Raw genomic sequence first — 57,671 nt, 5'->3', positions numbered from 1 at the left:
TGACGCTGCGCGGTCATTGCAGAGACATTGGTATTAACAGTGATGGCCATGGTTAAGCGATATCCTTCTTTCAGTTACTCTTTGTATCGGCCAAACGGATTATTCTTTAAGGTAATTTGCATAAAAAAAACCGAGCACATAGGCTCGGTTGATCAGTGACTTAAGTCAGCATCACTATTTAAGTGATGGCATCGCGCTATTTAACGTTAAGCGCTTGCAGCATTTCTGCTGAAGGTGCAAAAAAGTAAGCTCCTGTCACAGCGGTTGTAAAGCGCAGCAATTGGTCAGTTTTGCCATCCGTTACACCGTACATGCTTTCTAGCATCGCTTTGAAGTTATGCAGTGTATTACAGTAAGCAATGAACAGCAGACCATGTTCACCTGACACACTACCGTATGGCAAGCTGTGACGAACAATCTTAAGGCCTTTACCTTCTTCTTTAATATCAACACGTCCAACGTGTGACGCTGCAGGTACATCGTCTAATTCGATAGAGTCCGGCTTAGTACGACCAATCACTTTCTCCTGCGCAGAAACGTTGAGACGATTCCAAGATGGCAGGTTGTGAATAAATCGCTGCACCATGACATAGCTACCACCAGCAAACTCACCGTGTGGAACAATCGCGACTTCTTCACGTTGTGCATCTTTCGGGTTCTCTGTACCGTCAACGAAATCGGTCATATCACGCGAATCTAGGTAGCGGTAACCATAAGTTTCATCAACCACTGACACGCTCTCAGAAACCTGAGCGAAAAACTTACGCAGTAGGTAGAAGTGCAAATCATGACGATTGGAGTGGCAGTGAATCAAAACATCGACATCTGAGCTAGGTGCGACTGTTTCACCTTCACCTAATTGTGGGAAGTCAATCAACTCACTCGGAACCGCTACATCAAGCTTGCTCCAAAAGGCTTTAGTAAAGGCAATTGACAGTGTCAGCTCTGCACCAGGCTGTTGAGCATTAAGTTCTTCAACCAATGCAGGTAGAGCTTGCAGCTGAGCTAACACGCCTTCGGCATCTTGGTTTACTTTCAACAAAGTGTATTGTGCAAATGGTCCTGCTTCAGGAAGAATTGCGCTTTGAGGGTATGACATTATGAGTTCCTCACTTAATTTTTTTGCTCAGTGTATTTCGTTTTGATTTCAAAGTATTGATAGCGATCATCGCTTGCTTCGATCACTGCATTGGAGGGTTATGAAAACTGTCTCTCACACTGCGGCTTCTCGCGACATAAATAATTAACCATAGCAGCAGTAACATCACCGCTCCATTCGCCCAACTGAAGGCGCCATGGACCAAATAAACATGATACATAGTCTGGGATAACTGCAAGGCAGCGGTCACGAGCGTGATGCTCCGTCCCCAAGCCACGATGTTATTGAGCCACTGACGCTCAGGACTGCGCAGGTTAACTAGCCACATCAGAGCAATACTAGGAACCCCCATCGCAAGGCCCAAATAGAGCATGGTGTGATCAGGGTAGACAATCGAAAGAATCTTACTACCACTCTCTCGACTTGCTCCGGCGACGACAAAGACTATCCAAGCTTTAGCTAAAAATAGCCAGCTAAACCAAAGCAGCTTCGGGGCTTTTAAAAAGCCATGCTTATCATATTGTTCTATTGCGTAACGCACTGATCGGTAACTACTGATTTGAAATTAGCTATTACTCTATACCAATTGGCATAATTTTCTATCAGTAAATTGTTAGAGCAAAGGAGGTAAGGGCTACGCTTTGATACGTTTAATCGACAAACCGATAAACGTAGCGAGTAACAAGATAGGCGCTAGCCATAATAAGGCATTCGATAGACTGAAAGAGGGTTTGTACAAAACGAACTCGCCGTAACGTGCGGTCATAAAATCAATCACTTGTTGCTCACTCTGACCTTGGTTGATTTTCTCAAACACGATTAGGCGTAAATCTTTCGCAATCGGTGAATTCGACTCGACCAAGTTTTGATTTTGACACTGGGGGCAGCGTAAAGATTTCGCTAACTCTATGGCGGTTTTTTGCAACTGAGGAGAATCAAACTCAAACAGTTCCACCTGAGAATTTTGCTGTGACGTTGCAGGGGCAAACAACTCTTGCGAGGCAAATGCCGCCTGAGCAAATAGCGCTAAAATCATCAGCATCACTGACAATGCTTGCTTACTCAGTGCCATCAGGTTAGCTCTCTCCAAGTTGAAAGTATTGAGCGAAGTACTTATTCCACACTCGCTCATTCAATACGCCAAGATGCTTATAAATAATGTCACCTTGTTTCGTCACTAGATACGTTTCGGGTGTGCCAACCACGCCTAAATCAAGCGCTAAACGCCCCTTAGGATCATAAATGACATCACGATAGGGGTTACCTAAATGGCCGAGGTAATTAAGCGCACCTGAACGTTGATCACGATAGTTTAACCCCACTATCGGTACACCAGATTGTTCTAGTTGATTCAAATAGGCATGTTCTTGCTTACATACCCCACACCAAGACGCCCAGACATTGACCAACTGATAATCATCTTTAAACAGTTGATCAGTTTGAATATCACCATCTCCATCAAGCCGCTCTACAGCCATCACAGGAAAGGCGCGTACAACAGGCGTTGATTGAGGCCCAAATTGTTGAGAGTTCAGCCCCGCAACCAAAAAACCGATAAAGCCGACAAGAACAACGACAAATATACTGATCTTATGCTTGCTTGATAATGCCATGGGCAACTCCTTTTCTCCGCGATGAAAGCAAAGGTATCACACCGCCAAGCATCGCCACTAGTGCCCCACCCCAGATCCAGCCTATATACGCTTTGTACTGAACTTTCACCGCGTAGGAATCGACGTCTACTTTACTGCCGAGCGTTATATAGTAATCCCCATGCCAGAACGATCGAATAGCCGGCTCACTCATATTCATCACACGAACTGGGTAGTGACGACGCTCAGGCATCAGCACAAACTCTCGTCCTTGCTGGGAGAAACGAATCAGCGCCCTTTCAGCCGTGTAATTGGGACCAATTGACCACTCGGTATCAAGATACTCGACCTGCCAGCCACCAAATTGCGCTCGGCTTCCCGTAGCCATCTTATGATTAACTTCAAAAGAGTGTTCACTATTCATCACTGCCCCGACACAACTTATCGCTAGGCCAATGTGAGCAAGGATCATAAATGAGAGTTTCGACTGTTTGATAGCAAGCAAGCTATGGCTAAGTAACACCCAAACGCCAAGCCCCCAGACAACCATCACCACAATAGATATCTGCTCCACTTGCGGCCAATACAGTAAACCGCCAACCACCAAAGCAACAACCAACAGCGCAGCTATCTTCGCGGACGAATAATACGAACCACGATGCCATTTAAATAGTGGAACTAACCCCATTCCAAACAGAGCTAACAGCGTCAAGGGTAAGAACAAGGTATTGAAGTAAGGGGCGCCGACCGAGATAGCACCAAGACCCAGTAGCTCATAAACCATTGGATAGAAAGTGCCAAGAAAGACGGTAAAAGTAGCAATAGCAAGCAGACCTACCGCCATTAGAGACAGATAACCACGCCCATTTAACGCCCGAATAGGCTCACTTTTAATCGCGTCGTTACGTTCAAACAGGAGAGAAAACGAACCAATTAAAGTAACAGCCAAAATCAGCAGCAACGCCACTCCTTTACTCGGGTCAACGGCAAATGCATGTACTGACGTTAGAACTCCAGAACGCACGATAAACGTCCCTAGAATGCTCAAACTAAACGTCACCAAAGCGAGGATTAACGCCGTTCGACTTTGTTGCTGATGTTTCTTAGCCGCTAGCATAGCGTGCAGCAACGCAGTACCAGTTAACCAAGGTAATAAAGAGGCGTTCTCGACCGGGTCCCAGAACCACCAGCCTCCCCAACCGAGTTCATTGTAGGCCCACCAAGAGCCAACTAAGATTCCCAAGGTGAGAAATACCCATGCAGATACTACCCAAGGTGTGGCTAATTTGATCCATTGAGTCATGTAATCGGGTTGCATTAATGCTGCCAAAGCAAATGCCAATACCGTCGAAAAGCCAATATAGCCAAGGTAAAGCAGTGGTGGATGAAAAATAAGCCCGATGTCTTGCAACATCGGATTTAAATCACGACCTTGTTCTAACCAAAATTCTGAATAAACAAAAGGATTAGAGGCAAGTAAGGTAAACCAACTAAACGCAGCGACAAACAATGTCATGATCCACAACACGTCGTTTAAATAACGCTGACTGATATTCGAAATGAAGCAGATACACGCTGACCATAGCGCAAGGGTAAAGACCCAAAACAACATTGAGCCTTCATGACCGCCCCACACCGCTGCCATTTTGTAGAACAGAGGCAGTGCAGAGTTAGAATGAGAGGCGACATAATGAAACTGAAATTGGTCGGCTATAAATAAGTAGCCAAGAATAATAAGGCTCAACAGTGCCAATGCACCGTTGAGCTTAGCGATTAATGATAAGGAGAGTGTTGAATCACCACCACGCCACTTTTGCCATGCATACCAAGCAGAGCTTAGTGAGCTCGATACCGCAATCCAAATTAACGCAAAGTGACCCAACTCTCCTACCATCGTTATACAACCGTCATCTGCCCAGCATACAAGATAAAGGTACGTAACATGAGCACCCCTACCAAGCTTAGTGTCGTGACGATAAAGATATAGCCACCATTATGACGCGTCTCTTTAGGCGTCAGCGCATTAAGTGTTAACGGTAGCAACATACCAATTAGTACGACACCGAACCAGAACCAATTTGACCAGAACCCGCCACCAATTGCATTCCAAGCCGCAACTTCATTCTGCCCGCCACTGAAAATTAGACCAGTAAAGAAGGTCACAAGCACAAACAGTTCGAACATCACAACCGGGCGCTCAAAGCCATGTACCCAAGAAACACTTGGACTTGCCGCTGACTCTTTAAACACCAAAATACCGAACATTAAACACGCTGCAGCGCCGGATGAAAGACTAGAGAACAAGAACAAAATCGGCAGTACTGGGTTATTCAGCATTGGGTAAGTCTTCAATGCTGAAAGTAAAAAGCCCGTATAGGCGGCTAACACAATCGCAAGGAAACCCAAAAACAGTTCAATGCCGTTAGTGGCCTTGCCTGATTTAATCAGGATTCCATCAACCAAATCGAGCAACTTAGTGGGCAGCTTACCTTCACAAAAGCGGATGATTTGATGACGGAATATAATCCCAATCCAGATAAACAGCACAATCATGTAGACCTGGAACAGAATGACACCCATCGACATCACTGAGCTCGGGTTGAAGAAAATCATAATCTTCCAAAACGATAACGGTTTGGTTAAGTGGAAGATTAGAATTGTTAAACCTGAGATGATGCCAAACGGTGCCAACCATGCCATTGCTTTCATGATGCCATTATTTGCTGGGTCACCTTCAATCACTTTTCGTTTCAGATAGAGCGAGATCATCACCGCACCAGCCGACATACCCGCCAAGAACAGGTAGATAGCAATAATCCAATCCCACACCAGAGAGTCAAAGTGAAATGCACTTTCAAAACCATTCATTATGATATCTCCCCTTTCTGATGAGGCACTTTGTACAGCTTAGGCTTAGTCCCTAAATGCACTTTATCTCGGTAGACCGCTTCACTATTAAGCACCTGATTAATTTCACTATTCGGATCGTTGAGATCGCCAAAGATAAGCGCTTTTGTTGGACAAGATTCAACACATGCAGGCAATTTTCCCTGAGCCAGGTTGGTATCGCGGCAGAAGTTACATTTATCAGCAGAGCCATCTTCAGGATTAAAGAAGCGCACCTGATATGGACACGCTGCTAAACAGTACCCACAGCCAACACACTTATCTTTGTGCACGTCGACAATGCCGGTTTTTTCATCTTTGTATGCAGCGCCTGTTGGACAGACATAGACACAGGGTGGGTTTTCACAGTGTTGACAAGATTTGCGCGTAAAACGGTAATCAACATCGGGGAACTCACCTTGTGGCTCACTGCGAATAATCTCAAGGCGAGAAACACCCTCTGGCACCTTATTTACTTCACGACATGCTTCAGTACAGGCAGTACAACCAATACAAGCTGTTTCATCGTGGATCATGCCATAAAGTTTATTGCCATCTTGCTCAACGTTAGCTAACGATTTTCGGCTGTTTAGCACAGCAGTACCGGCCACACCAGTCGCAAAGATCAGCGCTCCCGAACCAGCTAAGAAGTTTCGTCTAGAACAACTCATACTACTTCTCCTTATTCAGCTGATTAAAGTCAGCATGACAATCGACGCACAACTTAATGCGTTCTTTGCGCTCAAGCCCTAACACCTTAGATTTGCTTGCATGGACATCGTGGCAATTTGAACAAGTTAAGTTCTTGGCATGCACATCATGCGTCCAACTGTCATCGCGCAGATACTTAGGCTGGTGACAATCGGTACACTGGCTATTGGCCTTTAAGATTTCTGCAGGGTCAAGAAAGACTTTCTCGCTACCTGGCTGAGACTGCGCACTGGAGTATTTGGTCACAACGGGCGCACCTTCGCGGTGATCTGGGCCGATATTATTGTGACATTCGGTACAGTTGACTTCACGGCCAAGAATTTTGTGTGCGTCTTCACCATGAGATTCTTGGAGGGTTTGTTTTGAATCCTTATGACATTGGATACACTTGTAGTCCTTGTCACGGATAAGCGTGACCTCATGGCGGGCTGACTTTTCTTCAGACTGCACAGTTGAAGTGTCGGCAACGGCATGAAGAGAATAACCATAGAGGCAAAATGCTAGAATAGACTTTAGCATTATGACTATGGCCAACTTTATATTGCCCATATTATCCTTTCCTTATTCCCGTACCCTTTATTGAATAAACAATAAATCGATATACGGTTAAAAATTAAAGCCCCTTGATACATCTAAAACATATCAAATGAGATCAATTCTTATTTTGGAAAAGCCACAACGCTATTAAACTATATATTACTCCCCTTACTCTTTTGGGGTAGTTATAACTGTTCAAAACTTGACCTTTATCACCTTAATAAACAGATGGGTAATCACCCTAAGTTACTGATGATAATAAGTTTCATTAAAGATCAATCACCCAAGTAACTAACCCTTTAGGGGTATAAAAAGTTCAATTTGAACTGGATCACGGAGTAAAATTGATCTCAGACAATTAACACTTATTAACAAGTTATTTAATTTATTTCTTTTTATTACAATATGTATCAGTTTCTCCAGTTCTTAGTTTGGAATATAGCCAGTTCACAACGCTGCTTATAAAAACAGAATACGGAGATAACACTGTGAATAAATTGCATTGGATACCAAAATCCGCTGCAGCATTAGCGATCGTGGCCAGCTCATTAATGAGTGTCACTAGCTTTGCTGCATCCGAAGAAAAAGGCTTAATTGACCCTCGCAACGACGCGTACGAACAGCAGCACCCAGATCAATACCACTCTTGGAAAGCCACTTCAGAAAGCGAACATATCGAAGATGCCCTAGCAGAAGATCCAAACATGGTCATTTTATGGGCAGGTTATGGCTTCGCCAAAGACTACAACAAAGCGCGAGGCCACTTTTACGCCGTCGATGACGTAAGACAAACTCTACGTACTGGCGCACCACAAGATGAAACCTCTGGCCCAATGCCGATGGCATGTTGGAGCTGTAAGAGCCCAGACGTAGGAAGAATCATTGATGAACGTGGTGAGGACGGATACTTTGAAGGTAAATGGGCACGCCTAGGCGAACAAATTGTCAACCCAATTGGCTGTGCTGACTGTCATGACACTCGCAGCAAAGAGTTCGAAAATGGCGAACCTGCTCTAGCGCTAGCCAAACCTTATGTCGAGCGCGCCTTCGAAGCGATTGATAAACCTTTTGAACAGCAGTCTCGCCTCGACCAACAAGCCTCTGTCTGTGGTCAGTGTCACGTCGAATACTACTTCGTTAAATCAGCGAAAAACGCGGTTAAATTCCCTTGGGATAGAGGCACAACCGTTGATGATATGGAAGAATACTACGACGCACTTGGCTTTAAAGACTGGACACACAAAGTATCTAAAGCACCAATGCTAAAAGCGCAACACCCTGGTTACGAAACTTGGCGTGATGGTATCCACGGTAAAAACAAAGTGGCGTGTGTGGATTGTCATATGCCAAAAGTGACCAAAGAAGACGGCACAGTTTATACCGATCACAAAGTGGGTAACCCATTTGACCGCTTTGAAGATACTTGTGCTAACTGCCACACTCAGTCTAAAGAGCAAATGCGCGAAATCGTTTCCACTCGTAAAGCGCAAGTGCTTAATATGAAGCTAACCGCTGAGAAACAAATTGTGGCTGCGCACTTTGAAGCAGGTGCAGCTTGGGATGCGGGCGCAACAGAAACTGAGATGAAAGATATCCTTCAAGATATTCGTCATGCTCAGTGGCGTTGGGACTATGCGATTGCATCACACGGGGTACACATGCACGCTCCTGAAGTGGCGTTAGAAGTGCTTGGCACCGCAGTGGACCGCGCAGCTGATGCTCGTACTAAGATTGTTCGCCTACTTGCGAAGAAAGGGATTACCGATCCAGTGGAACTGCCAGACATTTCAACCAAAGCGGCAGCTCAAGAAGCGCTAGGTATGGATATGGATAAGATGAACGCTGACAAACAAAACTTCTTAAAGACCGTTGTTCCTGATTGGAATGAGGCTGCAGAAAAACGCGAAGCTGAATACTAATTCCAGCCCATAAAACTAAAAACCGGCGAAGTTCGCCGGTTTTTTTGTGCTTGTCTATAAGTTGTCGCGCTCACTTACGCTGCAATGTCACTTACTATGACTTAGACATCATCGCTTTGGCTTGATTTAAAGAGCGAATCACCGATTCTCTATCTAGGTCAGGACTATTTGAGTCCAGCATTAGAGTCCATGCATCGATCGCTTGTTGATAACGAAAACTAATAAAATGATCACTGGCGATTAACGCTAAAGCGGTTAAGTTTTTCGGCTCAAGAGCTAAGGCTTGATTGAGCAAACCGAGCACTTCATCGGTCATTCTTTGCTTTTTAACGTAATAGAGCGCCGTCGCTTTGGCGGCCAACTGGCTGGCGGAAGGCGTATCACTTAAACGTGCCGCATAATCAAAACAGGTCAACGCAGAAGAGAAGTCTTGATTGTTTAAGTAGCCGTGACCAAGCTGAAACCACAACTCCGCCTGATTTGGGTCTTGTTTTAATTGTTGTTGGATCGAGTCCATCCACTCAGAGTGAGTTTGAGCTAACCTATCGTCGACTTTAGGCAGAGGTTGCTCCCCTTGTAGCCAAAAATACAAAGGGACAGACAGTGCTAAACTGGCTATCAGAACTCGCTTCATTCTCAGACTCTTGATTTTATACATTATGTTGAAATTATAACGTGGTAGGATAAAACTATCTTTGATCTCGCAAGACCTATCACTATGAAAAATAAAGTCGTTCCATCACAAGAAACTCAAACAGAAGCGATGAAAATAGCTAAAGCGACTCAAAAGCCCGGACAAACCAAAGAGCAAACGAAATTGGTGGCACAAGGGATTGAAAAAGGTATCGCCCAATACAAAAAGCAGCAGAAAGAACGCTCTAGACAAGCGGATAAAGCCAAAAAGAAAGCACAGAAATCGAAACAGCCGTCCCAGCAGTTAAATCAAGAGACCGTAACGGAACAAGTTAACGCCCAAGAAAAAGACAACAAAAGTGGCTTAATACCTTGGGCACTATTAGCGATAAGTTGGATAGGATTTATTGTTTATGTTAGCCAGAATTAGCCTACTTTTTTCCGCGCTGCTACTTATTAGTGGTTGCAGCGCGCCAATGAACACGTTGGAGCCAAGCGCACAACCAGTACACCTGAGACTCGACTCGCAGTTTAATGCCGAAGATTGCCAGTGGCTTGGTGAAGTTACAGGCAGTGAGGGGCATTGGTATAGCTACCTCTTTTTCCCCAATGATGTGCTGATACGCGGGGCATTAAATGATATGAAAAATCAAGCTAGCCTACTTGGCGGTAATACGGTTTATATGACTAACCCACAAGATTTTGCCACCTCATTTACCATCATGGGCAACGCTTATATCTGCCCTTAGCCGCCCAACAAAACCAAAAAAACCTAGTGCGAGACACTAGGTTTTTATTTATTAGGCTTTAAAGCCCAAGCTTGCTGCTATATCAGATTCTCGCTCAGTCACCCATTGACTATCAAACGGTCCCCAGTCTGATAGTTGGTAATAGCCATCATTATGACGTCGACCATCTTGTACAAACATCAGCTCAATGCCGATTCCAGGTAGCGCTTTGATAACGTCTTGAATAGTTCGACGTGGCCAGCCTGTCTGCTCGATAAGTTTCGGGACATTTGGGCGCTCTAAGTTTTCAACCAATAATGCAAGATACAAGCGCCTCGCAAAAACAGGACTCAACTCCATTGATACCTCCTATAAGTTTCTAGGGTCATTATTTCTGTTTTGCTTAGTCATGTGTTGAGTTTGATCAAAAACTCTACGATCGTCATTGCTTGAAACACATTTTTTTTGCCCAATGAAATATATCCATCACACTTTTGTCTCTCTATTCACTTCCTGATAGGATGCTTGAATAACAAAAAAGTCACTTCTAAAGGTTTTACAATGACAATCACTATGTATGGCATTCCTAACTGCGACACGATAAAAAAAGCCAAGAAATGGTTAGAAGCAGAAGGTGTCGAATACAGCTTTCACGACTACCGCAAACAAGGTATTGATAAAGCGTTGGTTGAAACATTTTGTCAGCAACTAGGCTGGGAAAATGTCCTAAACAAGCGCGGCACAACCTATCGTCAGCTGACACAAGAGCAAAAAGACTCGCTCAACGAAGCCAACGCTATTGAGCTACTTGTAGAACAGCCTGCAATGATTAAGCGCCCTATTCTTGTCTCTGGTGATAGCTACCACTTAGGCTTTAAAGCTGACCAGTACACAGCAATATTCTCATAATTTTTTTGAAAGGATTTCAAGGATGACAGACAGCCCAACTCTGGCTCTCGCAAAAGATTTAATTAGCCGCCAATCAGTCACACCAGAAGATGCAGGCTGCCAAGACGTAATGATTGAGCGTTTAAAGGCGCTTGGTTTTGAAATTGAAGTGATGGTGTTTGAAGATACAACCAACTTCTGGGCTCGCCGTGGTACGCAGGCGCCACTGTTTGCTTTCGCTGGTCATACGGATGTTGTGCCAGCCGGTAAACTAGAGCTATGGGATACCCCGCCTTTTGAGCCAACCATTAAAGATGGTTTCTTACACGGTCGCGGCGCCGCAGATATGAAAGGCTCGCTGGCAAGTATGATTGTTGCAGTTGAGCAGTTCATTGCCGACAACCCAAATCATAACGGCTCTATCGGCTTTTTGATCACATCAGATGAGGAAGGCCCCTTCATCAATGGTACAGTTCGCGTGGTAGAAGCTCTAATGGCGCGCGGTGAAAACATCGATATGTGTATTGTCGGTGAACCTTCCAGTACTGAGATTGTTGGCGATGTAGTTAAAAACGGCAGGCGCGGTTCAATTACTGGCGATTTGACTGTTAAAGGAATTCAAGGACACGTTGCCTACCCGCATTTAGCAAGAAACCCTGTCCACCAATCGCTAATGGCAATCCATGAACTGGCGACTACCGAATGGGATCAAGGTAATGATTACTTCCCTCCAACCAGCTTCCAGATCCCGAATGTTCACGCTGGCACTGGCGCATCGAACGTCATTCCTGGCGAATTCAACGTCCAGTTTAACCTGCGCTTTAGCACTGAGTTAAATAACGACACCATCGTATCACGTGTGACTGAAACGCTAGATAAACACGACCTAGATTACGACTTGAAATGGACATTCAATGGCGACCCATTCCTAACCGATACAGGCGCACTACTGGATGCCGTTGTCGATGCCGTTGATGCGGTGAACCAAACGAAGCCAGCATTGCTGACAACAGGTGGTACATCGGATGGCCGCTTCATTGCCCGTATGGGCGGTCAGGTTGTAGAGCTTGGTCCTGTTAACGCCACTATTCACAAAGTGAACGAATGCGTGAAGGTTGACGACCTAGAGAAGCTCACTGATATGTATCAGAAAACACTAGAGAACTTGTTAGCCTAATGATGACGCCCGAGCAACTGACCGGTCAGACGCAAACTCATTTGGTTGAAACTGTGGTCGGACAAAAAGCCTTCTTGGTTCATGCCAAAGTGAGCCAAGATATACTCGCACTTAAACAGTCAGCAACTCGGGCGGGATTCAACCTCAATATCGCCAGCGGCTTTCGTGATTTCGAGCGTCAGATGACGATTTGGAACAATAAAATGGCGGGCAAAACGGCCATTTTAGATAGTGATAGTCAGCCACTAAGTCCTGAAGGCTTAACGCAGCAGCAGAAGGTGATGGCGATTTTACGTTGGTCAGCGCTACCAGGGGGCAGCCGACATCATTGGGGAACCGATTTCGATCTCTTCGATCGTGACAGCCTGCCTCAAGATACGCAACTTCAACTCGAGCCTTGGGAATATCTCACTGGCCACCAGCAAAGCTTCTACCAATGGCTGCAGGAGAACCTTGAGCAGCATGGTTTCTTCTTTCCTTATGCACAAGATAAAGGCGGTGTCGCTCCTGAACCTTGGCATATTAGTCATAGAGCCACTACTGAGCAGTGCTTGCGACAGCTAACTCCAACTCTTCTTGCCGAGCAACTCACGTCTGCTCCCATTTTGGGTAAACAAGTGGTGTTAGACCAACTGGAAACGATCTACAATCAGTTTATTAGCAATATACATCAATAGGTAGCGAGATGGATTTACTTACCAACCCTTGGGTTATCATTGTTATCGTCTTGAGCGTTGTGATTGGTAATATTGCTGCTCTCAAATACACCGCCAATATGAAGTTCGGTCAAAACGAGAAAAAGCCGCACAGTGAGTCAGATGACAACATTGACGAGTCTGATGAATCAAAAAAAGACGCTCCATAGAGCGTCTTTTTTATTGCATCAAATCTAGCACCACTACTTAATATGATCCCAAGACATATTCGATACGATTCTGCAGTCATCACATTTGAAGTAGAAGATGTCGTGCAGTGGCTCGTCTAGCAACCACTCTCCACCACATTTCGGGCATTTGCGTGCTTTTTCATCTTCAAGGCTCTTTCCGCCGACACGATACTGGTAGTAATAGGTTGGAATTTTAGTGATATATTCAATACGACCACGCAAGTCCCAACCGCGCTTGAACAACACACTGTCTGCATCACAAATCTCATGCAGGGCCGCATGTTCAGCACGACAGCCACCCGCCATTTGGAGCTCATCACAAGCCTGCCACTCTGTTTGCCATTTAACGACAGCCTTATGATCGCCGTTTAGCGTTGCGCCATTTCGGTAAAGTGGGATCGGCAGTAAAGTCTCACCTGAACGCAAAGGAGAACACGTGTGGACATACGTCGTGTATAGCACTTGCCAGCTTGGCTGCTCATCTTCTGCAGCTTCCTCAGAGTTTAGATCTCGGCCTAGCATGCGCATCTTGGGTGCCAGTAAACTCGCTTCGGACAGGCGGTTTAAACACACCTTTACAAAATCTGAATGGTAGTTTGGGTGCAAGCTATCTTGCTCCGGGCAAACCACACGAACAAAAAACTCACCATCGCCCATCACGATTGGAAATTCACGACCAAGCACTTGGCCGTTATAGCGCAGTGCATCCATCAAGCCATTAATTGCTTTATCAACGGCCGATACGGTGGTGTTGTCAAAACACTCAAACTGAAGCTCTACAACGTACATGATTACACCACAGCTTCAAGGTTAGCTAAGAACTCGGCAATATCTTGAGCCAGCACATCACGCTTGTCTGTCCCCAGACGCTCTAAGATAACGTTGCCAGAGATATTACAGATAGAAATCACATCTAACTCTGCGTCTGTAGCGGCAATAAAGACCGTCGGCTTAAGCTTTAAACGGCGCTGAGTAACGAGATGACCAAGAATATTTTCTTGTAAGCGAACAAAGTCTTCATCGCTCCACACTTGCAGTAGCGTTAACTCGTTCCCCTGCCAAGTCGCGTCCATATCGGCGCTGTATTGAGATCCGTAGAAGGTTTTAATATCTTCATGCAGCGTAAGCTCAATACCATTTTCTACATTGGTAAAATCGGCTGGCTCATCACGCTGGCAAGCTTGCCACTCTACCGCCTGTTCAGTTTTACTTTCGACACAAGGCGACACTAGGTCAACCAACTCTTCGCTTTTTGGTAAATGACCCGAAGCATCAAGGTGCGCCTGACGGTATTTTTCACTGAATGAGAGCAACGCTTGCAAGGCATTATCAGCCATTAGATTCTCCAACATGAATATTCGCTTTTAACAGCGGGATTGCGTAAAATTCTCGTCATTCTAATAGAAAATGAACAAAAGTATGAGCAAATATTCTGATGCGAAAGAGCTTGCTGGCCTAACTTTGGGTCAAAAGACTGAATACGCGAACCAATATGACCCAAGCCTACTCCAGCCTGTCCCTCGAAGTTTGAACCGTGATGACCTTAATCTCGGTGATACTCTACCGTTCCAAGGTTGCGATATTTGGACGCTGTACGAGCTTTCATGGCTCAATGATAAAGGCTTGCCTCAAGTTGCCGTTGGTGAAGTGTCTATTCCTGCTACCAGCGCAAACCTAATCGAGTCAAAGTCATTTAAGCTCTACCTCAACAGTTTTAATCAGACTCGTTTCTCTACTTGGGATGATGTTGAAAAAACGCTGATTAAAGATTTGTCTCACTGCGCTGGTGAAGAAGTTGGCGTCACCGTTCGCTCTGTGGTTGATTACACAGACTCTGTGATTGTCACCATGGCCGGAGAATGCATTGACGATCAAGATATCGAGATCGCTAGCTATGATTTTGACCGTACTTTACTCGAAGGCGCGGCAAGCGGTGACCAAGTTGAAGAAAGTGTCCACAGTCACTTGCTCAAATCGAACTGTCTGATCACCAATCAGCCTGACTGGGGAAGCGTTGAGATCAGTTATTCGGGTAAACAGATCGACCGAGAAGCGCTACTTCGCTATCTTGTCTCTTTCCGTGAACACAACGAGTTTCACGAGCAATGTGTTGAGCGTATCTTTACTGACATCATGGAATTTTGTCAGCCAAGCGCACTAACCGTGTATGCACGCTATACTCGTCGCGGTGGTTTAGACATTAACCCATACCGTTCTAACGTTAACGCTCAACCAAACCATAACCAACGCATGGCGCGTCAATAGGGATTTATTCAGGATGTTAAACGTACGCTGGGAACGTATTATCGGCATGCTCTTGCTGATTGTTTCATCACCATTATTGGCCAGTACAATCTACTCATCTGCGGTTCTTAACGAGGCAAATAGCCTAGTAGAAATTGTGCCAAAGCAAGCAAAGCAGCTAGCAGCAAACTATCTGGCTCAGCGTACGCTTTCTGACAAAACTGAAAAAAGCCCGTCGGCTATCTCAAGAGATGAAACCGATAGCCGAACACGTACTCCTGGCGGCACGATTGACGCGCTGCGCATTCTCGCACGTGCCGAGTTCAACCTTGGTAGCCAAGAAAGCGCATTGAGACATTTAGCGGAAGCCAAAGACGTTGCCACTAACTACAAGCTGCCATACCTGCTACTCGATATCGACTTACTCGAAACTCGCCTCGCTTGGAGCATAGATAAAGATGCGATTGCGGCGCGAAAGAAAATCGAAAAACTCGAGCAAGGCTATTCGCAGATCAACAATACTCAGCTCGTTGCTCGCGGTCTTAGATACAAAATGACCATGCTCAAGGCCGACATTGCTTCTGCTGAAGGTGAAGTCGAGGTCGCCAACAAGCTTTACCTAGAAGCAAAACCTTACGTTGATAGTGCCAAATCTGCTTACACACTGATTGAGTACCACACCACTGTCGGTAAGCATTTGCTGCAAAACAAAAAATACAATCGCGCCCTATCAGAGCTTTTGATCAGTTATTGGAAAGCGATTGAAACCGATTCTGCGCTTCAATTAGCTCAAGTAAACCGTATTTTAGGCCAACTATTTTACGAACGCCGTGTACTCGACAAAGCCAATAACCACTTTTCTCAGGCGGCCGACTTTTACGACAATTACCAAAGCTCACCTATGCTAGCTCCGATCTTAAAGCGCATGGGCGATATCTATTACCACCAAAACAAATACAACCTCGCGCTGGTCCACTACTTCAATGCCATGGATCATGAGCGTATGCAGAACAACATTGAGAGCGTGATTGAAATCCGAATCTCTTTGGCTGCCACTTACTTACAGCTGGTGAACTATACCTTAGCTGAGCAATACTTGAACCGAGCAGAAGAACTCCTAGAGTATTCCAGTATCCCACGTTTGGAGGCTTACGCTTACCTGCTTGAGGCTGGATTAGCGAGACACAAACGTGAGCCAGAAAAAGTACTAGAAAACGCGCAAAAAGCCCTAGAGATTGCGCAAAAAGAGCAGGACATTAGTACTCAAAAAGCTTCTTACCAATTGCTCTACTTGGGCTATGAGCAGAGTGGTCAATATAAGCTAGCGCTTGAATACCTGCTTTTCTATAACTCATTGGCAACGATCGAACAGCAAGAGCTGGATATGATCAGTGAAGATGCGTTCCGTCAACAAAAAGACTTTGTCGAGCAAAGCTTGCACTTAAGTGGTCAAAAAGACGAACTTGAACAAACCCATACGGAATATCGCAAGTTCCAGAAAATCACTTTAACTCTATTTGTACTTTCTGCGCTGCTGTTCATCATCTTAATGCGTCGCGGCCATGTCATTAACGTGCAAAAAGAGGAGCTAGATACATTAAACGAAGATCTTTTTACCCACTCTCGTTCTGGGCTGAAAAATCTCCGTATGCTCAATGCTAAGCTGCCTGCTTCTTTGGAAGAGAGTAGTCATAAATTTGAAAAATGGCATGTGGGTGAGTTAATCCATGAGCCTCTCAATGACCGACTGCGTTTTGTGATGATTGACGTCCCATTCCTACGCAATATGTATCTTCAGCACGGTTACCAAGAAGGTCTTAAGCTAGAGCGAGCTTTCGGTGAGTTCCTGCAACAACGTGTTGAGTACCCTGCGCGTATTTATCATTTTTCAGATGCTAACTTGCTCTATATCGAACCCAATAGCGAACGCAACACCGACCCAGAGCTGCTGTTCGAAAAGATTCAGCAATGGATCATGGAATTCGAACCAGAGCGTATTTTAAACCGCATCATTCGTATTGGTATGGCTGACTACCCGTTCCTACCTAGGGCGTATACTGCCGTTAATGATAAGGAACTAATTGATGTGCTACTTATGTCAACCAGTACGGCTCGCACACTGAGTATGAAGGAACATAGTAGTCAGTGGGTCTACCTGAAAGCAATTGAGAACGCTCCAGCAGCAAGTTTAGCAACAGGTAATATTCGCAAGGCCTGCAAGCATTCGATAAACCAAGGGTTAATAAAAGTACACTCTTCGTTCAAGAATGAGGACAGCATCAAAAAACTATTAAAAGATGAATAAAAGCTCATCAAACAAACGTAGTAAGTCGTGACGCCCGTGATTTATTTGATATTATCTACAGATTAATAAATAGAAGTAGATTATATCTTTAAGTTTATATTTCATGGGCGCTCTCGAACAAGATATTCAGTCACAGCTGCACAACCTGAAATCTCAATTGGAACAAGTTCGATTGACACAAAGGGACACTTCGTTCAAATTTAAAAGAGAACAGAAGGTACTTCAGCGCATCATTGCGTCGCTGAGTAACGCCTATAAAAGTGAGAACCCGCGCCTTCAAGCGGGTCTAAAGGAACTCACTCAAGCTATCGAACAACAGCAAGATGTTAGTACTCTAATCCCAAAACTCGCGGTATTAGAGCGTCTGCTAAAACAACAAGGCTTGGCTATGGACTCGCAGAGTGAACACCTAGATACGCAGATCAAAAACAGCGGAGAGACGCTGCTACGCTTAACGGGCCTGCCCGCTAAGATTAAACGTGATCTGCGTGATTTACTCAGCTACTCCAACGGACTCTCACACCCGAAATCAGAACAAGCACTGCGCCTATTAAGTCTGTATGAGCGCTCAGTTAAGATCATCACTTCTAACCCTGATTACAGCATCAACCAAGTTTCCAGTAGCGCCGATCGTGAACTGCAGTTGCGACTATCAGAAGAGTTACAACACCTAATTACCGAACTCGATTTTGAAGGTGAATCTGGCGACCTGTTGACGGACATTCGCGCTAAGTTGCTGATGGGCGTCAGTAGCCACTCGCTACTTGAACTCACCCTGCAAACGTTGAAGTTGGTGATTGAAGGCACGCACTACGAGCGCAAAACGTCAGAGCAATTCCTTGAACAGCTGAATTCATCCCTTGCCTCTTCATTAAAGAGTTCAGCACAAAACGTTCAGCAATCTCACAGTTATTTTGATACTCGCCAAGAGATGAGCTCAGAGCTGGGTGATTTGATTAGTGTCACCCAAACAAAAGTCACCAACGCAGAAGACTTGGCTGGATTAAAGACACAAGTTAATCCGCTCCTTGAACAGCTCAACTCATTGACCGAGCGTTTAAAACACGCAGAACAGCGCGAGCAAGCCCTTTTAGAAAGAATGGATTATGGCAAGAATCAACTGGAAGCACTGTTTGAAGTGACCCAAGATTACCGCCGCCGTTTGGAAGATCAAGCACAGCGTATGCTTCTCGACCCACTCACGAAAGTGTATAACCGCGCTGCCTTTGGCGATCGACTTGAACTTGAGTACCGCCGCTGGATTCGCGCGCAACATACGCTGCGTGTTGTCATTCTCGATATTGATGGCTTTAAGGCGATTAATGACAGCTTTGGCTACAGCGCGGGTGACAAAGCGCTGAAAATCATTGCTCGCACGATCAAAAAAGAGCTGCAAGATACCGATACCGTGGCTCGTTTCTCTGGTGAAGAATTTATTCTCCTGCTGCCAGAAGTCACCGATAGCGACGCATTTAGCTTGATACAGACCATTCAAAGCCAAGTATCGAAACTGCCATTTAAGTTCCGTGACCGCAATTTAATGATCACGCTTTCCGCAGCCAGTACCGCGTTTAAAGATTCAGACACACCAGAAGAAATTCTAGAGCGACTGAACTTGTGCCTTAAAGAGGCGAAATCTCTGGGTAAAAACCAACTCGTGTGGCGCTAAACCAGTTTGCAATCACTCCGTTCAATTCTAATTTCCTCCGCTGCGTTTTGTGACTCATCTTTATATATCAGTTAGTTAGCTTCACTATCAGCAAAAACCTGCTAAGCTTAAGAAACCCGTCGCGAAAACTCAGATATAACAGCGACGTGCCAGGACAATAATAACAACGACACTTTACTCACGGTTTGTGAGTTGCTAGTCAAGGAGGTCACTATGATCACGCATATTAGTCCAGCAGGTAGTATGGACCTACTCTCTCAGCTAGAAGTTGAGCGCCTTAAAAAGACCGCTGCTAGTGATCTATACCAGCTATACCGCAACTGTACGCTCGCGGTTCTCAACTCAGGTAGCCACACCGATAACTCCAAAGAGTTGTTGGACAAATACAAATCTTTCGACGTCAACGTAGTACGCCGCGAACGCGGTATTAAGCTTGAACTGAGCAATGCTCCAGAACATGCGTTTGTGGACGGTGAAATCATTAAAGGGATTCAAGAGCACCTATTCTCAGTGCTGCGTGACATCGTCTATGTCAACATGCACCTAGCGGATAATCAGCGTTTAAACCTCACTAACGCTTCGCATATAACCAACCTAGTATTTGGTATTTTGCGTAATGCTGGCGCGCTGACTCCGGGTATCGAGCCTAACCTTGTAGTCTGCTGGGGTGGTCACTCAATCAATGCTATCGAGTACCAGTACACACGTGAAGTGGGTAATGAACTTGGCCTACGTGAAATGAACATCTGTACGGGCTGTGGTCCCGGCGCAATGGAAGGCCCAATGAAAGGAGCAGCGATTGGTCACGCGAAGCAGCGTTACTATGAGCAGCGCTATCTTGGCCTAACTGAGCCATCAATCATTGCCGCAGAGCCGCCAAACCCTATCGTCAATGAACTGGTGATCATGCCCGATATCGAAAAGCGTCTCGAAGCGTTCGTTCGTATGGGTCATGGTATTGTTATCTTCCCTGGTGGCGCGGGCACCGCAGAGGAACTGCTTTATATCCTTGGCATCATGATGCACCCAGATAATGCCGACCAGCCTTTACCAATCGTCCTTACGGGTCCAAAAGAGAGCGAGCAATACTTCCGTTCTATCGACCGTTTTATTGGCGACACCTTGGGTGAAGCTGCGCAGAAACACTATCAAATTGTGGTTGATGACCCAGCTAAAGTGGCGCAAATCATGAAGCAAAGCATGAGCGATGTGCGTCAACACCGTAAAGACACCGGTGACGCCTACAGCTTTAACTGGTCACTCAAGATTGAACCAGAGTTCCAACTGCCATTTGATCCAACCCATGACAATATGGCGAGCTTAGACTTACATCTAAATCAACGCCCTGAAAACTTAGCCGCGGCGCTACGCCAAGCATTCTCAGGTATTGTTGCAGGTAACGTTAAGGCGGAAGGGATCCGTGAAATAGAACGTCACGGTCCATTTATCCTTGATGGCGACGTCGATCTGATGAAGAAGATGGACAAACTGCTGAAAGACTTTGTTGAACAAGATCGTATGAAGCTGCCAGGCGGCACTGCTTACGAACCTTGTTACCAAATCAAGACCACCAACTAGTGACTGACTGGTAATCTCAACACCATCCGATACAATAAGGGCTTCATGCCCTTATTTTTTTGATTTATATGTCTATTCATCTTGTTATCATCGATGCATTAAACCTTATTCGCCGAGTTCACTCTGCTCAGCCAGATCCCAACGATATAGCAAGAACCATTACGACCACCTCTCGTACTCTTAACCGCATCCTCTCTGAGTCTCAACCGACCCATATCATTGCGGTATTTGACCACCATCTTCAAGAGCGTGGTTGGCGTGCGGAAATCTGGCCAGAGTACAAGCAGAATCGTAAACCGATGCCAGAGCCATTAATGAATGGTTTGGAAGCTATCCAGGATGCTTGGTGGAAGCTGGGCATAGACTCACTGCTCTCAGATGGTGATGAGGCAGACGATCTCGTGGCAACTCTAGCGATGAAAGTCGCAAGCCATAATGAGAAGGTCACGATTATCTCGACCGATAAAGGCTACTGCCAGTTGCTTTCGCCTACCCTGCAGATTCGAGACTACTTCCAACATCGTTGGTTAGATGAACCCTTCATTGACAAAGAGTTTGGCGTAAAACCCAAACAGCTTTCAGACTACTGGGGGTTAACTGGGATTAGCTCAAGCCAAGTCCCGGGCGTGCCAGGTGTCGGACCAAAAGCAGCTAAAGAGATCCTGACCCAATTTACCGACATCGAGCAAGCCTTTGCCAGTGAAGAGCTTCCAGCTAAGTATCGTAAAAAGCTTGATGAGCACATCGAGTCAGCGCGCAAATGCAAACTAATCGCAGCGCTTAAAACGGATATAGAGCTTGGGTTTAATCTGCAAGATTTACGCTTTAATGGGCCAAATGAGTAGTAACGGACTGTGAGATGCGAGAAAATTTAAAGGGTTGCTACCAAGTAGCAACCCTTTATTTTATTGGAGTCATCCTCGAGAATGAGGAACGAATGAGTTGAGGATCTCTCAAAGCAAGTCGAAAACCTTTAGAGATTCCCTACTTCTTCCTCCGTCAGTCTAGGGAATGACGGAGTCTATTTGAGTAATACCGCGTCCGCCGCTCGAAGGGCGAAATCCGCTCAACTCTTCCTTAATGCGGTGAGATGTTAGATAAGCACTGAACATGCACCGTGATCTCTTCACGGTCATGGTATAAGTGCTTCGCTTGCAGCTTAAACTTGACCTTGTTTTCAATCAGGAACAGCTTCAAGTTTTCAATATCTTCAAGCACCTCATCATAGCGGCCTTTCATTGGCAGCTTGAGGTTAAAGATCGCTTCTTTTGCCCAACCGCTGATGATCCACTCACCCATAAGTTGTGCAACGCGAGATGGCTTCTCAATCATGTCACACACTAACCAAGTAACGTTCTTACGCGCAGGCTCAAACTTAAAGCCATCTTCTTGGTGGTGTTTCACCTGACCCGTATCCATCAAGCTATCAGCCATCATGCCGTTATCCACTGAATGTACGAACATTGATCGCTTAACAAGCTGGTAGGTCCAACCGCCAGGACACGCACCTAAGTCTACGCCCCACATGCCCGCAGCTAAACGCTCATCCCACTCTTCACGAGGAATAAACACGTGGAAAGCTTCTTCTAGCTTTAACGTTGAACGACTTGGCGCATCTGCAGGGAATTTAAGGCGCGGAATCCCCATAAAGAATTGAGAGTTGTTGTTCGGCAGCGAGTAACCAATGAAACAGTGAGTCGGACCAACAAAGCACACATGCAACACAGGCTTATTCGGGCTATCTTTTGGGAAAAGAATGCCTTTGCCGCGCAGCGCTTGGCGCATCGGTACGGTAAACTTACGGCAGAACTTCAATAGCTCTTTTGCTTCGTTGGTATCCGGAGTTTCGATACGAATATCACCGCAACGAGGCATCGTTTCTACATAACTAAGATCATGCAAAATTGGCGAGATTCGGTCTTCACGTGGCAGTTCTTGAATTTCAGCCGCTACCGCGAAAATTTGACGAGCGAAAATCAGTGATTTGAAATCAAGCTCTTTAACTAACTTTTGCGCATCACCATCTTGGTAACATTCAAAAATTACGTAACCGCTGTTCTTTTTCACGCGAGGGAAACCAAACACTTCTAGCTGAGTCGCACGATCTTGAATTTCACCGGCACACTCTTTCTCAAAGCCACTGCGGCAGTAGAGCATTAATTGTTTCACTGTTTCACCTCTTTAATCTGTAGCGCTGCATAGACGAACAAACCCCAGCCAAGCATAAACGTCATACCACCAAATGGCGTAATCGGTCCGAACCATTTAATGCCCGTTAATGCGAGTGCGTAGAGACTGCCGCTAAAACAAAAGATGCCGATGATAAAGCAAATTGCGGCTAGGACGAAATATTTTTGTGACTTAGTAGGCAATTTTAACTGCAGTAGGACACCGCAGAGCAATATCGCCATTGCATGAATAAATTGATACTGCACGCCAGTTTGGAATACGTCCAGTAAGTAAGGCGAGAGTGACTTTTTCAAACCATGGGCGGCAAAGGCGCCGAAAGCCACTCCAACTCCGCTTAGCAGACCGCCTAAAGCGAGTAGATGTCTACTTTTCACCGTACACCTCAAAAATAAACCCAGCTAAGTGTTTTACCGCCAGTTGAATATTGCCTAACTCGGTATGCCCAGAGCTCTTACGCGGTTTAAAGCTATGGTCTCCATCAGGAATGAAGCTCACCTGAACTGATGAAGAAAGCTCAAAACCAGCAAACTCTTCTTTTTTGCCGAAGGTATCACGCTCCCCTTGCAGGATAAGTGTCGATTTTTCCAACGTCGCTAAGTGCTCGCCTTTGAACTTTTCCGGATTTCCCGGCGGGTGGAACGGGAAACCAAGACAAGCAACACCCGCCACGTTCGCTTCTTCGGCAAGTAGGCTCGACATTCGTCCGCCCATTGATTTACCACCGATCACAACTGGCCCATTACTGGCAAACTCTGCGATCACCGCTTGATAAGCTTCAAGCAGTTTTGGTGCGCGATCGGGTGGACGCTTCTTACCATCCTCAGCGCGCTTGACCATATAAGGGAAGTTAAAACGCACCACTTGAATGCCCTTTTTAGCTAACCCTTTGGCGACAGATTCCATAAAGGCATGATCCATCCCAGCCCCTGCGCCATGAGCAAAGATAAATAGAGGGTTCCCTTTTTCACCATCTATCAGGTAATTACTCATCCAGTAGCTCCTCTTGCTCACTTTGCGCTTTCGCTAGCATCCAGTCACGAAACGTTGCGATACGGCCCATGTCAGCTTGTTTGTCATGACACACCACATAGAACGCATTTTTTGAAAGTAGCACTTCATCAAATGGCGCAATAAGGCGACCCGCCTCTAACTCCGGCTGGGCCAGAACGTTATTTCCGAGAGCGACACCTTGTCCATGCGCTGCTGCTTGCAAAACCATGGTCGAGTGACTGAAGATCGGCCCGTGATTAACATTGACCCCTTCAATACCATTGAGTTTGGCAAACTGTTTCCAATCTTTACGCGAGGTATCATGAAGTAACGTATGTTGTTTTAAATCACTTAGAGTTTCTAATGGTTTGTTACCCAAAAGTAATGAAGGTGAACAAAGCGGGATCAAGAACTCTTGATACAACTTATCAGCACGTAAACCTGGCCAATTACCACGACCGTAATAGATGGCTACATCCACATCATCGGTTAGGGAACCTTCATCCATATCAACCGCTTTGATACGAACATCAATATCAGGTTCTTGTTGATTGAAATCGGCTAAGCGAGGGACAAGCCACTGAATAGCAAAGCTTGGTGGTAAACTGATAGTTAACGCACCTTTTTCACTGCGTTCTAGGACTTTATCAGTCGCTTCTGCTAATGAGGTAAAAATATCTTTGATATCGAGAAAATAACTCTGCCCCTCTTCGGTGAGGAGAAGTGAGCGATTTCGACGACGAAAGAGCTTTAAGCCAAGGAATTCTTCTAGCGCTTTGATCTGGTGACTGACGGCGGCTTGAGTAACAAACAGCTCTTCTGCAGCACGAGTAAAACTCAGATGTCGGGCAGCAGCTTCAAACACTTTTAAAGAGTTCAAAGGAGGCAATCTTCTGGACATAGTAGCCTTCTGTAAATAGATTAGTTTTTTTTATCTGAAACATTATAAAATGTCCATTGCCTGACGACCAGAGAAATTCTATATTTCACACCGCAACGAGGAGTCAGAACGGCTTGATTCCCTTTTGAATCAATTGACCTCTTGTTGCGATGTTGTGTTTGCAAACTCGTATTTCGAGTTCGGTAGGTTTCTACCAGTTTTGTTTCCAAGTGAAACGAAACATATACTTCCTGTATTTATTTTGACCTGTCTGTCAAATTTTTTAGCACCGCCTATATGGCGGTGTTTTTTTATCTCTCGCTTTTGACTCCGCGCTTCACCGCCTGCCGCTTAAGCAGTAATTCCTCATCGGCATTTATAAACTTTTTTACCATGTTCTATGATTGTACTAACGTACTTGAAGAAGGGGTCACAAATGCAACCCATTCAAAACCAGTTAGCACTGCGAATTCTGCTATTGGTTCTTGCACTGACGCTGGTCACATGGCCTGTGATACTCACCTCGCCATTTACAATCACCTCCATTACGATTTCCATTCTCTGTATATGGATGGTTCTGATCCTTATTCTGTTTGGGCTAGCTCGGTAATTTTTCATGCTAAGTGCCACCATGCTTGTGTCGGTGTTGATTGGGTACATTGGTGCTCTCTATGCGATTGCGAATTGGGCCGAATCCTCAAGCGCTAGAGCCAAACGCTGGTCTTCTAGCGCAATGGTTTATGTTTTATCCATTGCGGTTTACTGCACCAGTTGGACATTTTACGGCAGCGTTGGATTAGCATCACGCAGTGGCATTATTGTCTATACCATTTACTTAGGGCCAACGCTGCTAATGCTGATTCTTTGGCCATTGATGCGACGAATTTTATTGGTTAAACAAACCTACCACGTCAACAGCATTGCCGACTTCCTCTCAGCCCGTTTTAATCGCAGCCTATACCTAGCGGGGTTAACATCGGTTGTTGCTATGGTTGGCATCATCCCTTACCTTGCCTTACAACTAAAATCCATCAATAACACTGTCTCTGTCATTCTGGAGCAGAATGTATCTGGCAATACCATCACGTGGATTATTTGGCTTGGCGTCGTGTTGTTCACTATCATTTTCGGTGTGCGACATATTGACCCCACCGAGCGCCACCCAGGTATGATGATGGCACTTGCAGTGGAAGCGGTTATCAAGCTAGTCGCTATGCTTGCGGTGGGCATTTTTGTCTGTTTTTTCCTGTTTGATTCTCCTAACCAAATCTTCGAACAACTGCAGCGTGAGCACCCAGATGCCGCCAGACAGATGGCTCAAACACCCAATTTTATTACTTGGGTGAGCTACTTGATTTTAGCTGGCTCTGCCTTCTTTTTACTGCCTAGGCAGTTTCACGTAATGGTGATAGAAAACCCTAAGATTCATTACATCAAGCAAGCTCAGTGGAAAGTACCGATTTATTTGTTCTTGATGACCATATTTGTTATGCCGATCTCAGCGGCGGGTATCTTATTGCTAGGCTCGACTCCTCCCGATACCTATATGTTGGCCTTACCAATGTCTCAGCAACAATTTGCACTCACCTTATTGGTTTTTATTGGTGGGTTTTCTGCCGCGATGGCAATGCTGATGATTTCAGGAATGACCTTATCAACTATGTTTAGTAACCATCTTGCTCTACCGCTGTTACGTCAATTTTTTCCACGCAGAAAGTTCGGGCGATTTTTGTTGCAGATACGCTGGTTCGCCGTGGTTTTGGTTTTTATTGCCGGGCAAAGCTTCTACCTTTTTCTCAGTGAGTCTTACCTGCTAGTAAACATGGGGATGATTTCATTTTGTGCTGTACTTCAATTGCTCCCCCTCGTGCTGGCAGGGCTCTATTGGCGCAACGTCAACACTCGGGGCGCAATTATCGGCTTGTCTGCAGGCTTCATCGTTTGGGCCTATTGCTTATTTATCCCTTCATTGATGAAGAGTGGCTGGATCGATGGCAGTCTACTTGTGGCTGGCCCTTGGGGAATCGAATGGCTCCATCCTGAACATTTGTTCGGCTCAACAATGAATCGAGTCAGTCATGGTGCTTTTTGGTCAATGTTGGCCAATATTTCTGGAGTAATCTTTGGTAGTTTATTATTTAAAGAAAGCGAATCAGAGAGTCGATACAACGCTGAGTTTATTGACAACATGACGCAAACTCAGTCCGAAGATGATCTCCTTGGCCTTGAGTTGCCCCGTAACATCGCAATCGAGCCGAAAAAAGCTATCCTTCAGCAGCTATTTCAGCACTACTTCCCCGATGAAGAAGCACAACATAAACTCCAACAAAGTATCAACGAGGCAAATTTAGGGGATAGTGACTACCTCACCACCATTGAGTTAGCGAACTTAGAAAAGTCAGCCGAACGTTACCTCAGCGGTGCAACAGGTTCAGCGATGGCGCATATTCTAATCCAAGATTCAGGACTCTTTACTCCCCAAGAAATGCAAGCGCTTGAACAGGCCTACAGCCACCTGCTTTCCCAATTAAAAATCAGTCCTACCCAATTACGGCAACAACTCAATTACGCCAAAGAAAAAGAAAAATTGGTTGAGGAATACAACTCTCAGCTAGAGGTGCAAGTCGAACAGCGCACCAACGAATTACAACAGGCAATGTCACAGTTGAAACAGACACAAAGTCAGTTAGTCGAAAAAGAAAAGCAGGCATCTCTAGGAATGCTGGTCGCAGGTGTTGCACATGAAATTAATACGCCGATTGGAATCTGTGTCACCGCCTCGTCCAATCTGAGTGAAGAAGTCAATTTGTTGAAGCAAGCTTATGAACGCAAACAACTCGATGAGAAACACCTTTTAGAGTTCTTGGATCTATGTGACGAGTCTGCGCTAATCATCCATAAAAATAATGACAGAGCCTCCGAGCTCATTCGTAGTTTTAAACAAATTGCCGTAGATCAGTCTTCTGATGAGCTGCGTGACTTTGAACTCAAGCAATACATTGATGAAATTATGCTTTCATTAAGACCGCAGCTTAAAAAGGTGCCGCATCAAGTCGAGATCGAGTGTCCAGAAGGTATCCAATGCTCCTCTTACGCGGGCACACTTTCGCAGATTTTAACCAACTTAATCATGAATAGTTTGATTCACGCTTTCACACCGGATCAGAGAGGCCAAATTAAAATACGCATTGAAGAGCAAGCAGAAACCTTCTCGATTGATTATAAAGATGATGGTAGAGGGCTGGAAGAAGATGAAGCTAAACGCCTCTTTGATCCTTTCTACACCACTAAGAGAAATCAAGGCGGTAGTGGTTTAGGTACTCACCTCATCCATAATTTAGTGACACGTAAGCTGCAAGGCACGATTGAGATAAAAACCGCCCCCGGAGAAGGGTTAGCATACAAAATTCAATTACCTAAAGTGATGACGAATTCCTAGTTATGGAAGAGCTTGTAAATAATCACAACTTTGCCTATACCCTAACTATGAGCACAAATTACATGGACAGAATAAAGACAGCCGACGGGAGGCACCTATGCCACTAGAATTGTTGCGAGAAATGGATGAGCCGAGACTCCCCCCATGGAAAGTACTTCTCGTTGATGATGATGCCGATATCCACCAAGTCACCAAGCTTGTCCTTCGCCGTTTTACCCTTGATGATCGACCGCTAGAGTTTATTCACGCTTACTCAGGTATTGAAGCTAAAGAGAAGCTTTCGACTCATGATGACATCGCCTTAGTGTTCTTAGACGTTGTCATGGAGTCAGATGATGCCGGCCTTGAAGTGGCTCGTTGGATACGACAAGACCTCGGTAATCATAAAACTCGTATTATTTTGCGTACCGGACAACCTGGCCAAGCCCCCGAGCAAAGTGTTGTTGCCGATTACGACATCAACGACTACAAAGAGAAAACCGAACTGACCAGCCAAAAGTTGTTTACGGCTGTCCTTTCTGCGCTGAGGTCCTATCGCGATATCATCAAAATAGACCATGCCAAACAACTAGAAACCAACTACCGCCTAGGTCTAGAGCGAGTCATTCAATCAACTGCTGTTATTTTCCAGCAACACACCTTAAAAACGTTCTCTAATGGAATTTTGCAGCAGGTACTGTCACTGCTCCGAATGAACGAACAAAGCATGTTAGTCAGCGTGCGTGGTTTAACCACTATCCAGCAGCCAGAAAGTGGCTACCAAGTATTAGCCCAAATCGGCCAAAACCAAGAAGACACGATAGATCCTGTCGTTCGCGAATATTTGGATAAAGCCATTGAGCAACAACAAAGTATTATCGACGGCGATATCTTCGTCGGCTACTTCGCCACCAGCTCTGGCGCGGTCAGTTTGCTTTACCTTAAAGGCGCACGAAAGATCACTGAACTAGAGAGCCAACTACTGACGATTTTTTCCTATAGCGTCAGCTTGGCATTTGAGAATTTGTCTCTCAGTCAAGAAATCATCGATACTCAAGGGGAATTGATATACCGCCTAGGTGACGTGGTAGAGTCACGCTCTCAAGAAGCGGGCAATCATGTAAGGCGCATGTCTGAGCTAAGCTACGAATTGTGCTTGTTGCTTGGCTACTCTGAAGAAAAAGCTCAGCTGTTACGCCAAGCTGCGCCAATGCACGATATTGGCAAGATAGCGATCCCCGACTCCGTTCTACTCAAACCGGGAAAATTAGATGCGGACGAATGGGAGACGATGAAAAACCATGCCGCTATTGGTCACAATATTTTAGCCGGTTCTAAGCGCAAGATATTACAAACAGCTGCAACTATTGCCCATCAGCATCATGAAAAAGTCGATGGTACAGGCTACCCACTAGGCCTAAAAGGCGATGAGATTAGCATTGAGGCGCGTATTATTGCGGTGGCAGACGTATTTGATGCGTTGACCCACGAACGTTGTTATAAACCGGCTTGGCCTGTGGAAGAGGTCATCGAGGAACTTAAACGTTCTAAAGGCAGCCATTTAGATGCCAAGATCGTCGATACCCTGCTAGATAACATAGATGTTGCGATTGAAATCAACCGAAAATACGCCACAGAATAGCGCGCTCATAGCCTAAACAAGTCGAGATAAGATCGTCCGTAAGGAGATAAAAGAACCCCGCGAACTTATTACTTTCCTGTAGCTGTGTGCTTCGCTGCCCAATAGTCTAAATCCTGTACAAATTTGCTAAAATGGAGAGACTATGGACATCACTAAAGTTGCAGCCCTAGCCCTTAGTTTACTGAGTGTCAGTATACAGGCCGCACCAATTTATAATGAAACCCAATCTTATCAGCAAGGAAGCCAAGTTGAGCACCTAGGTAACATCTACCAAGCAAAATGGTGGGCGGGTACTGAAGACATACCCGGTGCACCAGTCCAACACGAATGGCAAACGCCTTGGAAATTGCTAGGGCAAGTTACGCCACCTACTGAACCCTTACCTGAACCCGATCCGGAGCCACCTATCACCCCAGAGGTTCCGACAGAACCTCTAGAAAATCGAGTTGGACCAGAGATAACGTATTCTGAATTAGAAAATCTTCGTTACTATCTTATTGACCCTGACACACCCGACGATATCGCTTATGCGCTAAGTCAAGACGACACCGTCCCGATGCATGGAAGAACTGACTACAATGTTGCTTGGAAGTACGAGTACGCCAAAAGCGATGGAATTTGTTCTATTGCCAATGCTGAAGTGAAAGTCACGACACACTACGTGATGCCTAAGCTAACATTGCGAGCGGCCGCCAATATAGATACACAGACTAAGTTCAACGCATACTACGATAAGCTCATGGCACATGAGCAAAACCACCACGGTTTTGGAGTTCAAGCAGCGCAAGAAATTGAACAACTTATCTTTGCTTGGGATCCTGAATCTTGCCAAACAATTGGCAACTCAATTAATAGTGCTGCGTATAAAGTACTCGACAAATACGGCGAACAAAACCGTATTTATGACGATGAAACCAACCACGGCTATACCGAAGGTGTGGTAATCCATTAGCCCTAATACGAAAAAGCCACTCAATGATGAGTGGCTTTTACTAATTAATAGGCTCTTTAAGGACGGTAAACCTTAACATTGTTAAAGCCTTGCTCTTGTAAGTATAGAGCTTGTAGTCGGCTCATTACACCACGGTCACAATATAGTAGATATGTCTTAGACTGTTCTAAGTCACCAAACTGTGTACCTAGCTTGAAGAATGGAATGTGTTTTACTTCCACACCTTCAATTTCAAGTGGGTTGTCGTCTTCTTCTTCCGGGCTACGGATATCAAGAACGATAGCATGCTCTTCAACCGCTTGAACTTGCTCAACTTCAGGTGCCGCTTGTTCGGTTTCTTTAGCAATATCGCGGATGTCCATCACGCGAGCATCACGAACCACTTGCTCTAGAATATCGAAGTCGAACTTATCTTCTTCAACGTCTAGCTTAGCTTTAACCGCTTTCACTGTTGGCTTCTTAGAAATGACGCCACAGTACTCAGGCATTGTCTTAGCAAAGTCTTCTGTGCCGATATCACGCGCTAGATTGATGATATCTTCTTTATCCCAGTTAATAAGCGGACGAAGAATCAACGTATCTGTTACGTTGTCGATGTGACGAAGGTTAGTCAGTGTTTGGCTAGATACCTGACCTAGAGCCTCACCAGTAACAAGTGCTTCAATCTTGAATTTCTCAGCGACCATGCCTGCAGCACGCATAAACATACGCTTAAGAATAACACCCATTTGACCGTCATCGACTTTCTCTAGGATTTCCGCCACGACAGGTTCGAAATCAACTGAGATAAAACGGACTTTTGCCGAAGAACCGTACTTGTTCCATAGGTAGTGAGAAACCTGCTTAACACCGATTTCGTGTGCTGGACCACCTAGGTTAAAGAAACAGTAATGCACTTTAGAGCCACGCTTAATGTGAAGGTAGCTTGATACGCCAGAATCGAAGCCACCAGAAATCAGGCTTAGTACATCTTCTTGTGTTCCAAGTGGGAAGCCACCTAGACCTTTGTAACGCGCGATAACTTGGTTTAGCTTCTCATTCGCGACTTCAACTTTGACTGTCACGTCAGGGTTCTTCAGCTTAACGCTCGCACTTTCAATCGCTTGGTTAAGACCGCCACCAACATAACGCTCAAGTTCAATAGAGGTAAAGTCATGCTTACCACGACGCTTAGCACGAACAACAAACGTCTTACCTTCAAGGTTTGGACGATTAAGCTCAAGCACTTGTTCAAAAATGTTATGCAGATCGGTGAAATCTGATTGCTGCACTTCAAGTACATGGTGAATACCTGGCGTGTGCGTCAGTACCTCAATCACTTCGTTGCGATACTGATCCGATTCCGCCGTCACTTCGATATGGTCACGACGATTGAATACCGCCACAGACTCTGAACGACTCTTAATGATGTTGCGAATATTGCACTCGAGAATCTTTGTGAAGCGCTTACGCACCGACTCACTTTTTACAAAAATTTCTGGATGGGGCTTGACGATAAATTTCATAATTCACTTCACAACAAGTTTAATAAATTCGCAGAATAAGCGGGCGTGCTAGGCATTCACCGCTCACTCGAAATAAGAGTTGGACTCTAAGGGCGCAAGATTATACATGAATGAATGGCCATAAAAAAGACGAGCCTTTTGCTCGTCTTTTTTCTTTTATTGATTTACCGGGATTTCATCACTTAACAATGCTTCACCCTGCATGATGCTGATTTCAACTCGGCGGTTCCGTGAACGTTGCGCCTCAGTATCATTCGGACCCAGCGGCTCAGTATCCGCCATACCTCTGACACGCAATCGTTCATGATTAAAGCCGCGGACTTTTTCCATCTCTTGCGCAACCGAGACGGCACGTTGAGCGGATAAGTCCCAATTAGAACGATACAACTCAGAATCAATACGTTGGTTGTCAGTGTGGCCAGAAACACGAATACGTCCGGGAACATCTTTGACTAAATCCGCAATCTGCCTCACTAGCGGTCTAAACTTCGGTTGTAAGAAGGCTGAACCTTCAGGGAACGCGCCCTTCTCACGAATACGAATGTCAATCTGCTGACCTAAGTTTTCAACTTCAATTGCCCCTTGTTCGATTTCACGTTCCAAGGCTTTCTTAATGCTCTCCATCAATGTCTCTAACTCTTGAGACATTTCAGCAGATTGCTGCTGTTGGCTATCCGACTCGGAGTTTTGGTTGTTCTGAGTCGAGGTATCCGGCGACTGTCCACCGGTCAACTTACCTTGATCACGCTGAGTACCGCCCGCTCGATCAGACTCCCCTTCATGAAACTCTAAGGTTTGCTGAGTGATATCGATTGTCTGCTGCATAATAACGTCAATCGGCGTCGGCTCAGGACGTCCAGGTCGGAATTCTTGAGCAATAATGCTTGTCCCTTTTGGAATATCTTTGACTTCCAATCGGTTTTGAACACCAAAAGCAAACTTCATTGAGCCTGCGATCTGTTTGAATTTCAGTACATCCATTTCAGAGAACGAGAGTAGAAGTACGAAGAAACACATCAGCAGCGACATTAAGTCAGCAAAGGTCCCCATCCACAACGGAAGACCGGGTGGCGGACATTTGGGTTGTTCTTCTTCCATACCTTTGACCTTACTCGTTATCTACGTCAAGAGCACGCTTACCTTCATTGAGGTAATTCTTAAGGTAACTGTCAATGACTCGAGGGTTCTGACCATCTTGAATCGCTAATACACCATCCATGACTAGACGGCGGTTGAGTTTCTCTTGCTCACGGCGTAGAGACAGCTTGTCAGCAATTGGGAAAAAGACCATGTTTGATAAGATCGCACCATACAGAGTGGTTAAGAGTGCTACCGCCATCGCAGGACCGATCGCTTTAGGGTCATCCATGTTAGAAAGCATCGCAACCAGACCGACCAGTGTACCAATCATCCCCATCGCAGGAGCGACGTCGCCAAAGGCTCTAAATACACTACCACCAAAGTCATGACGCTCGTCAGTCAGGACAATATCTTTCTGCAATGCGGCGCGAACCACATCAGCATCATGACCATCAACCAATAAGTCGATGCCTTTTTGCATAAAGCCGTTGGTGATTTCCATCTCTTCTAGCGCTAAGAAACCGCCTTTACGTGCAGCGTCAGCCATCTCAACAACCTTAGCAATAAGATCTTCTGGCTCATCCGCTTTGAACATGAAAGCTTTACCGGCAATCTTCGCCGCACCAAAAAATTGGCCCATGGTGAACTTCATTAAAACGACAAAGGTAGAGCCACCCACTACGATCAAAATCGACGTGACGTCGATGAACATCATAATGCTTCCGCCAAGTATCATTGCCATGATAACGAAAGCAAAGCCGCCTAATAGTCCCACCAGCGTTGCTAAATCCACAAAGCACTCCTCATGCAATCTTTGAGCTTCTAACAAAGTATATCGGCAACGTGTTCAGATCTTTAGTTTTTTATTGATACTCTATTCACATAAATGCAGTTGCTTACTTTGCTTGCACTAGAAAAATTACGCGACTGATGAGATTCAAACTGATTGATTGGCTGCCAAAGCTCGATTTTTCTGACAATTTTACTCGGTTAAATTTGACCATCATTATCGGCTAAGGTAACTTTCGTGCATCTTTGTCAAAGTAGAAACGTTATGGCGAGCAAGAAACCTGAAAACATGACCTTCGAGGCGACGATCGACGAACTCGATATCATCGTAGAAAACCTCGAGAATGGTGATTTAGCATTGGAAGATGCGCTTAAGAAATTTGAGCGTGGCATTACGCTTGCTCGTGCAGGCCAAACTAAACTCAGCGATGCCGAACAACGCGTTAGCATTTTGCTGCAAAACGATGACGAATCCCCATTAAGTAACTTTGACGGCCAGCCTGAGTAATTGATAGAAATATGTCTGTTATGCAAGAGGCATTAACCTCATTTCAACAACGCAATAATGATCAGCTAAATCTTTGGCTGCAAGCACTGCCACACCAAAATCAGCCATTAATTGAAGCAATGCGCTACGGGCTATTACTTGGTGGCAAACGTGCGCGACCATTTTTGGTCTACATTACCGGTCAAATGTTAGGTTGTGATAAGAGTGACCTTGATACTCCTGCTTCTGCGGTTGAGTGCATTCACGCCTACTCACTGATCCATGACGACCTACCTGCGATGGATGACGATGAACTTCGTCGTGGTCAAACAACCTGTCATATAAAATTTGATGAAGCCACCGCGATCCTCACTGGTGACGCGCTGCAAACATTAGCATTCACCATTTTAGCTGACGGCGATTTACACCCAAATGCTGAAGTTAACCGTATAAAGATGATAAAAGTCTTGGCTGACGCGTCAGGTGCGAATGGTATGTGCTTAGGTCAAGCATTGGACCTTGCGGCTGAAAACCGCTCTGTTTCACTAGAAGAATTAGAAGAGATTCACCGCAACAAAACTGGCGCATTGATGAAGTCTGCAATCCGCCTAGGTGCTCTCGCGGCGGGTGAGAAAGGACTTGAGGTGATGCCTCAGCTCGACAAATACGCCGACGCGGTTGGACTTGCCTTTCAGGTTCAAGACGACATCCTTGATATAGTTAGTGATACAGAAACTTTGGGTAAGCCTCAAGGTTCTGATCAAGAATTAAACAAAAGCACCTATCCTGCCCTGCTAGGATTAGACGGAGCTATTAACAAAGCTCACACTCTGTTAAATGAAGCACTTCAAGCTTTGGAAGCAATCCCATACAATACAGAGTTACTCGAAGAGTTCGCCCGATATGTCATCGAGCGCAAGAACTAACACAATAAGCGCGCATTTATATGACTCTTGATATTTCAAAATATCCAACACTTGCTCTAGCAGATACGCCAGATGAGCTCCGTAGTCTTCCGAAAGAAGTACTGCCGACGCTATGTGATGAACTACGTACCTACTTATTAAATTCAGTGAGCCAATCAAGTGGCCACTTAGCTTCCGGCTTAGGTACCGTGGAACTCACCGTCGCGCTTCATTACGTCTACAACACGCCTTTTGACCAATTGGTGTGGGATGTGGGCCATCAAGCATACCCGCATAAGATCTTAACTGGTCGCCGCGACCAAATGCCTACCATTCGCCAGAAAGACGGCTTGCACCCATTCCCTTGGCGTGAAGAGAGTGAGTACGACACATTATCTGTTGGTCACTCTTCAACATCGATCAGTGCCGGTCTAGGCATGGCGATCAGCGCAGGAAAAGAAGGTAAGAACCGTAAAGTCGTCAGCGTCATTGGTGATGGTGCTATCACTGCGGGTATGGCATTCGAAGCAATGAACCATGCGGGCGACGTTCACTCTGACATGCTGGTTATTCTTAATGATAACGAGATGTCGATTTCGGAAAACGTTGGCGCGCTGAATAACCACTTAGCCCAAGTACTTTCTGGAAACCTGTACACCTCCATTCGTGAAGGCGGCAAAAAAGTTCTGTCTGGCGTTCCACCGATTAAAGAATTAGTTCGCCGCACAGAAGAACATCTTAAAGGCATGGTCGTTCCTGGCACTCTATTTGAAGAGCTAGGCTTTAACTACATTGGCCCTGTCGACGGCCATGATGTCAATGAGTTGGTCAAAACTCTGAAGAACATGCGCGAGCTAAAAGGCCCGCAGTTCCTGCACATCATGACTAAGAAAGGCAAAGGTTACGAGCCTGCAGAAAAAGATCCAATCGGCTACCACGGTGTACCTAAGTTTGACCCTAGCCACAACACTTTACCAAAGAGCAGTGGTGGCAAACCAAGCTTCTCTAAGATCTTCGGTGACTTCTTATGTGATATGGCCGCGCAAGATCCTAAGCTGATGGCGATTACGCCAGCAATGCGCGAAGGCTCTGGTATGGTTCGTTTCTCGAAAGAGTATCCAGAGCAGTACTTTGATGTCGCAATTGCTGAGCAGCACGCTGTGACGTTGGCGACAGGTATGGCGATTGCGGGTGATAACCCAATCGTTGCTATCTACTCGACCTTCTTGCAGCGTGGCTACGATCAGCTGATTCACGATGTGGCTATCATGGACTTGCCTGTGATGTTTGCCATTGACCGTGCAGGTTTAGTTGGCGCAGATGGCCAAACTCACCAAGGTGCCTTTGACCTAAGCTTTATGCGTTGCATTCCAAACATGGTGATCATGGCACCGAGTGACGAGAACGAATGTCGCCAAATGCTCTACACTGGTCATAAGCATACTGGCCCTTCGGCGGTACGTTACCCACGCGGTACCGGTATGGGTACAGAGATCGAACAAGAGTTTACTGCACTAGAGATCGGCAAAGGCCGCCTTGTTCGCCAAGGTGAAAAGGTCGCGATCTTAAGCTTTGGTACTTTCCTTGGTAACGCTCTGAAAGCGGCAGAGACTTTAAATGCCACGGTTGCAGATATGCGCTTTGTTAAACCACTTGATAAAGAGCTGATCAAGCATCTCGCGGCTGAGCACGACGTGCTAGTAACACTCGAAGAAAATGCGATTGCTGGCGGTGCGGGTGCAGGTGTGATTGAGTTTATGATGAAAGAGAAAGTCATCAAACCAGTACTTAACCTAGGTTTGCCAGACGAATTTGTTCATCAAGGCACCCAAGATGAACTCCATGCTGAATTAGGCTTAGATGCAACCGGCATCGAAAACGCCATTCGCCAATATCTAGAAAAGTAGACGTTACTTTTTTGGTATCAAAAAGCCCTCTATCTGAGGGCTTTTTTGTCGCTAATGAATTTATTCTGGCACTTGCCAATCAAACTCCGCACAGAGTTTTTGCCAGGTTTCGTCGATACCCGCTTTAATAAGTAGCTTTTCATTGGTGAAGGGATGGACAAACTCTAAGCTTGATGCATGCAGTAGAAGCCTGTGCGAGTCGTAGACTTCTCTATACAGTTTATTGTGCTTACCGTCACCATGAGTCGTATCACCGACAATAGGATGCCTTAGGTGAGCCATATGGCGCCTTAGCTGATGTTTGCGCCCTGTTAGTGGTTTCATTTCCATCAAGCAGTAACGAGTGGTTGGAAACTTACCTGTAGAATGAGGCACTTCTACTTTCGCCAGCGGCCAATAGTCAGTAATGGCTTCTTGCGCTTCTTTCTCTTGGCTGGCGTGCTTATCAGCAATCTTATCCAGCTCAACCTTCAATGCGTAATCAAGGCGACCAGACTCTTCAATCCAACCGCGGACAATCGCGTGATAGGTTTTCTCCATCTCGTGATTGGCGAACATCGGCATCACCTGCGAAGCCACTTCACTAGACAGTGCAAAAATCAGCACACCTGATGTCGGTCGATCAAGCCGGTGAAGAGGAAACACATGTTGACCAATTTGGTCACGCAAGGTTTGCATCACAAACTGGGTTTCATGCTTATCTAACCAACTACGGTGAACCAGCATCCCCGCTGGCTTATTTACGGCGACGAAATACTCATCTTGGAAAACAATCTCAAGCATCGCTACATACCTTATCTATCTGTTGGATAATATTGATCAGTGAGTTCATCTCCTGCTCGTGTTTCCAGCACTCTTCAAAATAAGCGGCCATCGCAAACCCAATTGGCAACGGCTGATTGTCTTTCAATAGTAGACGTATGCGCGCGACAAATATCCATTGCAACCACTCAAGAGGAGTGAGGCTATCGATAGCAAAAGGCTCCTGACTGCTTAGTGCTTCAACACTAGGAGTGTGTTGTTGCCACAGCCCCAATTCTTGCATCTCACCTTCTAAAGCGTCGATTAACTCGACTAATTGTTTTTCTTTCGTCATTAAACTTGATATTGGACCTTGAAAATTGGCCTAAGAGTACCATTTATAGAGGAAAGAAAGTTAGGACAATTCTCCAATGGAAACGATTCATACCCTCACCCAACTGCTCAATGACAGTGACTGCCAGTATCAAGTGTTTGATCTTGGGCGTCGTATCAAAACCATCGACGCAAAAACCTTTGCTGATGCTGAGAAAGGTCAACTGCCATACCCTTACCCAATGCAGCGTAAAGCCCATATTGCGATCGCTTATTGGAACAAAGAGCAACAGCCATGGATTTGGTTTCTAAAGTTTGATCTTGATGAGCGTGGCTTACTTAAGCAGTCAGACATTGGTAACTTCTTAAAGTACGTGATTGAAGCAATGGGTACTCGTATCAATCAAGATATGAGTGAAGAGCAACAAGAGAAGCTGTCCAACAACCCTTATACCTTCAAACCTGCTGAAGACAAGATGGCGGTCTTTCACAGCCAAGTTCGTGCCTCGCTAGATCTGCCTTGTAGCCAATATTATGAGCACGCTCAGCACTACTTTTCGGGCGGATTAGAGTGGGATAAATGGCACACGGTTGGCCTACAAGGCGTGACTGATATCTGTGCGCGCCTAGGCCAAGAGCAAAATGGCGTTAATGTACGCAAAGCGCTGCAACACCTACCTAATGAACCGCTTTATGCACTACTTGGGGCGTTAGAGCACACCGAACTTTCGAATAAGCTCGCTGAGCGAATTGCCGAGATGGCCAAGCAGCAGATTGAAAATGAACAACCAGACCTGTTCCTACTTTCAGCGTTAACACGTGCCCTATCTGGCGCAACGACATCCATAGCACAACCGATCTTTGATGCCATTCTTGCTAGCCCGCGCTTAAGCCATCAAGAGATATTAATTGGCATAGCAGGTCGCAGTTGGCATTGGCTTAGTGATGCAAAGACAGCAGAGCAGTTCCTGCTGCGCTTAGCACAAACTGGCAACCAAACTCTGTTTAATCAGCTGTTTGCTGATCTTGTTATGCTACCTGAACTTAGAATGGTTTTACTGCCTTTGCTGCACTCAAGCCCTTCAGAGGAGCTGGCACAAGCGCTTATTCGACTGCAACAAGCAACTAAGGCTTAATTATGATTCATGACCTCTTTGCTATTCTAGCTCTTGCCATTGTCTGTCTTCTGTTTTGGCAGCAAAGACGACAGGCGGAAATAGCTAAAAGCATCGCATTGCGAAAGTGCAAAGAGCTCGATCTTCAATTAGTCAGTGTCGCTCTCAAACGTCACAAACTTAAAACGCCAGACGGTGTCTGGCGTTGGCATTCTATCTATCAATTTGAGTTTTCGTCACTGGGTGACGACTGCTACCAAGGGGAGATTATTATGCAAGGCTTCCGACTAGCAAAGGTGGCTCTACCACCGCATCGGATGTAAATAGGTACTCATCATAGGGACCGAACGTATCAGCTTTATGGGCATTGAGTACAAAACCCAGTTTATTTAAAATTCGAATTGAAGGCTCATGGCCGACATTGGCTGTTGCGATGACTTTGTTGATGTTTAAGTCGCGCAATGCCTTTGGAAAAAACGCCTGCAACACTTCGCTGGCGATCCCTCTTCCCCAGTAATTTTTATCAAAGATATATCCAAGCTCAGGTTCACCGTCTAGATCACAAACAAACACATGACCGATATAGTCACGAGTACTACTGTCTAGTACCGCTCTGGCGTAGATATTAGGGTCTGTTAGTACCTGTTCAAACAGTCTCTTAGCGGACGACACCGTGTGCGCCCCATTCATTTGCGCGCGATTGATCGCACAACAGTTGAGAATAAGAAACTCAGATTGTAATGAGTCGTTATAAGGTACTAATAACGATCGGCGAGTCACAATAGTCATGACACATCCTTGTAAGCAGCAGTTCTTGTCTTATAAAACAAAGCCGAAAATTTATACCAACTGATAGCAACCTTTATTGATCTAGGTTGTTTTTAGCACATTGTTATTAGAGTTATTAGTAAAGGTGAGATCTAAGAAAAACCCCGATACATCAGTATCGGGGTTATAAGTCTTACTCGCAGCATTCCGGCTACAAAAGGTGCTCCATGCATCTTCCATAATAGCTACTGAATCCTTCAGTATTATCCAACCGTCGCCTTCCTAGCGGTGTCCTCATCATCCTGATAGCTAACATATCCTAGTTAGCGCACATCACTCTATCCTTAAGTGGTGTCCTGTGTATCTTCCTGATACTGTCCTAGCCTCTTCCTAGAGGAGTCCATTGCCTTCCTTGTCACTCACATCCTGTCAGTGGCTGTTTCCTTACAATGCCTTTTCGCTCCGTGCTTGATTAACTATCCTAGTCAACCAATCTTCTTCCTGAAGATTCCCAATCCTTGGTCTTTCCTGTTCCGTGTCAGTATCCTTCCGACAGGTTCTAATTTACGCGAATGAGCGCCAGAGACAATGCTTGTAGTAAATCAAAAAAACGCAACAATATTGAAACAAAACAAAATTTAACTACAAATCAAAAGGTTAAACTCACCTCAGGTACTTATCTTGTGTTTAAAACGCAGTTTGTCTCACAGCAGGTGTGAGAGATCTCGCACAAACTCTTTCACTATTTTCTATTCGCCAATTTTAGATTGACTGGGTATGATTAAATACATCAGCACAATGGAGGTTATATGCTTACTCAAGATGTTAGCCAAGAGCTAAAAGATGTCCTTGAACAGTTACACGCAGAAGGGAAAGAGCCGACAGTCGCACTAGTAAAAGCGCGTTTGAGTACACCTGTGCCTATGCCAGCTTTGATTACAACCTTGAAGAGTTGGAAAAGTTCGAATCGCGTGCCTAAAATCGAAGTGGCAGCAAAAAAACAAGACGTTGATTCAGATCGAATTGAACAGTTAGAAAAGCAAGTACAGGATCTAACAGCAAGATTGATTGCGATTGAGAAAAAGTTAGCGAAATAGAGATTTCCTACTCTCTCCTTCGTTGCTCTATGGAATGATAAATAGTTGAAGAGTAGAAAACAAAAAGGCTTGGCGATGTGCCAAGCCTTTCTCATTTGAAGCAGGTTAAATTACCAACCTGTTACTTCACGTAGACCTTTGCCGATGTCAGCAAGAGACTTAACAGTCTTAACGCCTGCCGCTTCTAGAGCCGCAAACTTGTCTTCCGCTGTGCCTTTACCACCTGAGATGATTGCACCTGCGTGACCCATACGTTTACCAGGAGGAGCAGTAACACCTGCAATGTAAGAAACGACTGGTTTCGTAACGTTCTCTTTGATGTACGCTGCTGCTTCTTCTTCCGCAGTACCACCGATTTCACCAATCATTACGATTGCTTCTGTTTCAGGGTCTTCTTGGAACAACTTTAGAATATCGATAAAGTTTGAACCAGGGATTGGGTCACCACCGATACCTACACAAGTAGATTGGCCGAAACCTTCATCAGTTGTTTGCTTAACCGCTTCGTACGTTAGTGTACCTGAGCGTGAAACGATACCCACTTTACCTTTCTTATGAATGTGACCTGGCATGATGCCAATCTTACACTCATCAGGAGTGATAACACCTGGACAGTTGGGACCGATCATGCGAACGCCAGTTTCTTCTAGCTTCACTTTTACATCGATCATATCTGTTGTTGGGATACCTTCTGTGATTGTCACGATAAGCTCGATACCTGCATCTATCGCTTCAAGGATTGCATCTTTACAGAACGGAGCTGGTACGTAGATAACAGTCGCAGTTGCGCCCGTTGCTTCTACAGCTTCACGTACTGTGTTGAATACAGGTTGACCTAGGTGAGTTTGACCACCTTTACCAGGCGAAACACCACCAACCATCTGCGTACCGTACGCGATAGCTTGCTCTGAGTGGAAAGTACCTTGACCACCAGTGAAGCCCTGACAGATTACTTTAGTGTCTTTGTTAATTAGTACAGACATTATTTAGCCTCCGCAGCAGCAACAACTTTCTGAGCAGCATCTGTTAGCGACTCAGCAGCAATGATATCAACATCAGAATTAGCAAGTACTTCGCGACCTAGGTCAGCGTTAGTACCTTCAAGACGAACAACAACAGGAACCGTTACGCCGACTTCTTTAACCGCACCGATAATACCTTCTGCGATCATGTCACAACGAACGATACCACCGAAGATGTTTACAAGTACTGCTTTCACATTGTCATCAGAAAGGATGATCTTAAATGCTTCAGCAACACGCTCTTTTGTTGCGCCGCCACCAACGTCTAGGAAGTTAGCAGGTTTGCCGCCATGTAGGTTTACGATATCCATCGTACCCATCGCAAGGCCTGCACCGTTAACCATACAGCCAACGTTGCCATCAAGTGCTACGTAGTTCAGTTCCCACTGAGCTGCGTGCGCTTCACGCTCATCTTCCTGTGAAGGATCGTGCATTTCACGCAGCTTAGGCTGACGGTAAAGTGCATTTGAGTCGATGTTGATCTTACCGTCTAGACAAAGCAGGTTGCCTTCACCAGTAATAACAAGAGGGTTGATCTCTAGTAGAGCTAAGTCGTACTGAGCGAACATCTCACCAAGACCCATAAAGATCTTAACGAATTGTTTGATTTGGTCACCTTTAAGACCTAGCTTAAACGCTAGCTCGCGACCTTGATAAGCTTGAGGGCCAACTAATGGATCGATTGCCGCTTTGTGAATCAACTCAGGGGTTTCTTCTGCGATTTTTTCGATATCCACGCCGCCTTCAGTAGAAGCCATGAATACAATTTTACGACTAGCGCGGTCTACAACAGCACCTAGGTATAGTTCATTTGCGATGTTCGACGCTTCTTCAACTAAGATTTTTGTTACAGGCTGACCGTTTGCATCTGTTTGGTAAGTCACTAGGTTTTTACCTAGCCACTTTTGAGCAAACTCTTTAACGCCATCTTTCGTGTCGTGTAGCTCAACGCCACCCGCTTTACCACGTCCACCCGCGTGAACCTGACACTTTACAACTTTCTTCTCAGTTGTAATGCGACCTGCAGCTTCAAAAGCTTCTTGTGGTGTATCACAAGCGAAGCCTTCCGGTACAGGCAAACCGAATTCTGCAAACAGCTGTTTGGCTTGGTATTCATGCAAATTCATTTTGATATTCCGTTTATTTTCCCTTAAGGGATTATTATTTCCATAACGTCGCTATGCTGCGTACGTCTGTAGGGTCTTCTCAAATAAATCATTGTTTATCCAGCAACAAACAATGGTTCAAGTGAAGGCCAGACAGTTGAGCTAGTCTAGCCCTTGAAACTATCGAACGTCTAGCGACCCAAGGTAACTAGACGTTTTAGCGATATTAAACGTCTAATAGCAGACGCGCTGGATCTTCTAGTAGCTCTTTAATCGTTACTAGGAAACCAACGGACTCACGGCCGTCAATTAGACGGTGATCGTAAGACAGTGCTAGGTACATCATAGGTAGGATTTCTACCTTGCCATCTACTGCCATTGGGCGCTCTTGGATCTTGTGCATACCAAGAATTGCTGACTGCGGCGGATTGATGATTGGCGTTGACATCAGTGAACCAAATACACCACCGTTAGTGATAGTGAAGTTACCACCCATTAGCTCATCAACAGTTAGCTTGCCGTCACGGCCTTTGATTGCTAGCTCTTTGATGCCTTTTTCTACGTCAGCAAAGCCTAGTGTGTCGCAATCTTTCAATACTGGAGTTACTAGACCACGTGGCGTAGATACTGCCATGCTGATGTCGAAGTAGTTGTGGTAAACAATGTCCTCACCATCAATCGATGCATTGACTTCAGGGTAACGTTTTAGCGCTTCAGTCACCGCTTTCACGTAGAAAGACATAAAGCCTAGACGAATACCGTGACGCTCTTCGAATTGGTCTTTGTACTGCTTACGAAGATCCATGATTGGCTTCATGTTTACTTCGTTAAACGTCGTTAGCATTGCCGTGTTGTTCTTCGCTTCAAGAAGACGGTTTGCAACTGTCTTACGTAGACGAGTCATAGGAACACGTTTCTGGCTACGAGCCGCCGCTGGAGCTTCTGCCACAGGAGCATCCGCTTTAGGTGCCGCTTTCGCATTAGCTAGGTGCGCATCAACATCTTCACGAGTAATACGACCGCCAACACCCGTACCTTTTACTTGAGATGGCTCTAAGCCATGCTCTGCAAGTAGACGACGAACAGCTGGACTTAGCGCATCGTTGCTCTCTTCGGTAAGCGCAGCTTTATGGCGCTTATCTGGAGACGCTTCTGTAGACTCAGTCGTATCCGTTGTTGGTTCACCAGCAACCGCACCAGGCTTAAGCTTAGCGATTAGCTGCTTAGAAAGTACCGTAGTACCTTCTGCTTCAATAATTGCTTCTAGCACACCCGCTTCTGGAGCTGGTACTTCTAGAACTACTTTGTCAGTTTCGATATCAACCAGTACTTCGTCACGCTCAACGACGTCACCAGGTTGTTTGTGCCAAGTTGCTACTGTAGCGTCTGCAACAGATTCAGGTAAATCTGGAACCAGAATTTCAATTGTCATATCTGTTTCTTCCTTTAACTTCTAGTTCTTAATCCGAAGTTTTTGTATTCACGTTAAGCGCGTCTTCAACCAGCGCTTTTTGTTGTTTCAAGTGTACTGACATATAACCGACAGCTGGTGATGCTGATGCTGGGCGGCCAGCATATTTAAGATCAGCACCGGCTGGGATTGCAGCACGGAAGTTGTGTTGGCTACAGTACCAAGCACCTTGGTTTTGAGGCTCTTCTTGACACCAAACAAAGTCTTCAACATTAGTGTATTGCTCGATCGCCGCTTTCACTTCATCCTGTGGGAATGGGTATAGCTGCTCGATACGCACAATAGCCACATCGTCTTGTTCGTTGTTACGACGTTGCTCTAGCAAGTCGAAGTAAACTTTACCCGAACAGAAGACTACGCGTTTCACTTTAGCTGCGTCTAGGTTGTCGATCTCTGGAATCGCTGGTTGGAATGTCCCTTCCGATAGGTCTTCTAATGTAGAAGTACATAGCGGGTGACGAAGTAGAGACTTCGGTGACATCACAATAAGAGGTCGACGCATTGGGCGAACAACTTGGCGGCGAATCATGTGGTAAACCTGCGCCGGAGTTGATGGCACAACAACCTGCATGTTTTGCTCAGCACAAAGCTGTAAGTAACGCTCTAGGCGTGCTGACGAGTGCTCTGGGCCTTGACCTTCATAACCGTGCGGAAGCAACATCGTTAGGCCACATAGTCGAGCCCACTTTTGTTCACCTGACGAGATAAATTGGTCAATAACAACTTGTGCACCGTTGGCGAAATCACCAAACTGCGCTTCCCAAAGCGTTAGGCCACTTGGCTCTGCTGTCGCATAACCGTATTCAAAGGCCAATACTGCTTCTTCAGAAAGCACCGAGTCGAAGACTTGGAACGGACCTTGTTTATCGTGGATATTTGCTAGAGGAACAAACGTGCTTGCATCGTTCTGGTTATGCAGAACTGAGTGACGGTGGAAGAAAGTACCACGGCCAGAATCCTGCCCTGAAATACGAATACGCTTACCGTCATCAACGAGCGTTGCATACGCCAACGTTTCTGCCATACCCCAGTCAACCGCTTTCTCGCCGCTGATCATCGCTTTACGATCGTTGTAAAGCTTGTTCACTCGGCTTTGCAGCTTGTGGCTCTCTGGGTAAGTACATAGACGCTGACCTAGCTCAATTAAGCGCTCAGTATCAAATTTGTTGTCCCACTCAACATCCCAGTCATGACCAAGGTACGGAGACCAGTCTACTGAGTGAAGAGCCATAGGACGCCACTCTTTAACGACAACTTCGCCGTGATCCAATGCGTCACGGTACTCGTTGACCAGTTGCGTAGCAGTATCAATACCAAGAACGTCTTTTTCCATTAGCACGTCCGCGTATAGCTTACGTGGCGTTGGGTGCTTCTTGATTTTCTGGTACATCAGTGGCTGAGTCGCATTCGGCTCATCCGCTTCGTTGTGACCATGACGACGGTAACAAACCAAATCAATCACAACATCGCGTTTAAATTCGTTACGGTAATCAAGCGCGATACGAGTAACAAATGCAACCGCTTCTGGATCGTCTGCGTTTACGTGGAAAATTGGTGCCTGTACCATCTTAGCGATATCGGTACAGTACATGGTTGAACGCGTATCAGTCGGGTTAGATGTCGTGAAACCAACTTGGTTATTGACAACAATTCGAACCGTACCGCCAACTTGGAAACCACGTGCCTGAGACATATTGAACGTCTCAGCAACTACGCCTTGACCTGCAATTGCAGAGTCACCATGAATAGTGATCGGCAGAACTGTACTACCTGTCTTGTCGCCTAAACGATCTTGACGGGCACGTACCGAACCAATAACTACTGGGTTTACAATCTCAAGGTGAGATGGGTTAAAGGCTAGCGCTAGGTGAACATCACCGCCTGGCGTTGCGAAATCCGCTGAGAAACCTTGGTGATACTTAACATCACCTGTACCCCACGTTTCGTCATGCTTACCAGCAAATTCATCGAATAGGTCTTGTGGTTTCTTACCTAACACGTTTACCAACATGTTTAGACGACCACGGTGAGCCATACCGATAACCACTTCACGCATGCCACTTGCACCCGCATGACGAATCAATTCTTTCGTCATTGGGATTAGTGCATCACCACCTTCTAGTGAGAATCGCTTAGCACCTGGGAATTTTGCACCTAGGTAACGCTCTAGACCTTCAGCTGCTGTCAGCTCGTCTAGGAACATGTGCTTTTCTTCAGTAGAGAAAGAAGGTTGACCAATCACAGACTCTAAACGTTGCTGGATCCAACGTTTTTGTTCTGTGTCTGTCATGTGCATGTATTCTGCACCGATAGAACCACAGTACGTTTTCTTCAGAGCTGAATAGATATCTTTCAACTGCATCGTCTCTTGGCCAATGGCAAAAGAACCAACGTTGAAGGTCTCTTCTAGGTCATCTTCGGTAAGATTGTGGAATGCGGGTTCTAGCTCCGCCACAGGTGGACGTTGCCATAAACCAAGAGGGTCAAGCTGTGCCGCTTCGTGTCCACGGAATCGGTAAGCATTGATTAATTGGAGTACTTTAACTTGTTTAGCGTCGACATCTGGATCACTAACCTGGACACTATAATGCTTTGTTTCTTGAGCGAGTCGTCGGAAGTAGTCACGGACACGCGAATGTGGTTGTTCTACCACTTCTTCTGTCGGCTTAGGCAAGCCTTCAAATACGCGTTTCCACTCCTCACTTACCAGATCGGGATCACTTAGATACAGTTCGTAGAGGTCCTCTACATACGTTGCATTGGCGCCAGCCAAGTGTGAAGACTCGAGCCACGCCTTCATCACGCCGTTGTGCATATTTTCCCTTAACCAGTAGTTTTCACGTTTGCTTCGGTCTTACGCCGAGCTATTAAGAGCCGACCCAAATTAGGCCGGCAATTTTTTGTTTCATTAGACAGAACGGTTAACCAACATCGTCTTGATGTGACCAATCGCTTTCGTCGGATTTAATCCCTTAGGACAAACACTTACACAATTCATGATGCCATGGCAACGGAAAACGCTAAATGCATCATCAAGATTTGATAGACGTTCATCTGTTGCTGTATCTCGGCTATCAATTAACCAGCGGTAAGCTGCCAATAGACCTGCAGGGCCAATAAACTTATCTGGGTTCCACCAGAAAGATGGGCATGACGTTGTACAACATGCACACATGATACATTCGTATAGGCCATCAAGATGAGCACGCTCATCTGGCGTTTGCAGGTTCTCACGTGATGGCGGTAGAGCACCGTCATCAATCAAGAAAGGCTTAACTTTCGAATAGTTATCGTAGAACTGTGTCATGTCAACAATAAGATCTCGAACAACAGGCAAACCTGGTAATGGGCGAATCACAATCTTGTCTGCTTTAAGTGCAGAAAGTGGCGTGATACACGCTAGGCCATTTTTACCATTCATGTTCAGACCGTCAGAACCACATACACCTTCACGGCAAGAGCGACGGAACGAGATGCTTGGATCTTGCTCTTTCAGCAGAATCAACGCATCCAAAAGCATCATGTCAGAGCCTTCGTCCACTTCAAGCGTGTAGTCTTTCATGTAAGGTTTTTGATCAACGTCCGGATTGTAGCGGTACAAAGAGAAATTCAGTTTCATAATATTATCCTCCTTTCCTTAGTACGTACGTGCTTTCGGCGGGAACGCATCACGGTGAATAGGTTCCATGTTGACATCACGCTTCGCCATTGCTTCCGTTTCTGGATTGTAGACCGAGTGACATAGCCACTGCGCATCATCACGATCTGGGAAGTCAAAACGAGCATGTGCTCCACGACTTTCTGTACGGTAGTTTGCCGCTACGGCTGTTGCGTATGCTGTTTCCATCAGGTTTTCTAGTTCTAGACACTCAATACGCTGAGTGTTGAACTCTGTTGATTTATCAGCAAGGTGTGCGTTTTTCAGACGCTCACGGATAACTTTCAGCTCTTCAAGACCTTTAGCCATTGCATCACCTTCACGGAATACCGAGAAGTTATTCTGCATACATTGTTGTAGGTCTTTACGAATCTGTGCTGGGTCTTCACCCTCTGTGCTGTTTTCCCAACGGTTGTAACGCTCTAGAGAACGCTCAATGTCAGCTTCAGTTGCTGCTTTCGCTTCCGCTTGTTTCGCCAACGTCTCACCAAGGTGTAGACCTGTTGCACGGCCAAATACCACCAAGTCGAGAAGTGAGTTACCACCAAGACGGTTAGCACCGTGTACAGATACAGATGCAATTTCACCACAAGCGAATAGGCCTTGAACTTCAACATCAGCGCCGCTTTCATCTTGCTTGATAGCCTGACCAGAAACCTGAGTTGGAACGCCACCCATCATGTAGTGACAAGTTGGAATTACTGGGATTGGCTCTTTCACTGGGTCAACGTGAGCAAATGTACGAGACAGTTCACAAACGCCAGGTAGACGTGACTCAAGAGTCTCTTTACCTAGGTGATCCAGTTTCAGTTTAATATGTGGACCCCAAGGACCATCGCAGCCTCGACCTTCACGGATTTCAATCATCATTGAACGAGCAACAACGTCACGACCAGCAAGGTCTTTCGCGTTAGGGGCGTAACGCTCCATGAAACGTTCGCCATCTTTGTTGAGAAGGTAACCACCTTCACCACGACAGCCTTCTGTTACAAGAACACCTGCGCCAGCGATACCCGTTGGGTGGAACTGCCACATTTCCATATCTTGCATTGGAACGCCTGCACGAAGTGCCATACCAACGCCATCACCCGTGTTGATGTGAGCATTCGTTGTTGATGCGTAGATACGACCTGCACCACCCGTAGCTAGGATGGTTGCTTTTGATTTGAAGTAACAAACTTCACCGGTTTCCATACAAAGCGCAGTACAACCTAGAACAACACCATCTTCGTTCTTCACAAGATCAAGTGCATACCACTCAGAGAATACGGTTGTTTTGTGTTTGATGTTTTGCTGGTAAAGCGTGTGTAGAAGCGCGTGACCAGTACGGTCAGCTGCAGCTGCTGTGCGCGCAGCCTGCTCACCACCGAAGTTCTTCGACTGACCGCCGAAAGGACGTTGGTAGATAGTACCGTTGTCGAAACGCGAGAAAGGTAGACCCATTTTCTCAAGTTCAATGACTGACTCAGGACCATTCTTACACATGTACTCGATAGCGTCTTGGTCACCGATGTAGTCAGAACCTTTAACGGTATCGTACATGTGCTGTTCCCAGTGGTCTTCATGCGCGTTACCTAACGCAACAGTGATACCACCCTGTGCTGATACAGTGTGAGAACGAGTAGGAAATACTTTAGAAAGCAAAGCACATGATAGGCCTTGCTCAGAGATTTGTAGCGCAGCACGCATGCCTGCACCACCAGCGCCGATTACTACGGCATCAAATTCGCGAACTGGAATAGACACTTACGCACCCCACAAAATAAATAGACCAGAGAAGAAGTAGCCAAACAGTACTGCAATAACAGCTAACTGTAGGCCGCCACGAAGCTTAGCGCATTTGATGTAGTCAGTAAGAACCTGCCACAAACCAATCCACGCATGGATTAGAACCGAAACCAACGCTAACATCGTGAACACTTTAGTGAACGTGCCACCAAAGAACTGAGTCCAAGATACGTAAGAAATATCTGTGAAAGCACAGAAGCTAACCAGATAGATTGTATAAAGTGTCATGATGATCGCAGTAGCACGAATCAGTAGGAAATCGTGTACACCATTACGACCAAAAGATGAAATATGTTTTACCACACCATGATCCCCGCTAGTAGTGACAGGACGGCTGTCGCTGCGAATGCAACCTTAGCGCTCATTGCACCAGATTCCAGCTCTTCAAAATGACCTAAGTCCATCAGAAGGTGACGGATACCACCAACAATATGGTAGGCCAGTGCCGTTAGAATTCCCCACAAGATAAACGTCACAAAGAAGCCATCAACAATGTCGACTGCTTGTGCGTAACCTACAGGAGAGGATAAGGAAATGGATAGTAACCAAAGTAGGATCCCGACCGCGACAAACGTAATCACACCGGATACACGGTGTAAAATAGATGCGATTGCAGTGATCGGAAAGCGAATGGTCTGTAAATCTAAATTAACAGGTCTTGACTTTCTTTCTTTCACGGGCTTGCTCACTCAGCTCCATTGAGCATTTATAGTTATGAACGAATTTTGGTTGCAAACCTGCAAAAGTTAACATTTATATAACAAGCAACCCCATCAAATGACCGAGTATTTTGTAAAAAATTTGTTAACAACAAGACTCGAAACTTCACCTCACATTTGTTTCAAGCCTTGAATTTATAAGGTTTCCACCAAAATTTACTGCGCCACTATACGGCTGGCAACATTCTAATACAATTGATGTAACAATTTTTGCTACACAGCCCAGATTTTTAACGTTTTGCATTCAAAAAATCATAACAAGTGCACACATCAGAGGAGAAAAATTGACTTTGATAACGAACACACGTACAAAAATGTCACACAAACATCCTGGACGGATTAAATAATAAAACAAAGGAGATTGTTATGGCGGATAAGAAAGCTACCCTTCATGTTGAAGGTCAAGCGCCAATCGAGCTGCCGATTATGGAAGGTGCCCTAGGCACACCTGTAATTGATGTTCGTAAACTGGGAGCAAATGGATTCTTTACATTTGACCCAGGTTTTCTTGCCACTGCATCTTGTGAATCTCAAATCACCTACATCGACGGCGGCAAAGGCATTCTTTTGCACCGCGGTTACCCAATTGATCAGCTAGCAAATAATGCTGATTACTTAGAAGTATGTTACATCCTTCTTTATGGTGAAGCCCCAACCCGTGAACAATACGAGCAATTCAAAACAACTGTAACTCGCCATACGATGGTACATGAGCAAATCGCTAGCTTCTTCCATGGCTTCCGTCGTGATGCTCACCCAATGGCAGTTATGTGTGGCGTAGTCGGTGCACTTGCTGCGTTTTACCACGATTCATTAGATATCAATAACGACGAACACCGCGAAATCGCGGCATATCGACTACTGTCGAAAATGCCAACACTTGCGGCAATGTGTTACAAGTACTCAATCGGCCAGCCATTCATTTATCCACGTAATGACCTAAGCTACGCTGAGAACTACCTGCACATGATGTTCGCTAACCCATGTGAAGAGTACGAAGTTAACCCTGTTGTTGCTCGCGCAATGGATAAAATCTTTACATTGCACGCAGACCACGAGCAAAACGCTTCAACGTCTACAGTACGTCTGTCTGGTTCATCAGGTGCTAACCCATTCGCTTGTATCGCGGCAGGTATCGCATCTTTATGGGGCCCAGCTCACGGTGGTGCTAACGAAGCATGTCTGAAGATGCTTGAAGAGATCGGTAGTGTCGATAACATTCCTGAGTACGTTGCACGTGCGAAGGATAAAGATGACCCGTTCCGCCTAATGGGCTTCGGTCACCGTGTTTACAAGAACTACGATCCACGTGCTACGGTTATGCGTGAAACGTGCCACGAAGTACTTAAAGAGCTTAATATCAAAGATCCACTGCTTGACGTGGCAATGGAACTTGAACGTATTGCTCTTTCTGACGAATACTTTGTATCGAAGAAACTATACCCGAACGTAGACTTCTACTCAGGTATCATTCTGAAAGCGATTGGCATTCCTGTATCAATGTTTACCGTTATCTTTGCAATCTCTCGTACTATCGGTTGGATTGCACACTGGAACGAAATGCACAGCGATCCACTAAACCGTATCGGTCGCCCTCGCCAGCTATACACTGGTGAAGTACAGCGTGAATTCTCGCCTCTACATGAGCGTGAATAATAGCTGACTAGCAAAAAATAAAAGGCTGACGTTTACACGTCAGCCTTTTTTATTAGATGAGTTGTCATCCTCAAAAACGAGTCATGAGTGAGTTGGGGAGCTCTTAAAGCAAGTCGGTAACTTATGGAGATTCCCTACTCGCTCCTTCGTCACTCTATGGAATGACGACTTCTCTATCTTAAACTCCCCAAAATCTAAAAATGACCTTAAACCGGATTATCAATATCAATAAATTCGACATCCAAATCGTGTTCTTTGGCTAACCATTCACCAAGAGCTTTAATTCCGTAGCGCTCGGTCGCATGGTGACCTGCAGCGAAATAATGGATATCTTGCTCGCGTGCCGAGTAAGTCGTACGCTCTGAGATCTCGCCTGATACAAAGGCATCGAGGCCATTTTGAGCCGCTAGCTCGATATAATCTTGGCCACCACCAGTACACCAACCGACTGTTTCAATCATCTTATCGGCATTATCTGGCGCAATGTGCAGTGGCTCGCGAGCGAGTACTTGATTAATCTTGCTGGCGAACTCAGCACCTGTCATTGGTGTTTTTAGTCGACCAAACATCGCGACAGATTGCGGATGACCTTCAAGACCACCTTCAACGTCTATTTCTAACAAACGTGCCAGTTCAGCGTTATTACCCAGTTCAGGGTGGATATCTAGTGGTAGGTGGTACCCCAACAAGTTTACGTCGTTCTTGATCAGTGTGCGGATGCGCTTACCTTTCATACCACGAATCGGCTCAGGTTCACCTTTCCAAAAATAGCCGTGGTGAACCAAAAGTGCATCAGCGTTGAGCTCTACCGCTTTATCAATTAATGCTTGTGAAGCCGTCACACCGGTAACGACCTTTTTAATCAGCTCTTTACCTTCAACCTGCAAGCCGTTAGGTGCATAGTCTTTAATGAGTTGTGGAGAGAGTTTCTCGTTAAGGATTTTTTCTAATTGTAAGTTGTTCATGACAGCTTCCATCTCATTGCTTTCATTACTGCTTTATCTTGCTGTGCAAAGTGTATTCGAACCATAGCAACCTTACCAGCACCTAGCTACAATAGTGGCGTTCAAGCAGATATAGGTTTAAGGATGAACGCTTTACAACGTTTTTATCATTGGGTCCATGAGACGCCATCGCTATTTAATCTGACGCCGCCATTTGTCGATGTCAAAGCGCTGAATATCACTCCTCTAAAACAAGATGATTATCAGGGAAATCCTCGACTAGGCTTCATCTACCAACACCTATGCACTGAGCTCATCAGCAATAGTGAAAAGTATTCGCTGCTCGAAGAAGAGATTCAAATCAATAAGGCATCTGGTCAAACCTTAGGCGCGATTGATCTGATCCTACATAACCTGACGTCACAGCAAAATGAACACTGGGAAGTTGCGATTAAATTCTATCTATTACATCAAGGGATTTGGTACGGACCAAATGCGCATGATCAACTAGATAAAAAACTCGCAAGAATGCTCTCCCATCAATTAAAGATGAGCTCTTCAAATGAATTTCTTGAACAATATCCCCACTATTCAGATCTTTCTGAGCATTTGTTAATCCAAGGGCGTCTTTATATCAATCCTTTTTCGCCAGAGACGATTCCTAATGAGTGTTTAGGTCTTGCCTTAAACCCTAGTCAAATCACTGGTTATTGGTGTTATCAAAGTCAATGGGATCAAATTGGCGAGCCGCTCTATGAACTCGAAAAGCCGCTTTGGGCAATTGGTTTACAAGAGTTCAATAACCCGATAGGCAAAACCAATGGACGATTTGTTCATGCTCAGACAAAAGAAGGGCAGTTTTGGTTTGTTGTGCCTGATAGTTGGCCGAGTTAATAAATACACGATAAGAGCGACCTGCATTACAACTCCTACTATCGTCATCCTCAAGAGTGAGGCGCGAGCGAGTTGGCGATCTCTTATAGCGTGTCGAAGATTGGATGAGATTCCCTACTCCCTCATTCTTCGGTCTATGGAATGACGCGGATAGTCTCAGTATTTGGGGGACCGAAAGCTACTCCCAAATACATAAAAATTGCCTACAACTCCTGCTATCGTCATCCTCAAGAGTGAGGTACGAGCGAGTTGGGGATCTCTTATAGCGTATCGAAGATTGGATGAGATTCCTTACTCGTTCATTCTTCTCTCTAAGGAATGACTGAACTTCCAATAAAAAAGGGCTGACAATTTGTCAGCCCTTAATACAACAGTTAATCGCCTAAATTACAGACCTGCGTTAGCAAACACCTGATTTACGATCTCTTGCGCTTCTGCTTCAATCTGCTTTAAGTGCTCGGCACCTTTAAAGCTCTCACAGTAGATTTTGTAAATATCTTCAGTGCCAGATGGACGCGCAGCAAACCAGCCGTTCTCAGTGGTCACTTTAAGACCGCCAATCGCAGCGCCATTACCCGGTGCATGAGTCAGGCGAGCAGTAATTGCATCACCTGCTAGCGTCTCTGCCGTTACCATTTCAGCAGAAAGCTTAGACAACACTGCTTTTTGCGGGCCATTTGCCACCGCTTGAATACGGTTGTACTCAGACGCACCGTGTTTCGCCGCTAGCTCTTCGTAGTATTCTTGTGGGTTCTTACCTGTTACAGCCGTAATTTCAGCGGCTAGCAGACATAAGATGATGCCATCTTTGTCAGTTGACCAAGGTGAACCGTCTTTACGTAAGAATGAAGCGCCCGCAGACTCTTCACCACCAAAGCCGAATTTACCCTCATAAAGACCATCAACAAACCATTTGAAGCCAACTGGCACTTCACAAAGTTCGCGACCAAGGTCAGCTACTACACGGTCAATCAGCGCACTTGATACCAGTGTCTTACCAACGGCAACGTCTTTGCCCCAACCTTCGCGGTGACGGTAAAGGTAATCAATACATACTGCTAGGAAGTGGTTAGGGTTCATCAAACCTTTTGGCGTCACAATGCCATGACGGTCATAATCTGGGTCATTACCAAACGCTAAGTCGTACTCATCTTTTAGTGCGAGTAAACCTGCCATCGCGTAAGGAGACGAACAGTCCATACGAACCACGCCATCTTTATCCAGTGACATGAACTGGAACGATGGATCGATAGCTTCGCTTACTAGCGTAAGATCAAGGTTGTACGCTTGTCCGATTTGACGCCAGTAATCAATACCGCTACCACCTAATGGATCGACACCCAGTTTAAGGTTGGCTTTTTGGATCGCTTCCATATCAATAACATTCACCAGGTCATCGATATATGGCTTAACAAGATCCATCTGCTTGAATAGAGCTGATGCTTTCGCCTTATCAAGAGGCATACGTTTTACGCCCTGAAGACCTTCCGCGATAAGTACGTTGGCGCGATCTTGAATCGCTTGAGTGAGTTCACCTTCTGCAGGGCCACCATGTGTCGGATTGTATTTAATACCGCCGTCTTGTGGTGGATTGTGTGATGGCGTAATAACAATACCATCCGCTTTGTCATCATGCTTAAGGTTGTACGTCAAAATAGCGTGGGAAACACCCGGAGTCGGAGTATAGCCATTATCTTGCTGAACAATCACTTGTACACCGTTAGCAATGAGAACTTCCACAACGGTCGAGAATGCAGGCTCAGAAAGCGCATGGGTATCTTTACCGACGAAAAGTGGACCTGTAGTGCCCTTCTCTGCACGAACTTCCGCGACCGCTTGAGCAATGGCTAAAATGTGGTGTTCATTAAATGTTGATTTATCCGCGGTACCACGATGGCCAGATGTACCAAATTCAACTTTGTGTTCTGGGTTTGTTGGGTCAGGCTGAAGGAGAAAGTAGTTTGCGACGAGGGCTGGAATATTATGCAGATCTTGCTGTTGAGCTTTTTGTCCCGCTCGTGGGTGCATAGCCATTTTGACATCCTTTCTTAAAATAATGAGAAATAAAAAAACCTCATAATACGTTATCTAAGTCGCGCATTATGAGGTTCTAATCAGAATTATTTAAATTGAGTTAGTGACCTTCTCAATCAGATCTGATGGGAAATTCATTCGAGCCATCAACTGGTCAACCATCTGCCTTTTTCGGCTAGTGTTGTTGTTGGTAATAACCCAAAATGGTGAACCCGGAATAGCCTTTGGCTTCGTCGTGTTACCATTAGCCAGAAGTGTCTGCTCATTATCAGCAAAGTAAACGCGTTTGCGACCTTTTACTTGTGTTGCTTCAGAGAAATCACTCGGGTTAATGTGATGCAGTGTTGATAGAACCAACATAAAACGATCGATCGCTTTCTTAAGGCCAGCAAATTCGTCAGAAATGAGCAGTGAACGCATTTCTTTAACACTATCTACCGACTCTTCTTTAATTGCATCTTTACTAACCACCACACCTTTTGGTTGCGCCATAACCTGCGGCTGTTGTGCTGCTGGAGCAGGATCTTTCGCATCAGTCATAATTAGACGACGCAAAATGTCCGAAGCACTTTCACCGATGTCCTGGGTCTGACTTGCGATGTAACGGTATAGATCCTCATCAACCTCAATTGTTTTCATTCGCTTTTCACAATCTCTATGTTTAAACTCTGGGGGATTATAGCGAGATCTTTAAAGAGACTCTACGGTTTACCTGTAACGAATAGAAT

57 protein-coding genes (1 of these 57 running past the window's edge) are annotated in these 57,671 nt (G+C 45.5%); 23 read left to right on the top strand and 34 right to left on the bottom strand.

The window, feature by feature from the left end; all coding sequences use genetic code 11:
- The 9 genes from VIA_RS11865 to nrfB all read right to left on the bottom strand — a co-directional run.
- Positions 1-50 carry the 5' portion of a flagellin gene (locus VIA_RS11865; RefSeq protein ID WP_004413241.1) on the bottom strand. 1,084 nt of this gene lie to the left of the window's left edge, so 50 of the gene's 1,134 nt are visible here — the first part of the coding sequence; the start codon lies at positions 48-50; its stop codon lies off the left edge, out of view.
- A gap of 146 nt (positions 51-196) precedes the next feature.
- Positions 197-1,099 carry a Dyp-type peroxidase gene (locus VIA_RS11860; protein WP_004413240.1) on the bottom strand — a complete coding sequence of 301 codons (903 nt, stop codon included), beginning with the start codon at positions 1,097-1,099 and terminating at the stop codon, positions 197-199.
- 82 nt (positions 1,100-1,181) lie between these two features.
- Positions 1,182-1,640: a DUF2919 domain-containing protein gene (locus tag VIA_RS11855; protein ID WP_004413239.1), complete on the bottom strand. Its 459-nt coding sequence runs from the start codon at positions 1,638-1,640 to the stop codon at positions 1,182-1,184.
- A 93-nt stretch (positions 1,641-1,733) separates the two neighbouring features.
- On the bottom strand, positions 1,734-2,171 hold the full coding sequence (locus VIA_RS11850; protein ID WP_004413238.1) for a cytochrome c-type biogenesis protein: 438 nt from the start codon (positions 2,169-2,171) through the stop codon (positions 1,734-1,736).
- Between the two features lie 4 nt (positions 2,172-2,175).
- A complete protein-coding gene (locus VIA_RS11845; RefSeq protein ID WP_004413237.1) occupies positions 2,176-2,712 on the bottom strand; it encodes a DsbE family thiol:disulfide interchange protein in 537 nt (178 codons plus the stop codon).
- Positions 2,690-4,585 (bottom strand): heme lyase CcmF/NrfE family subunit, encoded by a 1,896-nt coding sequence (locus VIA_RS11840; RefSeq protein ID WP_004413236.1) that lies wholly within the window; start codon positions 4,583-4,585, stop codon positions 2,690-2,692. Before VIA_RS11840 ends, VIA_RS11845 begins: the two co-directional genes overlap by 23 nt.
- Positions 4,586-4,587: 2 nt before the next feature.
- Positions 4,588-5,559 carry a cytochrome c nitrite reductase subunit NrfD gene (gene nrfD / locus VIA_RS11835; RefSeq protein ID WP_004413235.1) on the bottom strand — a complete coding sequence of 324 codons (972 nt, stop codon included), beginning with the start codon at positions 5,557-5,559 and terminating at the stop codon, positions 4,588-4,590.
- On the bottom strand, positions 5,559-6,248 hold the full coding sequence (gene nrfC, locus VIA_RS11830) for a cytochrome c nitrite reductase Fe-S protein (RefSeq protein ID WP_004413234.1): 690 nt from the start codon (positions 6,246-6,248) through the stop codon (positions 5,559-5,561). Before nrfC ends, nrfD begins: the two co-directional genes overlap by 1 nt.
- Before the next feature lies 1 nt (position 6,249).
- Positions 6,250-6,837 (bottom strand): cytochrome c nitrite reductase pentaheme subunit, encoded by a 588-nt coding sequence (gene nrfB / locus VIA_RS11825; RefSeq protein ID WP_004413233.1) that lies wholly within the window; start codon positions 6,835-6,837, stop codon positions 6,250-6,252.
- 539 nt (positions 6,838-7,376) lie between these two features.
- Here nrfB and nrfA point away from each other — a divergent pair.
- A complete protein-coding gene (gene nrfA / locus VIA_RS11820) occupies positions 7,377-8,744 on the top strand; it encodes an ammonia-forming nitrite reductase cytochrome c552 subunit (protein ID WP_412774862.1) in 1,368 nt (455 codons plus the stop codon).
- A gap of 94 nt (positions 8,745-8,838) precedes the next feature.
- Here nrfA and VIA_RS11815 read toward each other — a convergent pair whose 3' ends face one another.
- Complete coding sequence (locus VIA_RS11815; protein WP_004413231.1) at positions 8,839-9,378, bottom strand: TPR domain-containing protein; 540 nt, start codon at positions 9,376-9,378, stop codon at positions 8,839-8,841.
- Positions 9,379-9,462: 84 nt separating this feature from the next.
- On the opposite strand from VIA_RS11815, the gene VIA_RS11810 reads away from it, so the two are divergent.
- Positions 9,463-9,807 carry a DUF2956 domain-containing protein gene (locus VIA_RS11810; protein ID WP_004413230.1) on the top strand — a complete coding sequence of 115 codons (345 nt, stop codon included), beginning with the start codon at positions 9,463-9,465 and terminating at the stop codon, positions 9,805-9,807.
- Positions 9,791-10,126, top strand: coding sequence for a DUF4156 domain-containing protein (locus tag VIA_RS11805; RefSeq protein WP_004413229.1), 336 nt, complete (start codon positions 9,791-9,793; stop codon positions 10,124-10,126). The genes VIA_RS11810 and VIA_RS11805 overlap by 17 nt, the downstream gene beginning before the upstream one ends.
- Before the next feature lie 51 nt (positions 10,127-10,177).
- Here VIA_RS11805 and VIA_RS11800 read toward each other — a convergent pair whose 3' ends face one another.
- Complete coding sequence (locus tag VIA_RS11800) at positions 10,178-10,465, bottom strand: winged helix-turn-helix domain-containing protein (RefSeq protein WP_004413228.1); 288 nt, start codon at positions 10,463-10,465, stop codon at positions 10,178-10,180.
- Between the two features lie 201 nt (positions 10,466-10,666).
- On the opposite strand from VIA_RS11800, the gene VIA_RS11795 reads away from it, so the two are divergent.
- From VIA_RS11795 to VIA_RS11780, 4 genes are read left to right on the top strand one after another with little or no spacing between them, the layout of a single operon-like run.
- Positions 10,667-11,014: an ArsC family reductase gene (locus tag VIA_RS11795; RefSeq protein WP_004413227.1), complete on the top strand. Its 348-nt coding sequence runs from the start codon at positions 10,667-10,669 to the stop codon at positions 11,012-11,014.
- A gap of 22 nt (positions 11,015-11,036) precedes the next feature.
- Entirely contained in the window at positions 11,037-12,170 is a 1,134-nt protein-coding gene (dapE, locus tag VIA_RS11790) for a succinyl-diaminopimelate desuccinylase (RefSeq protein WP_004413226.1), read from the top strand.
- Entirely contained in the window at positions 12,170-12,847 is a 678-nt protein-coding gene (locus tag VIA_RS11785) for a M15 family metallopeptidase (protein WP_004413225.1), read from the top strand. The genes dapE and VIA_RS11785 overlap by 1 nt, the downstream gene beginning before the upstream one ends.
- Before the next feature lie 8 nt (positions 12,848-12,855).
- Positions 12,856-13,035 carry a DUF2897 family protein gene (locus VIA_RS11780; protein ID WP_004413224.1) on the top strand — a complete coding sequence of 60 codons (180 nt, stop codon included), beginning with the start codon at positions 12,856-12,858 and terminating at the stop codon, positions 13,033-13,035.
- 33 nt (positions 13,036-13,068) lie between these two features.
- Here the strand turns inward: VIA_RS11780 and VIA_RS11775 are convergent, their stop codons facing one another.
- A complete protein-coding gene (locus VIA_RS11775; protein ID WP_004413223.1) occupies positions 13,069-13,845 on the bottom strand; it encodes a Zn-ribbon-containing protein in 777 nt (258 codons plus the stop codon).
- A 2-nt stretch (positions 13,846-13,847) separates the two neighbouring features.
- Positions 13,848-14,393, bottom strand: coding sequence for a SecY-interacting protein (gene syd, locus VIA_RS11770; RefSeq protein WP_004413222.1), 546 nt, complete (start codon positions 14,391-14,393; stop codon positions 13,848-13,850).
- An 82-nt stretch (positions 14,394-14,475) separates the two neighbouring features.
- Here syd and queF point away from each other — a divergent pair, with 82 nt between their 5' ends.
- From queF to xni, 5 genes are all read left to right on the top strand, one after another.
- On the top strand, positions 14,476-15,321 hold the full coding sequence (gene queF, locus VIA_RS11765) for an NADPH-dependent 7-cyano-7-deazaguanine reductase QueF (protein WP_004413221.1): 846 nt from the start codon (positions 14,476-14,478) through the stop codon (positions 15,319-15,321).
- Positions 15,322-15,334: 13 nt separating this feature from the next.
- Positions 15,335-17,605, top strand: a complete 2,271-nt coding sequence (locus VIA_RS11760) for a tetratricopeptide repeat protein (RefSeq protein WP_004413220.1) — start codon at positions 15,335-15,337, stop codon at positions 17,603-17,605.
- A 103-nt stretch (positions 17,606-17,708) separates the two neighbouring features.
- The gene (locus tag VIA_RS11755) at positions 17,709-19,274 is read left to right on the top strand and encodes a GGDEF domain-containing protein (protein ID WP_004413219.1); all 1,566 of its coding nucleotides are present in this window, start codon (positions 17,709-17,711) and stop codon (positions 19,272-19,274) included.
- A gap of 213 nt (positions 19,275-19,487) precedes the next feature.
- Complete coding sequence (gene ppnN / locus VIA_RS11750; RefSeq protein ID WP_004413218.1) at positions 19,488-20,852, top strand: nucleotide 5'-monophosphate nucleosidase PpnN; 1,365 nt, start codon at positions 19,488-19,490, stop codon at positions 20,850-20,852.
- 68 nt (positions 20,853-20,920) lie between these two features.
- Positions 20,921-21,697, top strand: coding sequence for a flap endonuclease Xni (gene xni / locus VIA_RS11745; RefSeq protein WP_004413217.1), 777 nt, complete (start codon positions 20,921-20,923; stop codon positions 21,695-21,697).
- Positions 21,698-21,929: 232 nt separating this feature from the next.
- Here xni and rlmM read toward each other — a convergent pair whose 3' ends face one another.
- Genes rlmM through VIA_RS11725 form a run of 4 tightly spaced genes read right to left on the bottom strand, consistent with a single transcriptional unit; the run spans position 21,930 to position 24,933 of the window.
- Positions 21,930-23,021, bottom strand: a complete 1,092-nt coding sequence (gene rlmM / locus VIA_RS11740; protein ID WP_004413216.1) for a 23S rRNA (cytidine(2498)-2'-O)-methyltransferase RlmM — start codon at positions 23,019-23,021, stop codon at positions 21,930-21,932.
- Positions 23,018-23,416, bottom strand: a complete 399-nt coding sequence (locus VIA_RS11735) for a DUF423 domain-containing protein (RefSeq protein WP_004418611.1) — start codon at positions 23,414-23,416, stop codon at positions 23,018-23,020. Before VIA_RS11735 ends, rlmM begins: the two co-directional genes overlap by 4 nt.
- Complete coding sequence (locus tag VIA_RS11730; protein WP_004413214.1) at positions 23,406-24,032, bottom strand: alpha/beta family hydrolase; 627 nt, start codon at positions 24,030-24,032, stop codon at positions 23,406-23,408. Before VIA_RS11730 ends, VIA_RS11735 begins: the two co-directional genes overlap by 11 nt.
- Complete coding sequence (locus VIA_RS11725) at positions 24,025-24,933, bottom strand: transcriptional regulator GcvA (protein WP_004418613.1); 909 nt, start codon at positions 24,931-24,933, stop codon at positions 24,025-24,027. Before VIA_RS11725 ends, VIA_RS11730 begins: the two co-directional genes overlap by 8 nt.
- Before the next feature lie 595 nt (positions 24,934-25,528).
- Between VIA_RS11725 and VIA_RS11720 the strand changes: the two genes are divergently transcribed.
- From VIA_RS11720 to VIA_RS11710, 3 genes are all read left to right on the top strand, one after another.
- Entirely contained in the window at positions 25,529-28,351 is a 2,823-nt protein-coding gene (locus VIA_RS11720; RefSeq protein WP_004418614.1) for a sensor histidine kinase, read from the top strand.
- Between the two features lie 97 nt (positions 28,352-28,448).
- Positions 28,449-29,972 carry an HD domain-containing phosphohydrolase gene (locus VIA_RS11715; RefSeq protein WP_004413210.1) on the top strand — a complete coding sequence of 508 codons (1,524 nt, stop codon included), beginning with the start codon at positions 28,449-28,451 and terminating at the stop codon, positions 29,970-29,972.
- A 142-nt stretch (positions 29,973-30,114) separates the two neighbouring features.
- Complete coding sequence (locus VIA_RS11710; RefSeq protein ID WP_004413209.1) at positions 30,115-30,924, top strand: DUF922 domain-containing protein; 810 nt, start codon at positions 30,115-30,117, stop codon at positions 30,922-30,924.
- 56 nt (positions 30,925-30,980) lie between these two features.
- On the opposite strand, the gene thiI is transcribed toward VIA_RS11710, so the two are convergent.
- From thiI to pomA, 3 genes are all read right to left on the bottom strand, one after another.
- Complete coding sequence (gene thiI / locus VIA_RS11705) at positions 30,981-32,429, bottom strand: tRNA uracil 4-sulfurtransferase ThiI (protein WP_004413208.1); 1,449 nt, start codon at positions 32,427-32,429, stop codon at positions 30,981-30,983.
- Positions 32,430-32,585: 156 nt separating this feature from the next.
- Positions 32,586-33,527 (bottom strand): flagellar motor protein MotB, encoded by a 942-nt coding sequence (locus VIA_RS11700; RefSeq protein WP_004413207.1) that lies wholly within the window; start codon positions 33,525-33,527, stop codon positions 32,586-32,588.
- A gap of 10 nt (positions 33,528-33,537) precedes the next feature.
- Complete coding sequence (gene pomA / locus VIA_RS11695) at positions 33,538-34,302, bottom strand: flagellar motor protein PomA (RefSeq protein WP_004413205.1); 765 nt, start codon at positions 34,300-34,302, stop codon at positions 33,538-33,540.
- A 261-nt stretch (positions 34,303-34,563) separates the two neighbouring features.
- Between pomA and xseB the strand changes: the two genes are divergently transcribed.
- Genes xseB through dxs form a run of 3 tightly spaced genes read left to right on the top strand, consistent with a single transcriptional unit; the run spans position 34,564 to position 37,597 of the window.
- Positions 34,564-34,806 carry an exodeoxyribonuclease VII small subunit gene (gene xseB, locus VIA_RS11690; protein WP_004413204.1) on the top strand — a complete coding sequence of 81 codons (243 nt, stop codon included), beginning with the start codon at positions 34,564-34,566 and terminating at the stop codon, positions 34,804-34,806.
- A gap of 20 nt (positions 34,807-34,826) precedes the next feature.
- Positions 34,827-35,711 carry a (2E,6E)-farnesyl diphosphate synthase gene (gene ispA, locus VIA_RS11685; protein WP_004413203.1) on the top strand — a complete coding sequence of 295 codons (885 nt, stop codon included), beginning with the start codon at positions 34,827-34,829 and terminating at the stop codon, positions 35,709-35,711.
- A gap of 20 nt (positions 35,712-35,731) precedes the next feature.
- A complete protein-coding gene (gene dxs / locus VIA_RS11680) occupies positions 35,732-37,597 on the top strand; it encodes a 1-deoxy-D-xylulose-5-phosphate synthase (protein ID WP_004413202.1) in 1,866 nt (621 codons plus the stop codon).
- Between the two features lie 60 nt (positions 37,598-37,657).
- On the opposite strand, the gene truC is transcribed toward dxs, so the two are convergent.
- Both truC and VIA_RS11670 read right to left on the bottom strand, forming a co-directional pair.
- Positions 37,658-38,380, bottom strand: coding sequence for a tRNA pseudouridine(65) synthase TruC (truC, locus tag VIA_RS11675; RefSeq protein ID WP_004413201.1), 723 nt, complete (start codon positions 38,378-38,380; stop codon positions 37,658-37,660).
- Positions 38,373-38,693 carry a YqcC family protein gene (locus tag VIA_RS11670; protein WP_004413200.1) on the bottom strand — a complete coding sequence of 107 codons (321 nt, stop codon included), beginning with the start codon at positions 38,691-38,693 and terminating at the stop codon, positions 38,373-38,375. The genes truC and VIA_RS11670 overlap by 8 nt, the downstream gene beginning before the upstream one ends.
- Positions 38,694-38,769: 76 nt before the next feature.
- On the opposite strand from VIA_RS11670, the gene VIA_RS11665 reads away from it, so the two are divergent.
- Positions 38,770-39,807, top strand: coding sequence for a DUF3549 family protein (locus VIA_RS11665; RefSeq protein ID WP_004413199.1), 1,038 nt, complete (start codon positions 38,770-38,772; stop codon positions 39,805-39,807).
- Positions 39,808-39,809: 2 nt separating this feature from the next.
- Entirely contained in the window at positions 39,810-40,109 is a 300-nt protein-coding gene (locus tag VIA_RS21705; protein ID WP_004418618.1) for a DUF3301 domain-containing protein, read from the top strand.
- Here VIA_RS21705 and VIA_RS11660 read toward each other — a convergent pair.
- The gene (locus tag VIA_RS11660) at positions 40,057-40,575 is read right to left on the bottom strand and encodes a GNAT family N-acetyltransferase (RefSeq protein WP_004413198.1); all 519 of its coding nucleotides are present in this window, start codon (positions 40,573-40,575) and stop codon (positions 40,057-40,059) included. The two genes, VIA_RS21705 and VIA_RS11660, sit on opposite strands and share 53 nt — an antisense overlap.
- Positions 40,576-41,363: 788 nt before the next feature.
- Here VIA_RS11660 and VIA_RS11655 point away from each other — a divergent pair.
- Entirely contained in the window at positions 41,364-41,651 is a 288-nt protein-coding gene (locus VIA_RS11655; protein ID WP_004413197.1) for a hypothetical protein, read from the top strand.
- Positions 41,652-41,761: 110 nt separating this feature from the next.
- Here the strand turns inward: VIA_RS11655 and sucD are convergent, their stop codons facing one another.
- The 8 genes from sucD to sdhC form a co-directional block, all read right to left on the bottom strand.
- Positions 41,762-42,634: a succinate--CoA ligase subunit alpha gene (gene sucD, locus VIA_RS11650; RefSeq protein ID WP_004413196.1), complete on the bottom strand. Its 873-nt coding sequence runs from the start codon at positions 42,632-42,634 to the stop codon at positions 41,762-41,764.
- Entirely contained in the window at positions 42,634-43,800 is a 1,167-nt protein-coding gene (sucC, locus tag VIA_RS11645) for an ADP-forming succinate--CoA ligase subunit beta (RefSeq protein ID WP_004413195.1), read from the bottom strand. Before sucC ends, sucD begins: the two co-directional genes overlap by 1 nt.
- A 205-nt stretch (positions 43,801-44,005) precedes the next feature.
- On the bottom strand, positions 44,006-45,211 hold the full coding sequence (gene odhB, locus VIA_RS11640) for a 2-oxoglutarate dehydrogenase complex dihydrolipoyllysine-residue succinyltransferase (RefSeq protein WP_004413194.1): 1,206 nt from the start codon (positions 45,209-45,211) through the stop codon (positions 44,006-44,008).
- Between the two features lie 28 nt (positions 45,212-45,239).
- Positions 45,240-48,065 (bottom strand): 2-oxoglutarate dehydrogenase E1 component, encoded by a 2,826-nt coding sequence (gene sucA / locus VIA_RS11635; RefSeq protein ID WP_004413192.1) that lies wholly within the window; start codon positions 48,063-48,065, stop codon positions 45,240-45,242.
- 93 nt (positions 48,066-48,158) lie between these two features.
- Positions 48,159-48,869 carry a succinate dehydrogenase iron-sulfur subunit gene (locus VIA_RS11630; protein WP_004413191.1) on the bottom strand — a complete coding sequence of 237 codons (711 nt, stop codon included), beginning with the start codon at positions 48,867-48,869 and terminating at the stop codon, positions 48,159-48,161.
- An 18-nt stretch (positions 48,870-48,887) separates the two neighbouring features.
- Positions 48,888-50,654 (bottom strand): succinate dehydrogenase flavoprotein subunit, encoded by a 1,767-nt coding sequence (sdhA, locus tag VIA_RS11625; RefSeq protein WP_004413189.1) that lies wholly within the window; start codon positions 50,652-50,654, stop codon positions 48,888-48,890.
- Complete coding sequence (gene sdhD, locus VIA_RS11620) at positions 50,655-50,999, bottom strand: succinate dehydrogenase, hydrophobic membrane anchor protein (RefSeq protein WP_004413188.1); 345 nt, start codon at positions 50,997-50,999, stop codon at positions 50,655-50,657.
- Positions 50,993-51,385 (bottom strand): succinate dehydrogenase cytochrome b556 subunit, encoded by a 393-nt coding sequence (sdhC, locus tag VIA_RS11615; protein ID WP_004413187.1) that lies wholly within the window; start codon positions 51,383-51,385, stop codon positions 50,993-50,995. The genes sdhD and sdhC overlap by 7 nt, the downstream gene beginning before the upstream one ends.
- 396 nt (positions 51,386-51,781) lie before the next feature.
- Here sdhC and VIA_RS11610 point away from each other — a divergent pair, with 396 nt between their 5' ends.
- A complete protein-coding gene (locus tag VIA_RS11610) occupies positions 51,782-53,071 on the top strand; it encodes a citrate synthase (RefSeq protein ID WP_004413186.1) in 1,290 nt (429 codons plus the stop codon).
- A 206-nt stretch (positions 53,072-53,277) separates the two neighbouring features.
- On the opposite strand, the gene VIA_RS11605 is transcribed toward VIA_RS11610, so the two are convergent.
- On the bottom strand, positions 53,278-54,036 hold the full coding sequence (locus VIA_RS11605) for a Nif3-like dinuclear metal center hexameric protein (protein ID WP_004413185.1): 759 nt from the start codon (positions 54,034-54,036) through the stop codon (positions 53,278-53,280).
- 123 nt (positions 54,037-54,159) lie between these two features.
- Here VIA_RS11605 and VIA_RS11600 point away from each other — a divergent pair, with 123 nt between their 5' ends.
- The gene (locus tag VIA_RS11600) at positions 54,160-54,909 is read left to right on the top strand and encodes a DUF1853 family protein (RefSeq protein WP_004413184.1); all 750 of its coding nucleotides are present in this window, start codon (positions 54,160-54,162) and stop codon (positions 54,907-54,909) included.
- Positions 54,910-55,296: 387 nt separating this feature from the next.
- On the opposite strand, the gene pgm is transcribed toward VIA_RS11600, so the two are convergent.
- Positions 55,297-56,943 (bottom strand): phosphoglucomutase (alpha-D-glucose-1,6-bisphosphate-dependent), encoded by a 1,647-nt coding sequence (gene pgm / locus VIA_RS11595; protein WP_004413183.1) that lies wholly within the window; start codon positions 56,941-56,943, stop codon positions 55,297-55,299.
- Positions 56,944-57,033: 90 nt separating this feature from the next.
- On the bottom strand, positions 57,034-57,582 hold the full coding sequence (gene seqA / locus VIA_RS11590) for a replication initiation negative regulator SeqA (RefSeq protein ID WP_004413182.1): 549 nt from the start codon (positions 57,580-57,582) through the stop codon (positions 57,034-57,036).
- Positions 57,583-57,671: the final 89 nt, after the last annotated feature.

The organism is Vibrio orientalis CIP 102891 = ATCC 33934, from assembly GCF_000176235.1.
In the GTDB taxonomy this organism is placed as follows: Bacteria; Pseudomonadota; Gammaproteobacteria; order Enterobacterales; family Vibrionaceae; genus Vibrio; species Vibrio orientalis.
This window is presented reverse-complemented; position numbering and strand designations above follow the sequence as displayed.

Excerpts from the sequence above, each read along its gene's own strand:
- queF (WP_004413221.1), top strand. The coding sequence starts at position 14,476 with ATGAGCAAATATTCTGATGCGAAAGAGCTTGCTGGCCTAACTTTGGGT.
- VIA_RS11780 (WP_004413224.1), top strand. The coding sequence starts at position 12,856 with ATGGATTTACTTACCAACCCTTGGGTTATCATTGTTATCGTCTTGAGC.
- VIA_RS11845 (WP_004413237.1), bottom strand. The coding sequence starts at position 2,712 with ATGGCATTATCAAGCAAGCATAAGATCAGTATATTTGTCGTTGTTCTT.
- VIA_RS11805 (WP_004413229.1), top strand. The coding sequence starts at position 9,791 with ATGTTAGCCAGAATTAGCCTACTTTTTTCCGCGCTGCTACTTATTAGT.
- xseB (WP_004413204.1), top strand. The coding sequence starts at position 34,564 with ATGGCGAGCAAGAAACCTGAAAACATGACCTTCGAGGCGACGATCGAC.
- VIA_RS11715 (WP_004413210.1), top strand. The coding sequence starts at position 28,449 with ATGCCACTAGAATTGTTGCGAGAAATGGATGAGCCGAGACTCCCCCCA.
- syd (WP_004413222.1), bottom strand. The coding sequence starts at position 14,393 with ATGGCTGATAATGCCTTGCAAGCGTTGCTCTCATTCAGTGAAAAATAC.
- VIA_RS21705 (WP_004418618.1), top strand. The coding sequence starts at position 39,810 with ATGATTCATGACCTCTTTGCTATTCTAGCTCTTGCCATTGTCTGTCTT.
- sucC (WP_004413195.1), bottom strand. The coding sequence starts at position 43,800 with ATGAATTTGCATGAATACCAAGCCAAACAGCTGTTTGCAGAATTCGGT.
- VIA_RS11800 (WP_004413228.1), bottom strand. The coding sequence starts at position 10,465 with ATGGAGTTGAGTCCTGTTTTTGCGAGGCGCTTGTATCTTGCATTATTG.
- VIA_RS11775 (WP_004413223.1), bottom strand. The coding sequence starts at position 13,845 with ATGTACGTTGTAGAGCTTCAGTTTGAGTGTTTTGACAACACCACCGTA.
- VIA_RS11665 (WP_004413199.1), top strand. The coding sequence starts at position 38,770 with ATGGAAACGATTCATACCCTCACCCAACTGCTCAATGACAGTGACTGC.
- VIA_RS11755 (WP_004413219.1), top strand. The coding sequence starts at position 17,709 with ATGGGCGCTCTCGAACAAGATATTCAGTCACAGCTGCACAACCTGAAA.
- dxs (WP_004413202.1), top strand. The coding sequence starts at position 35,732 with ATGACTCTTGATATTTCAAAATATCCAACACTTGCTCTAGCAGATACG.
- VIA_RS11710 (WP_004413209.1), top strand. The coding sequence starts at position 30,115 with ATGGACATCACTAAAGTTGCAGCCCTAGCCCTTAGTTTACTGAGTGTC.
- VIA_RS11610 (WP_004413186.1), top strand. The coding sequence starts at position 51,782 with ATGGCGGATAAGAAAGCTACCCTTCATGTTGAAGGTCAAGCGCCAATC.
- VIA_RS11655 (WP_004413197.1), top strand. The coding sequence starts at position 41,364 with ATGCTTACTCAAGATGTTAGCCAAGAGCTAAAAGATGTCCTTGAACAG.
- VIA_RS11815 (WP_004413231.1), bottom strand. The coding sequence starts at position 9,378 with ATGAAGCGAGTTCTGATAGCCAGTTTAGCACTGTCTGTCCCTTTGTAT.
- xni (WP_004413217.1), top strand. The coding sequence starts at position 20,921 with ATGTCTATTCATCTTGTTATCATCGATGCATTAAACCTTATTCGCCGA.
- nrfC (WP_004413234.1), bottom strand. The coding sequence starts at position 6,248 with ATGAGTTGTTCTAGACGAAACTTCTTAGCTGGTTCGGGAGCGCTGATC.
- VIA_RS11810 (WP_004413230.1), top strand. The coding sequence starts at position 9,463 with ATGAAAAATAAAGTCGTTCCATCACAAGAAACTCAAACAGAAGCGATG.
- VIA_RS11840 (WP_004413236.1), bottom strand. The coding sequence starts at position 4,585 with ATGGTAGGAGAGTTGGGTCACTTTGCGTTAATTTGGATTGCGGTATCG.
- VIA_RS11670 (WP_004413200.1), bottom strand. The coding sequence starts at position 38,693 with ATGACGAAAGAAAAACAATTAGTCGAGTTAATCGACGCTTTAGAAGGT.
- truC (WP_004413201.1), bottom strand. The coding sequence starts at position 38,380 with ATGCTTGAGATTGTTTTCCAAGATGAGTATTTCGTCGCCGTAAATAAG.
- VIA_RS11600 (WP_004413184.1), top strand. The coding sequence starts at position 54,160 with ATGAACGCTTTACAACGTTTTTATCATTGGGTCCATGAGACGCCATCG.
- ppnN (WP_004413218.1), top strand. The coding sequence starts at position 19,488 with ATGATCACGCATATTAGTCCAGCAGGTAGTATGGACCTACTCTCTCAG.
- VIA_RS11660 (WP_004413198.1), bottom strand. The coding sequence starts at position 40,575 with ATGACTATTGTGACTCGCCGATCGTTATTAGTACCTTATAACGACTCA.
- VIA_RS11760 (WP_004413220.1), top strand. The coding sequence starts at position 15,335 with ATGTTAAACGTACGCTGGGAACGTATTATCGGCATGCTCTTGCTGATT.
- VIA_RS11730 (WP_004413214.1), bottom strand. The coding sequence starts at position 24,032 with ATGAGTAATTACCTGATAGATGGTGAAAAAGGGAACCCTCTATTTATC.
- thiI (WP_004413208.1), bottom strand. The coding sequence starts at position 32,429 with ATGAAATTTATCGTCAAGCCCCATCCAGAAATTTTTGTAAAAAGTGAG.
- VIA_RS11605 (WP_004413185.1), bottom strand. The coding sequence starts at position 54,036 with ATGAACAACTTACAATTAGAAAAAATCCTTAACGAGAAACTCTCTCCA.
- VIA_RS11720 (WP_004418614.1), top strand. The coding sequence starts at position 25,529 with ATGCTAAGTGCCACCATGCTTGTGTCGGTGTTGATTGGGTACATTGGT.
- seqA (WP_004413182.1), bottom strand. The coding sequence starts at position 57,582 with ATGAAAACAATTGAGGTTGATGAGGATCTATACCGTTACATCGCAAGT.
- VIA_RS11785 (WP_004413225.1), top strand. The coding sequence starts at position 12,170 with ATGATGACGCCCGAGCAACTGACCGGTCAGACGCAAACTCATTTGGTT.
- dapE (WP_004413226.1), top strand. The coding sequence starts at position 11,037 with ATGACAGACAGCCCAACTCTGGCTCTCGCAAAAGATTTAATTAGCCGC.
- ispA (WP_004413203.1), top strand. The coding sequence starts at position 34,827 with ATGCAAGAGGCATTAACCTCATTTCAACAACGCAATAATGATCAGCTA.
- sucA (WP_004413192.1), bottom strand. The coding sequence starts at position 48,065 with ATGCACAACGGCGTGATGAAGGCGTGGCTCGAGTCTTCACACTTGGCT.
- pgm (WP_004413183.1), bottom strand. The coding sequence starts at position 56,943 with ATGGCTATGCACCCACGAGCGGGACAAAAAGCTCAACAGCAAGATCTG.
- VIA_RS11725 (WP_004418613.1), bottom strand. The coding sequence starts at position 24,933 with ATGTCCAGAAGATTGCCTCCTTTGAACTCTTTAAAAGTGTTTGAAGCT.
- VIA_RS11860 (WP_004413240.1), bottom strand. The coding sequence starts at position 1,099 with ATGTCATACCCTCAAAGCGCAATTCTTCCTGAAGCAGGACCATTTGCA.
- odhB (WP_004413194.1), bottom strand. The coding sequence starts at position 45,211 with ATGACAATTGAAATTCTGGTTCCAGATTTACCTGAATCTGTTGCAGAC.
- nrfD (WP_004413235.1), bottom strand. The coding sequence starts at position 5,559 with ATGAATGGTTTTGAAAGTGCATTTCACTTTGACTCTCTGGTGTGGGAT.
- VIA_RS11795 (WP_004413227.1), top strand. The coding sequence starts at position 10,667 with ATGACAATCACTATGTATGGCATTCCTAACTGCGACACGATAAAAAAA.
- nrfB (WP_004413233.1), bottom strand. The coding sequence starts at position 6,837 with ATGGGCAATATAAAGTTGGCCATAGTCATAATGCTAAAGTCTATTCTA.
- VIA_RS11630 (WP_004413191.1), bottom strand. The coding sequence starts at position 48,869 with ATGAAACTGAATTTCTCTTTGTACCGCTACAATCCGGACGTTGATCAA.
- nrfA (WP_412774862.1), top strand. The coding sequence starts at position 7,377 with ATGAGTGTCACTAGCTTTGCTGCATCCGAAGAAAAAGGCTTAATTGAC.
- VIA_RS11700 (WP_004413207.1), bottom strand. The coding sequence starts at position 33,527 with ATGGAAGAAGAACAACCCAAATGTCCGCCACCCGGTCTTCCGTTGTGG.
- sucD (WP_004413196.1), bottom strand. The coding sequence starts at position 42,634 with ATGTCTGTACTAATTAACAAAGACACTAAAGTAATCTGTCAGGGCTTC.
- VIA_RS11850 (WP_004413238.1), bottom strand. The coding sequence starts at position 2,171 with ATGGCACTGAGTAAGCAAGCATTGTCAGTGATGCTGATGATTTTAGCG.